The sequence below is a fragment of the Bradyrhizobium sp. Rc2d genome (assembly GCF_900099855.1).
Lineage (GTDB): Bacteria > Pseudomonadota > Alphaproteobacteria > Rhizobiales > Xanthobacteraceae > Bradyrhizobium.
The window spans coordinates 1-56634 of record NZ_FNCU01000034.1 but is presented as its reverse complement, the minus strand read 5'-3'; the positions used below and the strand labels follow the sequence as shown (position 1 = coordinate 56634).

Genomic DNA, 56634 nt, shown 5'->3' with positions numbered 1-56634 from the left:
ATTCGTCGACGGAGCGGGTGGCGTGGCCGACCTTCAGCCCCATGTCCCAGAGGCAGTAGAGGATGGCTTCGGCGACCTGCTCGCCCCAGGCGGTCTGCTTGTAGGGCAGGATGAACAAGAGATCGATGTCGGATTCCGGCGCCATCAGGCCGCGGCCATAGCCGCCGGTTGCCACCACCGCCATACGCTCGGCGCCGCTCGGGATCGGCGAGCGGTAGAGATGCCGCGTTGCCGCTGAATAGAGGATGCGGATGATCTCGTCCTGCACATGGCACAGCCGCTCGGCGCAGCGGCGGCCGTGACGGTCCTTCAGCAGGATCGCCTGTGCCGCGGCGCGCGAGGCGATCAGCTCGGCCTTGAGCAATTGCGCCATGGCCGTGCGGAACGTGTCCTCGCGGCCCTCGTGCTTTTCGGCGAGCGCATCGACCGCGGCGGTGATCCGCGCGGTGTCGAAGCGGTCATCCGTCTCTGGCTTCTGCTCAATCGCGACGCTGTCCATGTCTCACCGGATATAAGAGGCGGCAGGCGCTGTCACCCGCCATTCTCTGGCAATAGCCGTTCCATGCTGGAAAGCTGCGGCTTTGGGCAAATCTGTTCTCGGGCCGCGCGCTCGCAAGGGACGGATTTTCTCGTTGACCTCTAGATATAACTCATTGAAAAACAATGAAGTTTTTGAGGGGCTGGGCATGACCAGGATTACACGACGCATTCTGTTGGCGGGAGCCGTCGCGCTCGCAATGACCCCTGCGGCACGGGCGGCGGATCCGCTCAAGGAGATCCGCATCGACTGGGCGACCTACAATCCGGTTTCGATGGTCCTGAAGCAGAAGGGCCTGCTGGAGAAGGAGTTCGCCAAGGATGGCATCACCATCACCTGGGTGCAGTCGGCCGGCTCCAACAAGGCGCTCGAATTCCTCAACGCCGGCTCGATCGATTTCGGCTCGACCGCGGGCTCGGCGGCGCTGGTCGCCCGCATCAACGGCAACCCGATCAAATCGATCTACGTCTATTCGCGTCCCGAATGGACGGCGCTAGTCACGGGCAAGGATTCCAAGATCGCGAGCGTTGCGGACCTCAAGGGCAAGCGCGTTGCGGTGACTCGCGGCACCGATCCGCACATCTTCCTGGTGCGCGCCCTGCTTGGCGCGGGTCTCACCGAAAAGGACATCACGCCGGTGCTGCTCCAGCATGCCGACGGCAAGACCGCGCTGATCCGCGGCGACGTCGATGCCTGGGCCGGGCTCGATCCGATGATGGCGCAGGCCGAGGTCGAGGAGGGCGCAAAACTGTTCTATCGCAAGGCCGACGCCAACACCTGGGGCATCCTCAATGCGCGCGAGCAGTTCTTGAAGGACTATCCGGATGCGGCTCGCCGCGTGCTCGCGGTCTATGAGGAAGCGCGAAAGTATTCGCTGGCGAATTACGATGAGCTGAAGAAGACCTTCATCGCAGTCACAAAACTGCCCGAGGCCGTCGTCGACAAGCAGCAAAAGGAGCGCACCGAGCTGACCCACAACCGCATCGGCGCGCCCCAGCGCGAGTCGATCCTCGCCGCCGGCCTCGCGCTCCAGCAAGCCGGCGTCGTCGATGCCAAGGTCGATGTGAAGGCCGCGCTCGACGCTCTGATCGACGACCAGGTCCCGCTGCCGACGAATTGATCTGCTTACCCTCCCCCTTGTGGGGGAGGGTGGCTTCGCGGCACGCGAAGCCGGGTGAGGGGTATCTTTCCTCACGGTCAGTGTTGCGAGTGGAGAGAACCCCTCATCCGGCGCTTCGCGCCACCTTCTCCCACAGGGGGAGAAGGGAAGACCCGGCGGGGGCGCGGCAATAGTAGTGTTGCATTAGTAGTGTTGCATTCCCCGACCAGACGCGCTTCCTACCGGCCATGATCTCTGACGCGCCAGTCCTGCAACAACCCTCTGATACGGCCTAAACCGCGGCCGCGCCTTCGCGCGTCGCACGTTATGCGCGACCGATGCTGGGGCTGTTGCTGCCGCTGACGCTGGCGCTTGGCTGGGAGCTCGTGGTCTGGCTCGGCTGGTCCAACGGACGGCTGGTGCCGCCGCCCTCGCGCGTGTTGGCCACCATCACCGAGCTCGCCCGCTCCGGCGAGCTGGTCCGCCATATCACCGCGACGCTGTGGCGGGTCGGGCTCGGTTTTGCCTTCGGCGTGGTCGCAGGCACGCTGTTGGGAGCCATCTCCGGCTATTGGTCGCTGGCGCGGCGGCTGCTCGATCCGACCGTGCAGGCGCTGCGCGCGATCCCTTCGCTCGCCTGGGTGCCGCTGTTCATTCTCTGGCTCGGCATCTTCGAGACCTCGAAGATCGCGCTGATCGCGGTCGGCGTGTTCTTCCCGGTCTATCTCGGCGTGATGAGCGCGATCCTCTCAGTCGACCGCAAGATCGTCGAGGTCGGTCGCACCTTCCGTCTCTCCGGGTTCGCCATGATCCGCCGCATCCTGTTGCCCGCGGTGCTGCCGGCCTACGTCGTCTCCTTGCGCGTCGGCCTCGGTCTGGGCTGGATGTTCGTGGTGGCCGCCGAGCTGATCGGTGCCTCCGAAGGCCTCGGCTATCTCCTGCTCGACGGCCAGCAGCTCGGCAAGCCCGCGCAGATCCTCGCGGCCATCGTGATCTTCGCCATCCTCGGCAAGCTCACGGACTGGCTGATCGAGGTTGCCGCCGCGCCCTTCCTGCGCTGGGAGGACGCCTTCTCCCGCGGGAAAGGAGCTTGAGACGATGCTGGCGCTCGACCGGGTCAGCAAGACCTATCCCAATGGCGTGCAGGCGCTGGCGCGTTTCTCCGCCCAGATCCGCCAAGGCGAGATCATCGCCATTATCGGCGGCTCCGGCTGCGGCAAATCAACATTGCTGCGCGCCATCGCCGGCCTCGATCGCGCTAGTTCCGGCACGGTGACGCTCGATGATGAGGCGATCAGTTCGCCCCACGCCAAGATCGGCATCATCTTCCAGGAGCCGCGGCTTTTGCCCTGGCTCAGCTTTGCCGACAATATCGGCTTCGGTCTTGCCGATCTGCCCGCCGCCGAACGGCGCGAGAAGGTGGCGCGCGCGCTCGAGCGCGTCGGTCTTGCCGATAAGGCGCTGGCCTGGCCGCGCGAGCTCTCCGGCGGCCAGGCACAGCGCGTCGCGATCGCACGCGCACTGGTGCCACAGCCGGAGGTGTTGCTGCTCGATGAGCCCTTCTCCGCACTCGACGCTTTCACCCGCCGCGACCTCCAGGATCATCTGCTCGACCTCTGGGCCGACACGCGGCCGACCTTGATCCTCGTCACGCATGACGTCGACGAGGCCGTGGTGCTGGCCGATCGCGTGCTGGTGATGCGGCCGCGGCCGGGCCGGCTGTTCGACCAGATCGAGATCAATCTGGGCCGGCCGCGCGACCGCAATTCGCCGCTGTTCGAGAATTTCAAGCGAAGTATGCTGACATCACTCGACCGTTCACTCGACCGCGGCGTGCCCGACCGTGACGCAACCCAGGGTCCCGGTCAGGCCATGTGGTGGTGACAATTCGCCTTCAAGCCGGTACATCGAGGAGCAATCTTTCCGGGAGAGAACGAACATGGACGCTGCCCAATTGCGCCAGATGCAGGCCCCGATCAAGGAGCGCTACAAGACCGATCCCAAGGCTGCGCTGATCACGCTGAAGGCCAAGGGCTCGACCGATAGCGATGGCATCGCCTGCAAGGTCGAAACCGGCCGCACCATCGCGATGGCTGGTCTGCATCCCGCCACCGGCGGCTCCGGCCTCGAGCTCTGCTCCGGCGACATGTTGCTGGAAGCGCTGGTCGCCTGTGCCGGCGTCACGCTAAAATCGGTTGCGACCGCGATCGAGGTGCCGCTTAGGACCGGCAATGTCTATGCCGAGGGCGACCTCGACTTCCGCGGCACGCTCGGCGTCGACAAGGAGACCCCGGTCGGCTTCGCCGAGATCCGCCTGCGCTTCGAGGTCGACACTGATGCGCCGCAAGACAAGCTCGATCTATTGCTGAAACTCACCGAGCGATATTGCGTGGTCTATCAGACCATCAAGAATGGCCCGAAGGTGTCGGTGTCGATGCAGCGGATGTGACTCTCTGTACCCTCCCCTGGAGGGGGAGGGTCGATCGCGCGCAGCGCGAGCGGGGTGGGGTGATCTCTCCACTCGGGCACCGTCTCCGTCGAGAGACTGTCACCCCACCCCGCCTCATATTTCGCTGCGCTCCATATGAGCCGACCCTCCCCCTCCAGGGGAGGGTAAGAAGCCAAAAATGTCCCTCGACCTCCACTTCATCTTCTTCCTCCTCCTGCGCATGGCGATTGCGGCGGCGTTCGTCGTGACGGCGTCGATCATCACCGAGCGCTCGGGACCGGTGATCGGGGCGCTGGTGGCGACGCTGCCGATCTCGGCGGGGCCTTCCTATGTCTTCCTCGCGCTCGACCATGACGCCGCCTTCATCGCGCAAGGCGCGCTGTCGAGCCTTCCGGTGAACGCTGCGACGGTCGTCCTTGGCCTCTGCTATGTCGTGCTGGCGCAGCGGAACAATCTGCTGGTGAGTGCAGGCAGCGCGATAGCGGTGTGGATCGTGCTGGCCTCCCTCATCCGCCTGTTCGACTGGACCTTGACGGCCGGACTCGCCGTGAACCTGATTGCCTTCGGCATCTGCATTCCGCTGCTCGCTAGGTACCGCCACGTGAAGATGCCGTTGGTCACGCGTCGCTGGTACGACATTCCGTTCCGCGCCGCGCTGGTGGCGACGCTGGTTGCGATCGTGGTTTCGACGTCGGGCTGGGTCGGTCCGCGGGTCTCCGGCGTCATCGCGCTCTACCCGATCGTCTTCACCAGCATGATGGTGATCCTACACCCGCGCATCGGCGGCCCGCCGACCGCCGCCGTGCTCGCCAATTCCGCCTGGGGCCTGCTCGGGTTCGGTATGGCGATCGCCGTGATGCATCTCGGCGCCGCAAACTTCGGCTCCGCGATCGGCCTCAGCATGGGGCTCGCCACCTGCATCGTTTGGAATCTGACGCTGTGGTGGAACGGGCGAAGGAAGCGGCTGGCGGCTGCGTGAGCGTACCTTCGTAGGGTGGGCAAAGGCGCGCATTTCGCGCGCCGTGCCCACCATCTGCCTGCGGATTCGCCGTTGCATGGTGGGCACGCTTCGCTTTGCCCACCCCACGGCACTATGACTGCTTCGGCAGCTTGGCCTTCAACGCATACAGCGCATCTAGCGCCTCGCGTGGCGACATCTCGTCCGGGTGCAGCGCCTTCAGCGCATCCATCAAAAGCTCGGCTTCGCTCGGCGGCGCAGCTTCTGCCGCGGCGCGCGAGGGTACGGCGAACAGCGGCAGATCGTCGGCGAGCGCGCGGGCGGTCTGGCCGCGATCCTGGGCCTCCAGCTTCGCCAGCACCGATTTGGCGCGGGTGATCACGGCCGGCGGCAGCCCGGCGAGCTTGGCGACCTGGATCCCGTAGGAGCGGTCGGCCGAGCCCGGCAGCACCTCGTGCAGGAACACGACGTTGCCCTGCCACTCCTTCACCCGCACGGTGGCATTGAACATCCGCGGCAGTTTTGCCGAGAGCGCGGTCAGCTCGTGATAATGCGTCGCGAACAGCGTGCGGCAGCGATTGCTCTCGTGCAGATGCTCGATCGCGGCCCAGGCGATCGAGAGTCCGTCGAAGGTCGCGGTGCCGCGGCCGATCTCGTCGAGGATCACGAGTGCGCGCTCGCCGGCCTGGTTCAGGATCGCCGCGGTCTCGACCATCTCGACCATGAAGGTGGAGCGGCCGCGGGCGAGATCGTCGGCGGCGCCGACGCGCGAGAACAGGCGATCGACGATGCCGATCCGCGCCCGCGTCGCCGGCACGAAGCTGCCGATCTGCGCCATCAGGGCAATCAGCGCGTTCTGGCGCAGGAAAGTCGATTTACCGGCCATGTTGGGACCGGTGAGCAGCCAGAGCTGGCCGGACTTCTGTCCGGGCGCCGGCGACAGATCGCAGGCATTGGCGATGAACGGCTCGCCATTGCGCTTGAGCGCCTGCTCCACCACGGGATGGCGGCCGGCCTCGATGGCAAAGCCGAGCGAGGTATCGACCTCGGGCCGCACATAGTTCTCGTCGACCGCCAGCTTTGCCAGCGACGTCGCGACGTCGAGCAGCGCAAAGCCGTGCGCGGCGGCGCGCAAGTCTTCACTGATCTCGAGCGCCTTGGCGGACAGTCGCTCGAAGATTTCGAGCTCGAGCCCGAGCGCGCGGTCGCCGGCATTGGCGATCTTGGCCTCGATCTCCCCGAGTTCGGAGGTCGTAAAGCGCACTTGGCCCGCCAGCGTCTGGCGATGGATGAAGGTCGCATTCAGCGGCGGCGACATCAGCTTGTCGCCGTGCTGCGCGGTCACCTCGACGAAATAGCCGAGCACGTTGTTGTGCCGGATCTTTAGGGCCTTCACGCCGGTTTGGTCGGCGTAGCGGGCCTGCATCGAGGCCACCACCAGGCGCGAGGCATCGCGCAGATTGCGGGCTTCGTCGAGCGCGGGCTCGTAACCCTGGCGCACGAAGCCGCCATCGCGCTTGATCAGCGGCAGTTGCTCGTCGAGCGCGCTGGCAAACTCGGATGCGAGCTGGCGCGACGGCTTTTGCAGCGCCGCCATCACCGCCACGATCTCCTGCGGCAGCTGGTCAAGTTCGGATAGCCGCGTCAGCACCTGGTCGGCCGCGATGATGCCGTCGCGGATGCCGGCGAGGTCGCGCGGCCCGCCACGGCCGACCGAGAGACGGGCCAGCGCCCGCGACATGTCGGGGGCGCCGCGCAGGATGCTGCGGATGTCTTCGCGCGTGGCCGAGTCGGCAACGAAGGTGCTGACTGCGTCGAGCCGCCGCGCGATCGCCGGCGCATCGGTCAGCGGCGCCGCCAGACGCTGCGCCAGCAGGCGCGAGCCGGCCGAGGTCACGGTGCAGTCGATGGCGTCGAGCAGCGAGCCACGGCGTTCGCCGGCGAGCGTGCGCGTCAATTCGAGATTGGCGCGGGTGGCCGGATCGATCGCCATGGTCGCGCCAGAAGCTTCGCGGGCGGGCGGCGACAGCGGTGGATGCTTGCCGACCTGGGTGCGGTCGACATAGGTGACGGCGGCGGCCGCAGCCGTGGCTTCCAGCCGCGTGAGCTGCGCCAGCCCGTCCATGGTCGCGACCGCGAAATAATCGCACAGCCGCTTTTCGGCAGTGGCGCCGTCGAAGACGTCGCGGGTCAGCGGCGTCACCGCCGGCAGCTCGCGCAAGGTCTGTCCGAGCTCGCTGTCGTTGTACAGCGCGTCGGTGACGATCGCCTCGTTCGGGTTGATGCGCGCCAGCGTCGCGGCAAGCTCGCCGCCGCTGCACTCCGTCACCATGAACTCGGCGGTGGAGATGTCGATCCAGGCAAGGCCAAAGCGGTCGCCGCCGGCGGAAGAGCGGGCGCGCGCGATTGCCAGCAGGTAGTTGTTGGCGCGCGCGTCGAGCAGCGTGTCCTCGGTCAGCGTGCCCGGCGTCACCAGTCGCACCACGCCGCGGCGGACCACGCTCTTGTTGCCGCGCGCTTTCGCCGCGGCGGGGTCCTCGGTCTGCTCGCACACGGCGACCCTGTGGCCGGCCGATATCAGGCGGTGCAGATAATCCTCGGAGCGCTCGACCGGCACGCCGCACATCGGGATATCCGCGCCCTGATGCTTGCCGCGCTTGGTCAAGACGATGCCGAGCGTCTTCGAGGCGATTTCGGCGTCCTCGAAGAACAGCTCGTAAAAGTCTCCCATCCGATAGAACAGCAGCAATCCCTGATGCGCCGCCTTGATTTCAAGGTACTGTTCCATCATCGGCGTCACGCGCGCGGCGGCTTCCGCTGGCGGGGCGGGCGTGGATTCGGGCTCTGGCGCAGGAATGGGCTGTTGCATTGTCATGGGCGGCGCAACCTACAAAATTTCGCCCCTTGCTCCTATCGCTTTGCCCGGAGAGGCGAGGTTTTCCACGTTGTCCGCACGGCGGCATGCATGGCGGACGGCAGGCCCTGCAAAACGCACGCGAAACCGTCAATTGACCTGCCGCGGGCGCCCTCCTAAAACTCCGCGGACATTGAAGAATTTGGGCCGGATCGCGGCATTCAGGGAGAACAACGATGCGTGACGTCTTTATCTGCGATGCCGTGCGGACCCCGATCGGCCGTTTCGGCGGCTCACTCGCCAAGGTGCGCGCCGATGACCTCGCCGCTGCCCCGATCAAGGCGCTGATGGCCAAGCATCCCAATCTCGACTGGGCCCAGGTCGATGAAGTGTTCTTCGGCTGCGCCAATCAGGCCGGCGAGGACAATCGCAACGTCGCACGCATGGCGCTTCTGCTTGCTGGGCTCCCGGATTCGGTTCCGGGCCAGACCCTGAACCGGCTTTGCGCCTCCGGCCTGGATGCGGTCGGCGCTGCCGGGCGCGCGATCCGCTCCGGCGAGATCGAGCTTGCGATTGCCGGCGGCGTCGAGTCGATGACCCGCGCGCCCTTCGTGATGGGCAAGGCACAGGAGGCGTTCTCGCGCTCGGCCGAGATCTTCGACACCACGATCGGCTGGCGCTTCATCAATCCGCTGCTCAAGGCGCAGTACGGCGTCGATGCGATGCCGGAGACCGGCGAGAACGTCGCCGAGGAATTCCAGGTCTCGCGCGCCGACCAGGATGCCTTCGCCATCCGCTCGCAGCAGCGCGCGGGCGCGGCGATTGCGGCCGGCTATTTTGCGGAAGAGATCACGCCGATCACCATTCCCGGCGGCAAGGCCGGCCCCATCACAGTCGACAAGGACGAGCATCCGCGCCCCGAGACGACGCTGGAGGGTCTCGCCAAGCTGAAGCCGATCGTGCGCAATCCCGGCACGGTCACTGCCGGCAACGCCTCCGGCGTCAATGACGGCGCCGCCGCAATGATCCTCGCATCCGAAGCTGCGGTGAAGAGGCACGGTCTGACGCCCCGCGCGCGCATTCTCGGCCTCGCCTCCGCCGGCGTGCCGCCGCGCATCATGGGCATTGGACCTGTGCCGGCGACCCGCAAGCTGATGGAGCGGCTCGGCAAGAAGATCAGCGATTTCGATTTGATCGAGCTGAACGAAGCCTTCGCCTCGCAGGGCATCGCCTGCATGCGTCAGCTCGGCGTGCCTGATGATGCCGACTTCGTCAATCCGCATGGTGGCGCCATCGCGCTTGGCCATCCCCTCGGCATGAGCGGCGCCCGTCTCGCGCTCACCGCCGTGCATGGCATGGAAAAGCGCGGCGGCAAGCTCGCGCTGGCCACCATGTGCGTCGGCGTCGGCCAGGGTGTCGCGGTCGCGATCGAGAAGCTGAATTGAGCTCTTTCCGTCTCTCTCCCCGTTCTTACGGGGAGAGAGGAAAACGAGTGCCTCAATAGCAATACGACACGCCATCCAGAATCGCGCACTGCCGCTTGTTCGGTGCGTTGGGATCATCCAGCGGCACGATGCCCTTGCCCTGGCCGACGAACACGCCGGGCCCGACATGCACCGAGCTCTTGTTGCCGATGATCACGCTCGGATGCGGCGTCAAGCTCGAGCGGGTGCCGTCCGGCCAGATGATGGCATCGCCCGAAAGCACCCCGCGCCGCCCGTCGTCGCAGTTCACGTCAACGCCCTGCCGGGTGCAGACCTGCGCCATCGCCGGCGTGGCGAGGGCGATACCCAGGGCCGAAATCAGGCTCAGCGCAGTGATGATCTTGCAGACGGTCATGGCACCCCCCTGGCGGTTTGGCGTCCTCACGTGAATCGTCGCCCCAAACCCGCCGCAGGTTCAGCCGGCGGGCGGATCGGGCGTCGATCGGCATCAGATATTCTCTCGTAAATACAATATGTTGCGGAAAATTCGCCCGATTTTCCCGCGATCCCTTGCAAAATCGTCGGCGCCCCTTCAAGAGAGGGCGCTCCGGAGAGATGGCCGAGTGGCTTAAGGCGCACGCTTGGAAAGCGTGTGTGCGGGAAACCGTACCGTGGGTTCGAATCCCACTCTCTCCGCCATTTGCGCGATTTTGTTCGCCAGACTGCGATCTAGGATACTTACGAACCGCGCAATTCCCGACGTGAATGCCGGGTATATTGCGCGACACAAGCTCCTCGAGGACCATCTCCGCAGTCAGCTGCAGGCGATTGGCCGCGCCCTGTTTGCGGCTTTCGGGCCGTCGCTTACCGACAGCACTGCAAGATTACTGGGACGCGGTACATGCCGACGAGCGACTCAGGATATTGCGATGCGGCCGGTCAATCTGGATGCGGAACAACGGATACGGCAGGCCGCCTAGCATTCCTGCTCTCCGAAGGTGAAAGCCACACGTTCGAATCGTGTCGGGAGTCCCGACAACATCGATGCGTGATTTCGACTGGCTGCTGACAAAGCGAGGCTCATCAAAGACCTAGCAAGAATCGGACAACGCAGCCGCGAGGCCGGCGGTTTAGATCGCCCCCGTGTGGTCTGCGCTCCATGACGAGATCGGCAGTCGAAGGGATCAGCTGCGCAACCCGATCTAATTGGTAGGTTCAATTCGTGGATAGTGTTTTGAACCTATGACCTTCAGGTTACGTGTCTGAACGTCTCGCCTCATCCGCACCAGTTTCGCACCAGAAACAGCCCGAACGAACCGTGACGAACGCGATCGAACCCGAACGAAAACGCAGGGAAATCAACAAGGCCGGTCGATAGTCTGCCGCTCATAATGGTTTGGTTGCAAGTTCGAGTCCTGCCGGTGCGGCCGAGGCGCTTAGTTGCTTTCATTACAGGGCAGCGGCTTCATATTTATGGGGTCATGCCCCTCAGGAGTTTATTCCGTGCCGCAAGCTATCTTATCCGCGCAGAGTCGACCTCTACGTTCGCCTGCCGAGTTAGCCTCCATCATCACAACCGTCTATGAGCGCATCGAACGGGACCGGCGCCGCAACTGCTGGATCTATGTGCGGCCCATAGAAGAAGCGCTGGCCGAGGCTGATGCCCTTGTGCAGCGAGTGGAGGAGGGTGAAGTCCTGCCGCTCCTTGGCGTGCCATTCGGCGTCAAGGACAACATTGATGTTGAGGACATGCCAACGACAGCTGCCTGTCCGTCATTCGAATATGTGGCTGCGCAATCGGCCAGATGCGTCGAGAGATTGACGGCCGCGGGTGCGATCTGTCTTGGCAAAACCAACCTAGATCAATTCGCAACCGGACTGTCCGGCACCCGCTCCCCCTATGGTGCCTGTTCCAGCGCTGCTAACGATCTGTATATTTCCGGCGGTTCGAGCTCCGGTTCGGCTGCTGCCGTAGCATCCGGCCATGTTGCCTTCGCTCTCGGCACAGATACCGGCGGCTCGGGCCGGATTCCCGCAGGCTTCAATGGGATCATCGGGATCAAGCCAACCGTCGGCCTCGTCTCATCCCGGGGGCTTGTGCCGAACTGTCCGACGCTCGATTGCCCCTCGATTTTCTGCAATTCCATTGCCGAGGGTCGAATTCTGCTCGGGTTGATCGAAGGATTCGACGACAGCGATCCTTATAGCCGCCAACGGATTGCCTCGTCCTCTCCATCTCCTCGCAAATTCCGGTTCGGCCAGGTCTCTGTCGGTCATCTGAATTCATTCGGAATGCCGGAATGCAATGATCTTTACAGGCAGGCCTGCACGAGGCTTTCGGGACTGGGAGGCCAAGCCAGGCAAATTGACTTCGCGCCTTTCGCCGAAGCCGGTGAAATGCTCTTTTCAGGGCCTTGGATTGCCGAACGTCATGCGGCGATCAGCGCGCTCCTGGACATCGACCATGGAAACCTGCTTGACGTCATCCGCAACGTGCTGAGCGCAGCTGTCCGGTTTTCCGCAATAGATGCTTTCGCCGCGCAACATCGACTCTTGAAGCTGCGACGCCAGATCCAATCGCTTTTCGAGGAGATCGATGTCTTGGTAGTACCTACCGCGCCACGCCCCTTTACGATCTCAGAGATGATGGAAGATCCTATCACGCTCAATAGTCGCCTGGGTTATTACTCTTATTTTGCCAATCTCGTGGACTTGTGCGCAGTGGCAGTTCCCAACGCAACGCTTGGCAACGGCATGCCGATGGGCATCACTTTGCTAGCGCCTGCGTGGTACGACTATGCTCTTCTCGACCTTGCCGAGCGATGGCTGCCCGATGCGAAGGCTGCACTGTTCGATCCAAGAGTGTATATCCGAAGGCCGCGGCCTAGACGACTTCGAGATCGAGAGCGCGCGGATTGAGGATTACAATCAGGCCTCGGTGATAACGGATGACACCCCTTGCCTGCATGCGGGAAAGCTGCACCGTAACCCATTGGCGTGTTGAACCGATCAGATTGGCGAGATCACCATGTGTGAACGGGATCCCGATCACGATCTCACGGCCCTGCTGCGAGCCGTAGATCTTCGAGAGGAAGACCAACAGACGATGCAACCGCTCGGTCACCGAGCGGGTCCCCAGCATTTGCGCCATGGCCGAATAGCACCGTGCCTTGAAGGCGAGTGCATCCAGCAGCGCGACCGCGATACTAGCCGATTGAAGCGCCAGCGCGCGCAGGGCTGGGCCGGGCAAGAACGTAACCTGGCTCCGTTCCACCGCGACCGAAGACCATACGTGGGCACCAGTACCGAACAGATCCGGGCCGCCGACGAAATTGCCGGCGAACCAGTAGGCCAGCGTCACCTCGCGTCCGGAAGGAGCCGCGTAGTAGCTGCGAATACGCCCCTCTTCGATCAGATAAATGCCGTTCTGCAGATCGCCCTGGCGCCAGACATGCTTGCCTGCCTGCAGGACCTCCTCGCGGCCGATGGCGAGGACACGACGCCGGTCAGCCTCACACAACGGATCCAACAAGCTGGGCAGCGACCCGACCAGAGCATCCGATCCCGCCAGCATGATGCCGGTCGTATTCCTGAGACTTGCCGCTGACATCTGCTCGCTCCCTTGCCCGCCGCAAGGAAAGCCATTCAAGAGCCATGCCAGAGCTGTCGTCAGGCGCCTACGCCTTGACTTCCATTTGCTCGAAGGCCCGGCGGCCTTCCGAGCGGATCAGGTCAAGGCAATCCCGCTTGAGGGCGAGATAGGCAGCCTCCGCAACGATGGCGCTGGAGCGCGGTCGCGGCAGACTCACCTGAAGATCCTTGAGGATGCGGCCTGGTCCCGCGCTCATGATCAGCACACGGTCAGAGAGAAGGATCGCTTCATCGATGTCGTGTGTGACGAAGACGATTGTTGCGTTGATCCGCTCGCGGAGCTCGAGCAGATTGTCCTGCATGACCGCCCGGGTCTGCGCATCCAGCGCTCCGAACGGCTCATCCATCAACAGCACGCGCGGTTGGTTGGCGAGGGCACGGGCAATCGCAACCCGCTGCTGCATGCCTCCAGATAGCGTGTGCGGATATGCCGACGCAAATTTGGTCAGCCCGATCATCTCGATGAGGTCGTCGGCAATCCGCAGCGCCTCCGCTTTCGGCTTGCCGAGGGCGCGCGGCCCGTGCGCGATGTTCCGGCGTACCGATTTCCACGGAAACAGATGTGGCTGCTGGAAGACCATCCCGATCTCGGGTCGTGGTGCGCGCATTGCTTCGCCGGCCATGCGCACTTGGCCCTCGAACGGCCGCTCGAGGCCGGCCATCGCATTCAGGAGCGTGGACTTGCCGCAGCCGGATGGACCGACGATCGAGACGAATTCTCCCTGGGCTACCGCCAGGGATACGCGATCGACCGCGATGACCTGTCCGCTCGGCGCATCGAAGACGATGCTCAAATCCTCGACCCGGATGATCGCCTGACGCGCCGGGGCGGACGGCGAATACGTATCCACGAGCCTGAGCGCCTGGTCTGGACGAAGCAGGCTCGGGGTCATCGCCACCACACGGCACGTTCGGCAAGAGTCGCGAAGGAACGGTCGGCGACGAAGGAAAGCAGCCCGAGAGCCGCCAACCCGCCCATGACCTGACCCGTTTGCATGTTCTGTTGCGCAATTTCGATACGGTAGACGATGCCGGCGAACGTTCCCGCCAACTCGGCGGCGACCAGCGTGTAGAAGGAGATGCTTACCGCGGTCCGAAGACCGACCGTGATATAGGGCAGCGCGCCAAGAAGGACGATCTCCCACAGCATCTGTGGCTGCGGCGTGCCGAGCATCTGGGCGGCACGGATAAGTCCGCGGTCGACTTTCTGCACCCCGATGTGGGTCGCGAGCCATACCGTGAAGAACACTCCCCAAACGACCAGGAAAAGCTTGCCTGTCTCCGAGAGGCCAAACCAAAGGATGACGATCGGCACGAAGGCGACGGGTGGAATTGGACGAAGGATGTGAAACAAGGGTGAAAGCAGGCTGGACACCAGCCGAAACCGGCCAGTCAGGACGCCGAGCACGATCCCGCCCGCGGCCCCGATCGCAAATCCCGCGGCCACGCGCGAGAGGCTGGCCATCAGGTCGGCGAAGAATTGTCCGCTGCGAATCCATTCGAGAATGGCGACAGCGACGGTCGATGGCGGCGGAAACAGCACGGCGTTCACGATGCCGGAGCGCGCAACCAGTTCCCACACGCCTGTGAAGGCGGGCACGGAGAGGACGGCGAACAGTACGCTCAGCCGTGCGGTCGCGCTCGCGCTGCTGCGTCTCCCGACACTCACGGGCGCGCCTCCAACGTGACGCGAGCTGGATCGAGCGTCTTCAGCGGCGCCGTCACCAGGACTTTCGAGAAATCGGGCATGCTCGCTCCAGGGGGATGATTGCCGGTCTCGAGCCGCCAGGCAGCATGGGTTTTCAGAGTCGTGAGAATCCTGTCGTCGAGGCGCACACGGTAGACATAGTCCGGCCAGATCGAAGCCAATTCGTCGCGTTTCATCCCGGTCGCTGTGGCGATGACGTCGATCGCATCATCCGGATGCGCCTTGAGCCAGCCCTCGGCTTCGATGAGGGACGCCAGGAACTTGCTCACGATCGCCGGGTTGGCCGCGAGGTAAGACTGCGTCACGACAATGTTGAAGGTCTCCGAGTAGAGACCTTTGGTCTCAAGCGGGATCGCGCCTTCGCCAAGAGCCTTCTTCGCATTCGCGACGTGCGGCTCCCAGGTATCGAACGCGTCGATGCTGCCGGCCGCCATGGCGGGGAGCATCTCCTGAGGTCGCAGGTTGACGAGCGTCACGTCCTTCGAAGTCAGGCCCGCCGCTTTCAACAGAACCGACGTGTAAACTTCGCTGCCGGTTCCGGCCGTAAAGGCGATTCGCTTTCCACGCAGATCGGCCTTCGTCTTGATCCCGGCAGAAGCCGCGGTCATGGTCTTGAGATCCGAATATTCCATCCCCGCCACGAAGGCGATCGGCTGTTGCGCCATCGCGGCCGCCGTGACCGGCGCCTCGGCGGTTGTCGCGATATCCGCCCCTCCTCCAAGCACCGTATCGAGGCATTGCTTCCCGCTGGTGAAATTGGAGACCGAGATGTCGAGCCCCTGCCTGGCGAAAATGCCCTTCGCATTGGCGACAATCACCAGTCCCGAGATCGGCCCAAGATTCTGGGCGAGCCGCGCCTTCAGCAATTCTTCGGCGGTCGCGCGCTGAGGCGTCGCAAACAGGAAGGACGCAGTAAGCACGAACACGGCAGAGCGAAGAGCGGTTGTTGATCGCATGCCAAACCCCTGTGATGCCGGCGACCGGAGTGATCGACCGTGACGAGAGGGTCGTCTCAAGACGGGAGACCGTGAAGCAATTAATCGACAAGGCTCGACGCTGTCCAATTTTTGCGCAAGCAGACCAGCTTCCGACTGTGACTGGTGCAATAAATTCATCAAGCTGCTCACACCTTGGGCGCTTCGTAGCCTGCGACAACGGCACCCTGCTGGCTTTCGTCAAGCCCTAATCCCGATTCAATCAGAACCGATCGAGCTTTCGATGCCGTTGCGTGCGCGGCGAAACCAGGCCCACGTCTGCCGCGTCACTGCGATGTAGCCCGGGCCCCTGTAGACGATCTGATCGGCGACGATCCCGTTCAGTTTCGGCAGCGCATGGAACGGAATCGAAGGATAGGCATGGTGCTCGACATGATAGGGCATGTTCCATGCAAACCAGCGCACGAACATGGCGGTATAGGTGGTGCGGGTATTCTGGAAGGCGCTGCGCGTACGATCGCAACCGGTGTGTTCGGCAAGGAGATACGGACGCAGAAACAATTGACCGACGATCACGGGGACGACCCAGACCCACAACAGGAACAAGGTGTGCAGCGCGACCGATGCCAGCAGCAGCGCGACGTAGCCTGCCAGATAGAGGCGTGCTTCCCTCACGACAACGCAGCGCTTGCTTTCCGGAATCCAGGGTGACGTGGCGTTGCCGGTCAACGCATGGCGAAGCATCAGCCACGCCCGGAAGGCAACCTGCCGCAGGCCGCTGTAGACGATCACCAGTTGCGCGTCCGAGGTCGGGATCGGAACCGACAGCAGTTCTGGGTCCCTCTTTGGATCCTGCGTATACCGATGATGATCCCAGTGGAACAGGCAGTAATATTCGTAAGGCAAGCCGACCGCGAACGAGGAGAGATGACCGAAGGCGAGATTAAGAGCGCGGCTGCGAAACGCCGTCTTGTGGGCGGTCTCGTGTACCACCATGAACAGGAATGCGACAAAGTAACCTTGGACGACGACCAGCGGCAACGTCCAGACGATTCCGTATCGCGAAGAGACCAGCCAGATCAGCGCGCCGACAACGATGATGACACCGTAGTGGCTGGCCGCACGGACCAGACCTCGCCAATTGCACCGCATCGACAACTCGCGCAGCATGGCCGGAGTTAGCGGCTTCTCTCCGGTGGCAGTGATGGCATTGCTCATGATCGTAGTCGCCTCTTTCCGGGATCACGCACTTGACCGTGCTCGTGCGGACGTTGGAATTCGTCAAGCACAGGCCGACCCTAGGGAGCGACGTCGCAATGCAGAAGCAATTAATTTCGCGGGCGTTGGCCGCCCGGCATCCCGAGATTTGCGGCCCTCGCTTCACCGCATCGACCCGGCGACGGATTGGCCGCTAGTGCCGTTATGGGCGGTCAGGTCTAAATCCTATTCCGCTGGCGCTGCGTGCGGCAGATCGACGTGCGCGGTAAAGGGTACGCTGATGCCGGTTTTTCCCAGCGCGCGGTGCGTGAATACGAGTCGCGCGGCGTTGCGGGGATTACATCGAGGACCAGTTGGCGCCGAAGCGAGAGTTCGTCGCGGCGCTCATGCCGCCGGTGAAGAATTGATGGATCGGGCCAGTCGCTTCGATGTGCCACGAGAGTTTCGATGAAAAGATCGGGCGTGGAGCGCCGGTTTTCGGCGATCTTTCAAAGCGGATTGACTGACATTCTCTTCGCCATTTGGTCGATTTCATGCGCCAAACTACGATTTCGCGCGCTTGGGTTCGTTAGCCCATTGCTATGCGTCGACTGCGCCCGCCGCAGATTGGGATATTGGTGCGAGCAGATCGGACATCCGTGCGACCAGAGTATCTCGGAGCGCGCCGACAGAACTCGAACCCGAACCGTGCGCCGAAGAGCAATCAACGTCGGAGTGTCCAAGCCACAAGCGCCACGATCTGTGCTGTCAATACAGCTCGACAGTGGCGGAACGATCTCATGATCGCTGATGATCTTGCACTTCATTGATCGTGCTCATTCAAGAAGGATCACCCGAGGGTCGACAAGACATGCAAGCTTGCGCTTCAAATCGAAGAGCTTGGATGCAACACCGCGAATCCCCGTCTTGTAACCGGATGTGTTGACGGCCGAGGGCTCAAGGCGTCGGCAGTACGCCCTGTCGAGATCCTCAAGCACGATCTGGATCCAAATGAACCGCCGAGTCGTTCCAGGCCCGGCGTAGATCGGCGACCGCGTGACGCCAGGCGTCGCCGTTCCGTCCGCCGAAGCGGCGGACGTAAGCTGGATGGAAAGTGATGCGGAGCGGGTGACCTTCAAATTGGAGCTTTGCCTTGCGCGTCACGCGGATCGATTGCGACTGGCCGAACAGGCGAGCCGCTGTGCTGCCAAGAGCAACGATCACGCCTGGTCTGGAACGCCGAATGTCGATCAGCACTGCTGCGCCATAGCGATCGACTTCCTGGATTGTTGGGCTGCGATTACGTGGCTTCCGATCTTTGGAATGCGCGATTGGCCGGAAAGGAATGGCGTTTGCCAAACGCACCTGTTGGGGATCGACCCCGGCTTCATCCAGCATCTCGCGCAACGCCCTGCCGGCCGGACCGACAAAAGGCCTGCCCTGCGCAGCTTCCTCTGCGCCGGGTGCCTCGCCAACCACGTAGAGCCGCGGTCGTCGGAACAGGCCTTCAGGCGCGACACGACGGTGATCGAGATGTGTATTGGCGACGCGTGCCTTGGCCATCGGTTCCGGCACCAAGCCTGGCAATGCAAATGCTCTGGCTCTATCAACTGCCGTCGCGCCACTGATTTCCAACAGCGCCAAGACCGGCCGCCGCTTCGCCTTGGAACCGACGGCCATTGACGCGAGTTTTCGACGCGCAGGGCTCGTTCAAAAATGGGACGGCGGCACTTACGAAGCCGAGGGCGCGGCCAGCGCAGCAGAGAGCAAGCAAACCATGCGAGCAGGCTTGCGGCGAGGACGCATGAGCTTCATTCTCAAGGGAAGCAAGCTTCGCGGGGCATATTCGCTCGTGCGCCTGAAGAGCCCGAAGCAATGGCTGCTGATCAAGACGCATGCGAAAAAGTGACCTCAGGCCAATGTTGGCGACCCTCATCGACGCGCCATTCGATGACAAGGAATGGATCTTCGAGACGAAATGGGACGGCTTCCGGCTTGTCGCAAAAACCGGAGGCAGAAATGGCTCCCTCTACTCGCGCAATGGCAATGACGTGACCAGGCGTTATGCCCCAGTCGCCGAAGCGCTCGATATCATCAAGCGCAATGCCGTGATTGACGGCGAGCTAGTGGCGCTCGACGCGGAGGGCCGATCCCGATTCCAGCTGCTGCAGAATGCGCTGAAAGGCGAGGCACGTCTCCGCTATTATGTGTTCGATCTGCTCTTCCTCGATGGCCGCGACCTGCGTCGCAAGCCGTTGCTTGAGCGCAAGGACCGTTTGCGCGCCATCCTTACACGGCACCCACTCGTCCACTACAGCGGACACAGAAAGCGGCATGGCAAGGCGGCGTTCAACAAAGCACGACGAGCGGGGGAGGAGGGCATTATCGCGAAGCGTGCCGCAAGTCTCTACCACTCGGGCAGGCGCACGAAAGATTGGCTCAAGATCAAGGCCGATCAGGAACAGGAAGCCATTGTGGTCGGCTTCACCGAGCCGCGCGGGAGCCGCCAGCACTTTGGCTCGCTGGTGCTTGGCGTGTACGACAAGGGCAAGCTTGTCTATGTTGGTCACAGCGGTGGGGGATTCTCCCGAGAGATGCTCGCGACGCTGCACGCGCGCATGATGAAGTTGAGGACAGACAAGAAGCCGTTTACGGACGTTCCGCACGAGGACCGGACCACGTGGATCAGGCCGCGGCTCGTGTGCCAGGTCAAGTTCACTGAATGGACCCGCGAGGGGGAGATTCGACATCCGGTGTTTCTCGGCATGCGCAGCGACAAGCCCGCGCGGCAAGTCAGACGGGAGCGCGCATGAGAATCGGGCCGAAGTCCTCAACCGCTTCCCCAACGGGATCACGGGCAATTGCGGACAATGCGTTCCCTGTTGCCGTCCGCTAAACGCAATCTGAGCGAATTTGCTTGGACACTGGCTCGCGGGTCAGCGGGCGGGATGCACGTAGTGGGCAGATCCCGCATCACGGGTCTTGGCAGCGCTCCATGGCAGATCCTGCATGTTTCGGTCGAGCTCCTGCCTGAGCGAGAGGTATTGAAGCATATCGGACAAGGCCAGGACGCCGAGAAGCCGTCCCTGTTCAACCACGAGCAGACGACTGTGCCGACCGCCCTGCATCCTTGCAAGCGCCTCCAGTGCATCCAGATGCGGAGGGACAATGATCTCCGGCGAGCAGGGGCGCATGACATCAGCGACGCGGCGCCGGGTGGTGTCGGAGGGGCCAAGATCGCGGACATCCTTCGCCATGATGCAGCCAATGAGTTCGCCGTCGCGCAGCACGGGAAAAGCCTTGAAGTAGTACTTGTAAAAGTAATCCTCGACCAATTCCGCAATGGAAATATCCGGGGCGACGCCGATCGGATTGCGTTGCATGAGCGTGGAAACGGGAAGCCCGCCGAAGGTGTGGCGAAGCGTCAACTCGTGCCGTGCCGCGCCGGCGGCGCCGTGCAGGAACAAGCCAATAAAGAACAGCCAGACGCCACTGATTGTGCTGCCGGTGATGAACTCCAGGATGCCGTACAGGATCATGGCAAGGCCGAAGAACTCGCCACTGCCGGCGGCAATGCGCGTGGCCCGTCCAAAATCGTTCATCCAGCCCCAAAGGCCAGCGCGCAGCACCCGTCCGCCGTCCAGCGGGAAGGCGGGAATGAGATTGAACAGTGCCAAGATCCAATTGAGGCCGCCAAGGTAGTCGAGCACGCCGAATGCGGCGGGGGACATGGTCTTCTCGCCTGCGGCGGCGACCAGGAGCAGGATGGTGCCAAGCACCATGCTGGCGATCGGCCCACCGATCGCCATAAGGAATTCTGCCTTGGCGCTGCTCGGCTCCTTGTTCAGTTCGGCGACCCCGCCGAAGATGAACAGCGTAATGCCGGCAATCGGCATGTCGTAACGCCGCGCAATCAGCGCATGGCTCAGCTCATGCAGGATGATCGAGATGAACAGGCCGATCGTGCCCGCGAATCCCATCCACCAATATGTGGCGGCGGACAAATTCGGAACTGTGCGAGGGAACTCGCCGAGTGCCAGCGTCCAGATCAACAGCGCTGCCAGGATGAGCCACGAGATGTCGATCCATATCGTGAACCCGGCGAGCGTGAGGATTTTGATCCGGTGCAGGAACATCGCTGCCTCGCGAGCAGTGGCGCTCATGGGAAAACATCGCATCGAGGGCGCTTGTTCCTAAGGCTGAACACGGCGCATCAGGCCGCTGCACGATGAATGTCGGCGAACGTGATGCCCAGAACTCCGGATCATTGCGGCTCAAGTGCGTCGCGAATTGCTTTCGCATTCCGCTCAAAATCTCTCGGGTCGCCCTTCGCCCTGCCTGGAGCGGGATACAGCCAAACGTGCGCATGCGGCACCTCTTCGCCCATGATGCGGGAATGTATTTCCTCGCAGAACGCCTTCTGCATTGCGCGCGCAACCGTCCGTACGACTTCGAAATACGCGCCAACGTTCGGTACGTCCCAGACCCAGCGCTGGTGTTTCTTTGGGATGATGAGAGTGTGCCCGGGGGATTGCGGGCGAATGTCGAGAAAGGCGAGATGTTCCTCGTCCTCATACACTTTCGCTGACGGCATCTCGCCGCTGACGATTTTGCAGAAAGGACAGTCGATCATGGCTGGGCTCTTTCCCGCGACTGGCGCAGATCGGACGAAATCGGAAAGCGTCGTAACATGTCGAGCACTTCGCCATCGGAGACCTGCCCGAAATCCAGATAGTAGTAGCCGATGGCGGCGAACGCGGTATGTTCCTCAAGGCATACGAAATCATCACATTCTGCGCGCATTTGCGGGACAATCTCGGTCGGTGCAACGGGAACCGCGAGAACGAGCCGGCTTGGATTTCGTTTTCGCGTCGCCTGCAAGGCGGCCCGCGTGGTGGCGCCGGTCGCAATGCCATCGTCGATAACGATTGCCGTCCGACCGGAAATCTCAAGACGTTGACGATCTCCCAAATAGCGCTGACGCCGCTTCTCTATCTCGGCGATCTCCTTGCGGCACTCGGCTTGGAAATCGGCTTCGCTGATGCCTGCGAGCCGAATGACATCATCATTGCGCACCACGATCGGTGCGTCACCATCTACCACGGCACCCATTGCCAACTCGTTTTGGAACGGGACGCCGACCTTGCGAACGATGATGAGATCGAGCGGCGCGTGCAGCGCGGCTGCGACCTCAGCTGCCACGGGCACGCCACCCCGAGGGAGCGCCAGAATGGCCGGGTGCTGGTTCCCGTACGTGGCGAGGGGCGCCGCCAACTTTCGACCCGCTTCGATTCTATCTCTGAACGGCATGTCGCTGTCCTGCCTTCGAACCTGCTCCTGGAGCCATAGGAGTGAGGTAACGGGCGAACCATCGTGCTGCGTGGTCTGTCACTTGTTCGATGGCTCCCGGTTCCGAAAAGAGATGACTGGCTCCCGGAACGATCTCGATTGCCTTGGGTTCTCGAAGCCGCGCAAATGCATCTTGATTGAGTTCGATCACCCCGAAGTCATTGCCGCCGATCACGAAGAGGGTTGGAGCATTGACTTGATCGATTGCATCGCCGGCGAGATCGGGACGGCCGCCGCGTGAGACGATAGCGCCGATTCGGCTGCGGAGCCGGGCTGCTGCCATGAGCGCTGCTGCTGCTCCCGTGCTCGAGCCAAACAGGCCCACCGCAAACCGAGCCATGGTCCGGTCGTGATCCAGCCAGCGCACCGCATCAAGCAAACGGTCGGCCAGCAGCTCAATGTTGAATACATTCGCGCGGTTCGCTTCTTCATCGAAGGTCAAGAGGTCCAACAGCAGGGTCGCTAGCGCATGATGATTGAGAGCGGTGGCAACTGCCGTATTGCGCGGGCTGAAGCGACTCGATCCGCTTCCATGGGCAAAGACGACTACGGCACGGCTGCCTTCGGGAATGTGTAATATACCGGCAAGCCCCCTAGGTGGAATTGAAACGTCCCGGACCTCACCGCTCCGTCCCGGTCGAGCACGAGCAACCATTTTCGCTCTCACTTCTTATTTCCTTTGCTACCAACGGGCGCTGCCAGCTTTGGTTTCGCAGCTCCGGATGGCCTTCTGCGTCGGCTTCGACAAGCCGCCCGGCGACGGGGCGGGAACCGCTCCGGTGGTATCGCTCGCCCAGATTGGGCGGATGAAGGCCTCTAAGGTGCAGGCGATCAATGCAACTCGGCAAGCGGGGGCTGCGCCGTTCCTGCAGCGTTGATGGGCGCCAGCAATGGAAGCGCGAGAGCAGAGCGAGAGCGAAATCCGCGAGCTGCGGCTGCGTGACAAAGTACACTTTCTGAGCCGGCGAAATGTGTATCCGGAAGGCGCAGCCACCATCACCACTCGCGAGACCCATATGTCATGGGTCTTTCTCGTCGGGGATAAAGCCTACAAGCTGAAGAAGCCGGTCCGCTTTCCATATCTTGACTTTTCGAGCGTGGCCAAACGTGAGGCCGCGTGCCGGGCTGAGCTGCGCCTCAATCGCCGCCTCGCCCAGGACGTATACCTCGACGTCCTGCCGCTGGTCTGGTCTCCCAAGGGGCTTGCCATCGGCGGCTCAGGGGAGGCGGTGGATTGGCTCGTCATGATGCGTCGCCTCGACGAGCGGAATATGCTGGATAACAGCATTGTTGAGGGGGATGTCAAAACTTGGGAGCTTGATCGGCTGGCCGCTGTCCTTGCCCAGTTCTATCGCCGCGCACAGCCTACCTTCATTTCGTCGGCCGTCCGACTAGCCGAATGGTACCGAACCCTCGACTATAATCGGCGCGTGCTTCTTGACAGGCGGCTCGCGATGCCGGCGGGGCTGATACAGTGGATCGACCAGATGCAACGCCGTTTCCTCGATCGCCGATCAGACCTGCTCGCCGATCGCATCCGTCGCCGAAAGATCATCGATGGTCACGGCGACCTGCGGCCCGAGCACATTTGGCTTGGCGATCCAGTTCGCATCATTGACTGCATCGAATTCAATCCGCGCCTGCGTGCGGTCGATCCATTTGACGAGATCGCTTTCCTTGACCTTGAATGCGAGCGCCTTGGGGCAGGATGGATCGGCGAGTACATTACACGACGGATACGTCAAGAACTCAAGGACAGTCCGGGCGACGAGCTAATGACATTTTATCGGTGTCATCGTGCAACATTGCGCGCCCGTCTTGCGATCGCCCATCTCCTCGAGCCCGAGCCGCGCAGTCCCGAGAAGTGGCCGCGGGTCGCGCGCCAATATCTTCGCCTGGCGGCATCGGACGCAATCAAGCTGGTTGGATTGCTCAGAAGACCAGGAGGTCGGCGAGATCGCGGTTCTCGTGCAGCCGACGTATCGTCTCGGCGAGCAGTGGGGCGACAGGGAGGACTTTGACCTTGGCGCGCGCAGCGGCATCGTCAATTCGAACGGGCACCGCATCGGTCACGACAAACTGCTCAATGGCAGGATTCGCAACGACCTCGGCGGACCCAGGCATGAATAGCCCGTGTGTCACGAAAGCCAATACGCGACGGGCGCCGGCGCGCCGTGCCGCCTGCGCGGCACGCAGCAGCGTGGTTCCGGTACTGATCAGGTCGTCAATGATGAGCACCGTCGCATCGGCTGCATCGCCGACCAAGAGGTCGCCCGAAATCAAGCCGGCACTGCGGTGCTTGTCGACGTATCCCTTGCCGATCGGACGATGCAGCGTGGCTTCCAACGCTTCTCGCAACAGTTGTGCGCGCTTCACGCCGCCGGGATCCGGAGACACCACGCTGAAGCTTGCATCCATTAATTGCGCGGCAAACTTAACGAATAGCGTTGTCGACGTCAGGGCGACGGTCCGGCAGCGGAAGGCATTTTCGAACGCAACCGGATTGTGCACCTCGAGGGCGACGACGACGTCGGTACCAACAGCCTCAAAGAGGCTGCCAATGTAGCGCGTCGTTACCGGGTCGTTGAGCTTGGTGCGGCGATCCTTTCGCGCATAGCAAAGATACGGCACGACCGCGGTGACGCGAGCGGCGCCGCAGTCTTTGAGAGCTCCGATGAAGAAGAGCAATCGGCAGAGCTTGTCGTTTACGCTCTGGTTTGGCCCGTTGTGCAGGGTTTGTATCACGTATGCGTCTGTGCCACGTACCGAATCGAGGGGGCGCGCCTTGTGCTCGCCATCCTCGAACTCTCGCTCCTCGTGTGCAGCAAGCGACCAACCCAGCGCCTGAGCCGTGGCTTTGCCAAGATCGGCCGTCGCGTTCAGCGCGAACAGCCGCATCTCGGAATGACAGGCCAATTCCGCCATCTATAGCTCCGTTCGCGAGATGACCGGCTCCGAGCGGGATGGGATCACTTCCGCGTCGGCAGGGCTGCAAGCGCGAGACCCCAGCTTCGAGGGGATCTCACCATTGAACAAATGAGGCAATGCGGAGTTCCCGGTATGGGAGAGGTGCCATCGCGGTCTCGTGAAGCTGCATATGCGTGCCTTTCAAAAATGAAAGGCGTAGATGCGCCCGTCGGCGCCCACATAGAGGCGGTCCTGCGTCGCGATCAGCGTCTGGAAGCGTCGGAGACCGCTCAAGGCCTCGCTTACAAAAATCGGTTCGCCGGTATCGCCGCGGAACGCGTGCAGCCGATTGTCGCCTTCGGCGCCAACAATCCAAACAATCGGGTTGGAATGGCCGTCCGTGGTGGTCGCAACAGGGGAGCCGCGGCCGCGGAGCGCACCGCACCAGGCAGTGGCCATCGCCGGCGGGGAGCCTGCTGCGATCTTCAAGACCGTCAAATCGTGACCTCGGCCGGGCTGCGGGCAATGCGCTCCGGAGGCCTGGAAGGCAACAAAGACATCATCGCCGACGCGATAGGCGGCCGGCGACGTGACGATCGACGACTGGGCTACTGTTTCGACCGCCAGCTGGCCGCCGACGCCGCCGAGACTATTTCGATCGAGAAGATAAGCCTTGCCATCCTTCCCCAGCGCCAGGATCAGAGCGCGGTCCCCGCCCGCTCCGGATATGTTGAAAGTAAGCGGATTGCTGCCCCCGAGATCCGCGTCGGCGGCATCGAGCGTTTTCCAATCCGATGGCGCAAAATAGTCCCTCTTGTCGTCTCTGCGGCGCAGGTCGGGTCCAATGTGAAACACGGCTTCACCGTCGCTCCAGGTCGGCGCGCCGAGCGTATTCCCAGTCGCAAAGTAGATGTCATGCTCGGAGACGCTCAGACCGCCCGGCGCCCAGATCCCGCCCCCTCGCCCACGCGTTGCGAAGCTGACATGCTTGCCGGGCTCGCGCAGGGAAAGTCCGACCACCCAGCCGTGATAGTTCCCGCAATCACCAAAATGGCCACTGAAGGCGACATAGACAGTGTCGTCGAGAAGCGTGAGCGCCGCGCGCTGGTTGTGGACGCTCGGGTCGAAATGTCGTCCTGCCTTTTGCAGAAGGTCGGCCACATCGATCGGCCAGCCGGGGAGAACGCTGCCATCCTTTGTCGAAAGCGCGAACACCTCGTGGCGCGGGCCGTTTCCTCGCTCCACGGCAGCATCAAAATAGATAGCTTGGGTTGCAGGGTCGATCACCGGCGTCCCGGTAATACCAAGCGGATCGATATTTCCGCACGGCAGCGACGAACGGCGCACTGGACGCCCGACCACGCGCCTCCACAATTCCTTGCCGGTCGTCGCGTCGAGGGCCTGGACGACGTCGTCCTCGGTGCCCACGAATAGCATCCCGGCGTTCGCGCCAGGAGGACGCCAGTACAGCGGCTGAGCGTACATCGAGCCCGCGACACGGGCGTTGAACGTGCGATCCAGCTGAACCGATCTGGCTTTATCCCAGGATAGCGCGGGAACGACGTACTGGCCGCTTCGGCTGTTGTCGCCATGATAGGTCAGAACTGAGCCGTCTTGAGCAAGGGCGGATAGCGGCGATAGCGCAAGTGCAAATAGTCCCACCCTCCAGGCAGGACGGGCTGTCCTCGAAAAAGCGCGTCGGATGTTCATGTGCGCCTAACAGCCCCGTGCTGCTCCGGTTCCATCATCGTGGGGTAGATGAGCTGAGGCGTTTCGCTCTCGCGCTCATCGAGCGCCGGTTTCACTCGCTCTTCGCGAGGACGTCGACGACCTCGTACAAATGAGGATCGATGTCGTCGGTGAGACTTCCGAACTGGCTCCAGGCTTTGCGAAATTCAGGTGATTGGTGCGCGGCCCGTAGCAGATCACGGCTTTCCCATTGAATGTAATTCACGATACGACGCCCATCGAGGCTGCGATGCAGGCTGACGGAAATGAACCCCGGCTGACGCTGCATGAAGCGAGCTCGCTCCCTCATGAGCGATAGGGCCTCGGCCTGCTTCTCCGGTTCGGCTTCGATGATGGTAATTTGCGTGACCGGCTGCTGGCCGATCTGGATCTGTGGCATGGCGATCTCCTTTCACGGTATTATCGATCGATCTCCCCAAACACGATGTCCAGCGACCCGATGATCGCCGAGACGTCGGCGAGCAAGTGGCCGCGGCAGAGTAGGTCCATCGCCTGCAGATGCGCGAACGATGGAGCGCGGATCTTGCACCTGTAGGGTTGGTTCGTCCCATCGGAAACCAGATACACGCCGAACTCGCCCTTGGGGGCTTCCACTGCCGCATAGATCTCCCCGGCAGGCACGTGAAAGCCTTCTGTGTAAAGCTTGAAATGATGGATCAGGGCTTCCATCGAGCGCTTCATCTCGCCGCGGCGCGGAGGAAAGATCTTGTTGTCCTGCACTGCGACCGGACCTTGCCCGTCAGGAGCCCGGAGTTTGGCGATGCACTGTCTCATGATGCGCACCGACTGGCGCATTTCTTCCATGCGGACCAGATAGCGGTCATAGCAGTCACCGTTCTTGCCAATCGGAATGTCGAAATCCATCTCCGGATAGCATTCATAGGGCTGTGCCTTGCGAAGGTCCCAGGCGGCGCCGGAGCCACGCACCATGACGCCCGAAAATCCCCACTCCCAGGCTTGCTTCAACGTCACCCTGCCAATGTCGACGTTGCGCTGCTTGAAGATGCGAAGTCCCGTCAGCAACCGATCCAGATCGTCCACCACGCGCAGGAACGGATCGCAAAAGGCTTCGATGTCATCGATCAGCTTCGGTGGCAGGTCCTGATGCACGCCACCGACACGGAAGTAATTGGCGTGCATGCGCGCACCGGATGCGCGCTCGTAGAACACCATCAGCTTCTCCCGCTCTTCGAAGCCCCACAGCGGTGGAGTGAGCGCCCCGACGTCCATCGCCTGGGTTGTGATGTTGAGCAGGTGCGAGAGCAGCCGTCCGATTTCACAGAACAGCACGCGAATCAGTTGGCCGCGGCGCGGCACTTCCAGCCCAAGCAGCCGCTCCGCTGCGAGGCAGAACGCATGCTCCTGATTCATCGGCGCGACATAGTCGAGCCGGTCGAAATACCCGATCGATTGCTGATAGGTCTTGTTTTCGATCAGTTTTTCGGTTCCGCGATGCAGCAGGCCGATGTGAGGGTCGACGCGACGGACCACCTCGCCATCAAGCTCCAGCACCAGGCGCAGCACGCCGTGGGCCGCAGGATGCTGCGGCCCAAAATTGATGGTGAAATTGCGGAGGCCTTCTTCCTCCATGGCGAACTCCATGGCGAACTCACGGCTGCGGCAGCGGGTCCGCGCCCGGCGTAGCAGCAACGCGGCCCAAGCCTTGGTCGTTCCTAAAGCTCCCGCAGCCTCCTCAGGCCCCGTTGCGAGGAACTACACGGCCGCATCGCGTCCCGGCCCGAACCTAGGAACACGTGCGTTTGCATTCCGTTGAGCAGGGTGCAGGGCAGACGGGTTGAGCACGATAGGCTGCGACATGGTTTCTGTGCGACGGAGGCGCGGCGACCCGGAGGCGGAGGTTTCGGAGGAGATCGTCGAAAAAGGCGACATCTATTTTGCCTACCGACCCCGGATCGAGGAAGATAAGGCCGAAGACCTCGCCGACATCCAGCGCTTCTACATGGTGATGAAGCCGGAACGACAGGCCCGGCTTCGTGTGGCGGTGCTCGGGCGCAAGCGGCTGCCCGGGGCGCGTGATCATGAACGCATCTGGGGGTTCATCGAAGCGATCAAGTCCGGTCCCGCCGTCGAGAACGAATTCCGTGAGCATCATTATGCGACCAGGACGCGCGGTGAACGCACGCTGCCGCCGGTCCGGCCCGCCGGCGAAGGCGTCTATGCGCTAATCAAGCGCGGTCGCAATCTCCATTTGAGCTATGAACTCGAACTGCCACGGCGGCCCGGCGAAGTCCAAGAGGAGCTGAATATCGAGCGCCAGGCGGCGTACATTCTGTCTATCAAGAACCCCGAGGCCGGGTCTCCGCCCGGCGCGGGACTGTCAGAGCGGGAAGAGGCGCATTACCCCAAACCGGTCGAGCGGCAATTCCGCGGCCGGCGCTTCGCATCGGAAGACCCGCATCTGCTCGACTATGAAGGCGCCGAATTCATCCTGATCGGCGCGCGCGTCGATCCCGAGCGCGCCTATGGGGTCGATATCGAGACCGAACACGAGACGGCCCGCAATGCCGACATTTTCCGCCAGCTCAAGATGTCGCCGCGCGAGCATCCCATCGGTCCGCTGATCAAGGGCGAATGGCAATAAAGGCAGTGCATGGTCGGCTTTCCAGGCACTTGAACTAAGGAGACCGCATATGAACCGGACGATCGAACTCTTGGCGCAAGGCCAGAGCTGCTGGATGGATGATCTCACCCGGCGAATGATCAATAGCGGCGATCTGGCACGGCGGGTTGGCGAGGAAGGCTTGCGTGGTATCACGTCGAATCCGGCCATCTTCGAGAAGGCGGTCGCGGAAGACGCGGATTACGACGATGACATCGTTCGCGCGGCCGTGGCGGGCCGATCCCCAGCCGGCATCTATGAAGATCTCATTACCAGCGACGTACGCAACGCCTGTGATATCCTGCGCCCGGTGTACGAGGAGACCGCGGGTGTCGACGGTTTTGTGAGCCTCGAAGTATCGCCCCACCTCGCGCATGACACAGAGGCCTCGATCGAAGAGGCGCGGAGGCTGTGGACACTGGTCGACCGGCCCAACCTGTTCATCAAGATTCCCGGCACTCCGGCAGGGGTTCCGGCCATCGAGCAGCTGCTGTTCGAAGGCATCAACGTCAACATCACGCTGCTGTTCTCGATCGCCCGCTACGAGGCGGTGGCCGAGGCCTACCTGCGAGCGCTTGAACGGCGGCTGGACGCAGGCCAGCCGATCGAACGCATCGCTTCGGTCGCAAGTTTTTTCCTCAGTCGCATCGATGTGCTCGTCGATCGACTGCTGCGGCAGCGCATCGTGCCCGACCGCCTGCCTCCCGATCCTGATCCACTCAGCCTTCTGGGCAAGGTCGCGATCGCGAACGCCAAGCTCGCCTATCAGGCATTTAGCCATATCCGGGCGAGTAACCGCTGGATGGCGCTCGCCGAGAAAGGCGGGCGGGTACAGCGGATGCTATGGGCGAGCACCAGCACCAAGAACCCGGACTATCCGGATCTCATGTATGTCGAGCCGTTGATCGGTCCAATGACCATCAACACGATGACGCGCAAGACCATCGCAGGGTTCCGCGACCACGGCACTGTGCAGGCCACGGTCACGCACGATGTGCAGCGCGCGCGGCGCGTCATGGAAGATCTGGGTCGGCTTGGGGTGTCGTTCGATCTGGTCACGGCCCAGCTCGAGAACGACGCGGTCCAGAAGTTCATCGATCCGTTCGACTCGCTGCTCAAGCTGTTCGCCACCAAGGGTGAGCGCGCTGTGGCCTTCCGTGACGTGGACGATCTGCGCGCAGAGGCCCGCCGGCTGCGGCGACTGGTGATCCGCATGACGACGGAAGCGGGCTCAGGTCATCCCACCTCTTGCATGTCGTGCGCCGATATCGTGGCAGCGCTGTTCTTCCGCGAGATGCGCTGGGATCCGCTCGATGCGGCCGCGCGCAATGTCGATACGTTCGTTCTGTCGAAGGGCCATGCGGCGCCAATCCTGTGGGCGGCCTTGCACGAAGCCGGCGCCATCAGCGAGGATCCGCTGTCACTGCGGCGAATCGATAGCACGCTGGAAGGCCATCCGACTCCGCTCAATCCATGGGTCAGGGTCGCGACCGGATCGCTCGGACAGGGGCTTGCGGCGGCCAACGGGCTCGCAGCGGCGAACCGCCTGGACCGCATCGATGCCCGCGTGTTCTGCCTGCTTGGCGACGGCGAATGCTCGGAAGGCTCAGTGTGGGAGGCCGCGCAGTTTGCTTCGCTCAATGGCCTTGCGAACGTGACGGCGATCGTTGACATCAACGGTCTCGGCCAGAGCGAGGCGGCGCCCTATCACCACGATACCGCGGTGTTCGCGCGTCGATTCGCGAGCTTCGGCTGGCGCACCATCGAGATCGACGGTCACGATATGACAGCGATCCTTGCGGCATTTCGGACCGCGCATGATGACGGTGGCCCGACCGCCATCCTCGCGCGTACCATCAAGGGCAAAGGGGTCTCGTTCCTGGAAGGAGCGGACGGATGGCACGGCAAACCGCTCGACCGCAAGCAGATGTCGCAGGCACTGGACGAACTGGGCGATGAGACGCAGGCGCCGCCCGTCGTCGAGCCACGTCGCGTCGGCCAGATGGCGCGCCCGCAGCGCGTGGCCGCGACACACGCCCCTCCCGCCTATCGGCTGGGCGATAAGGTCGCCACCCGCGAGGCGTTCGGGCACGCGCTGGAGAAGCTCGCTGGCGAGGAGCCCGCTCTGGTAGCGCTTGACGGCGACGTGAAGAACTCCACCGGAACAGAGCCGTTCGCGGCCCGATACCCGGAACGGTTCTTCGAGAGTTTCATCGCCGAGCAGAACATGGTCGGCGTCGCCCTCGGACTCGCAGCGGCGGGCAAGATCCCATGTGCAGCGACGTTCGCCTGCTTCCTCACGCGTGCTTATGATTTCATCCGCATGGCGCAGTATTCGCGGCCCGCCCATCTCGTCCTGTGCGGCAGCCATTCCGGCGTGTCGATCGGCGAGGACGGCCCGTCGCAGATGGGCCTTGAGGATCTCGCCATGTTCCGCGCCCTGATCGAAAGTACGGTTTTGTATCCGGCAGATGCGGTGAGCGCCGAGCAGCTGACCGCGATGGCGACGCGTACCAATGGCATCGTCTACATCCGGACGACACGGCCCAAGACGCCGGTGATCTACTCCAATGCGGAGGAGTTTCCGATCGGCGGCAGCAAGGTGCTGCGCTCGTCGCTGCAAGATCGGCTCACTGTCGTTGCGGCTGGTATTACGGTGCATGAGGCGTTGGCCGCTTCCGACATGCTCGATGCACGTGGGATTTCGATCCGCGTGATTGATGCCTACTCGGTGAAGCCTATCGATGTCGTCACGCTATCGGCAGCCGCTCGTGATACCAAGGGGCTGATTGTCGTCGAGGACCACGCGATCGATGGCGGGCTGGGCGATGCCGTGTCGACCGCGGTTGGCTCGACGGCGCCGGTGCATCGGCTGGGGATTGCACGACTGCCGCGCTCTGGCACGAAAGACGAATTGCTCGACAGGTACGGCATTTCGCGCCGCTCGATTGAAGAGAAGGTCCTGCAGTTGGCTGCCTGAAACAAAAATAAACCCCGCCATCCAATGATTGGAATGACGGGGCTCGAGCTTTCACTTTTTCAAGGATTCCACCTTTCAAAAGTTACTTGCTCTGACTGGATAACTGCCACACGGCGCAGTCGTTCCCGGAAATTTTCGTCGGCGGCCTGTGTTAATGCAGCCTAGTTCCCCGGCATCCAAGTAGGAAGTTCCCGGAGCACCGTGCTGAACCTGCTCCTTGAATCAGAGGAACACGCCCCGCTACAGGCCGGTGTTGGACTCAGGCGGTGGCGGAACTCTGGTTGTGCTGCTGGCTCGGCCGCGCGATTCCATGCAGCGCCTTGGCAGTCCCTGCCGACTGGCGCACCAAATCGCTAAGCGACACGATCCCGACCAGGCGCTTGTTCCGGTCTACCACGGGCAATCGTCGTACCTGGATCTCACTCATGTTCGTACAGACGTGAGATATGTCCTCGTCTTCGAAGCAGTATTTCACCTCTTGGGTCATCGCGTCACGGACCTTGCTGTTCGGGCCTTTGCCGTCCGCGATGCAGCGCACCGCAATGTCGCGGTCTGTGATCATGCCCACGAGGCGGTCCCCTTCACCCACGGGCAATACGCCACAATCGCACTCTTTCATCAGCTTTGCTGCATTCTGTATCGTGTCGTTAGGATTTACGACTTTCGCGTCGCGCGTCATCACATCGCTGATCTTCTTCATGATCAACTCCTATGCCAGTCTGCCCCGACAGATTTCGATGATGCGGGGGCTTCTTCGATTGATATGTCAACACAACGGAGGCGACCATCGCGCGTTCCAAAGACGATACTGGTTCTGATCCGTGCAGAGACAAGAACGTCACGGCCTGTTTCAGCCTGGCCCCACCGCCATGCCCTTCTCGGCGAGTTCCTTCTTCGCATGCTCGTTCTTACCGAGGTGTGTCAGACGCATCCCGCGCAGCACGTTCGGAGCCTTGGTGAACTGGATATTGTCATAACCCACGATTTCGACGCGATTGCCCCACGGATCGCGAAAATCGAGGAAGGGTCCATCGATCACGGCGACACCCGCGGCGTCCAGCGCCTTGCGCGCCGCTTCCTTGTCGTCGACCACGAGCCCGAAATGGCGGCCGTCGTCCGCTGCTTGCCGGCGGCCTTTCTGCAGCGCGATGAACTGGTCGCCCAGATCGATGAAGGCCATGGTGTCGGTCTTGCCACGTAGCTCGAAGCTGAACAGACGGCCGTAGAATGCCAGCGCTTCTTCGATCTCTCCGACTTCCAAAGCTATGTGGTTGAAGCCAATGGCGCGCGGCCTTGCGAACTCAGTCATTGGATTCTCCTCTTTTGCCTACCTATCGATCAGGTGGGTAGACTCAGCCCAGGCCGCAATCGGGTATGAGGGCCCCAGCCACGGCGGACCTCGAGCGATCAGAAAGCGAATCCACAGCGCGTTGCTCCTCATTATGTTGCCTTGGGAACAGCGCTTTCACGGCTGCATTTTGTCAAGGAAGAGATAGATCCCTTGCGATGGCGGCGCCCGGTTGACTGACATTCTGTTAGCCATCGGGGCTCATCCCACCAATCTCCACCTTCCATCCCCCGCGCGCTTCAGCGCCGGGTCGCTCACCCGCACATGCTCGGCGAGGAAATCGATGAACGCGCGGACGCGTGCGGGGAGCGGCGCGGTGTGGCCGACATAGACGGCGTGGATGTCTTCGCGATCGCCGGGATTGTAGCTTTGCAGCACCGGCACGAGGCGGCCGGATTCGATGTCGGGGCCGATGTGGAAGAGGGCGAGGCGCGCGAGCCCGACGCCGCCCAGCGCAAGGCGGCGCGCGGCTTCGCCGTCGCTGGCGCGCGCGACGGGCGGCGGCACCGCTTCCTCGGTGTGGTCGCCGCGCTTGAATGGCCAGCCGCGGATACTGCGCGGAAACGTCCAGCCAATGCCGCGGTGATCGGCGAGATCCGCCGGCGTCTTCGGCGTGCCGCAGCGTGCGAGATAGTCCGGCGCGCCGACCACGACCATGCGGCTGGTGCCGAGTTTCCGTGCGACGAGACGCGACGCACGCAATGGGCCGACACGGATGGCGACGTCGGCGCGTTCCTGCATCAGGTCGATCAGCGTGTCCGTAAGCACGAGATCGAGCGTGACGTCGGGATGCTCTTCCAGGAAGCGCGGGATCAGCGGCATCACATGCAGCATGCCGAACGGAATGTTGCTGTTCACCGTGAGGCGGCCGCGCGGGGCCGCACCGGAGGCCGCCTCGCGTTCGGCTTCCTCCATCTCTGCGAGGATCCGCACGGCCCGCTGGTAGAACGCCTGGCCTTCTTCGGTCAGGGTCAGCTTGCGCGTGGTGCGGTTGACCAGGCGCGAGCCCAGCCGTGCCTCGAGCCGCGAGATCAACTTGCTTACGCCCGACGGCGTCAGGCGCAGCTTTCGTGCGGCCTGCGTGAAGCCGCCTAAGTCGACGACGCGGACGAAAACCTCCATCTCGGCGGAGCGGTTGGTGTCGAAGCGGGCCATGTTGAATTCACGTCACAAATGATTGGATTGCGGACATTCTAATGGTTTTGCTGCGGTGCGGCTATCTGCGTGGCTCGTCTCATCCATCGGAGCCACGCATGCCTCCCGCCGTCCTTGCGCTCACCGCTGGTGCCTTCGGCATCGGCACCACCGAATTCATCATCATGGGCCTCTTGCTCCAGGTCGCCGCCGAGATGCATGTCTCGGTGCCGGTCGCGGGCCTGCTCATCTCCGGCTATGCGCTCGGCGTGTTCGTCGGCGCGCCGGTGCTGACGCTCGCCACACGGCGCATGCCGCGGAAGTCCGTGCTGCTGGCGCTGATGGCGATCTTCACGCTGGGCAATGCCGCCTGCGCATTGGCGCCGAACTACGAACTGCTGATGGCCGCGCGCGTGCTGACTTCGCTCGCCCACGGTACCTTCTTCGGAGTCGGGTCGGTGGTGGCGACGAGCCTCGTCGCCGAGGACAAGCGGGCCTCGGCGATTGCCACCATGTTCATCGGCCTCACGGTCGCGACACTGCTGGGTGTGCCCTTCGGCGCCTGGTTCGGCCTGATGCTCGGCTGGCGCGCGGCATTCTGGGCCGTGACGGTCATCGGCGTGATCGCCTTTGCTGTGGTCGCCGCGCTCGTGCCCGGCCATGTCGGCAACGGCGACAAGCCGGTCTCGCTTGCCGAGGAAATATCGGTGCTCGGCCGCCCGCAGGTGCTGCTCGGCCTTGCCATGACCGTGTTCGGCTTTGCCGGCCTGTTCGTCGTCTTCACCTATATCCAGCCGATCCTGACGCGCTTCACCGGCTTTTCGGAGACCGCGGTCTCGCCGATCCTGCTGGTATTCGGCGTCGGGCTCGCGATCGGCAACGTCGCCGGCGGCAAGCTCGCCGACCGTGGCCTCGCCGGCGCCCTGATCGGAACGCTCGCCGTGCTCGCCTTGGTGCTTCTTGGCCTTGCCGCCGTACTGTCGGTCAAGATCCCGGCGATCATGCTGATCCTGCTGCTGGGCATCGCCGCCTTTGCGACCGTCGCCCCGCTCCAGCTTCGCGTGCTGGAAGCGGCAGGCCCCAATGGCCGCACGCTCGCCTCCAGCCTCAACATCGCCGCGTTCAATCTTGGCAACGCCCTCGGCGCCTGGGCCGGCGGCGTCACCATCGATCGCGGGCTCGGCCTTTCGGCGCTCCCTCTGGTCGCAGCCGGCATCACCGCTGTCGGTCTCGTGCTCGCGCTGTGGAGCCTCCGGCTGGACCGCGCGCAAGCCGCCGTTGCGGCTTGTCCCGCGGAATAGCGCAGCGGCGCGTTCGCGGACGATTCGCCGCGCCGCGCCATCGCGCCATGCAGAAAACGCACCTGTACACGTCCTTTCGCCATCCGTAACCTCTGCGACGCAATTTCAGGAGATGCGACGTGGCGAAGACGACGACCAAGAAAAAAGCCGCTTCGAAGAAACCGGCTAAGACCTCCAGCAAGAAAAGCACAAGCCGCAAGGCCGTCGTTGCGAAGAAGGCAAGGAAGGCCACGCGGCTCAAGCCGGCCTCGTCGCGCCGTCCCAAGGGGCCGGCCTGGCAATGGTCGGCGGTCGAGACTGCGGCTGCCATCCGCTCCGGTGCAATCTCCGCCGTCGAGACGGTCGAAGTGCATCTCGAACGGATGCACGCCATCAATCCGAGGCTGAACGCCGTCGTCGTCGATCTCTCGGAAGAGGCGTTGAAGGCTGCGCACGCGGCCGACAGGCAGCGCGCGAAGGGCGGCGAGCTCGGCCTCCTGCATGGCGTGCCCATAACCATCAAGGAGAATGTCGACTACGAAGGCCGGCCAAATTTCAACGGCGTTCCCGCCAACGAGGACCTCATCGCACCGTCGGATTCCCCCGTGGTGCGCAACTTGAAAAAGGCCGGCGCGATCGTCATCGGACTCACCAATACGCCGGAATTCTCCTTCCGCGGCTTCACCGACAATCCTCTGCACGGGCTGACGCTGAATCCCTGGGATCCGAACATTACCTGCGGCGGCTCCTCCGGCGGCGCAGGCTCGGCGGTGGCGGCCGGCATCGGCACTATCGCCCACGGCAACGACATCGGCGGCTCGTTGCGTTGGCCGGCGCACTGCAACGGCGTTGCCACCATCAAGCCGACGCAGGGACGCATCCCCGCTTTTAACGGAAGCGCCACCGCCGAGCGGCCGATGCTGGCCCATCTGATGTCGGCGCAGGGGCCGCTCGCCCGTCACGTCGCCGACGTTCGCCTCGCACTGGAGGTGATGAGCCAACGCGATCCGCGCGATCCCTGGTGGGTGCCGGCGCCGCTGGCCGGGCCGAAGCCGAAGGGGCCGATCAAGGTCGCGCTGGCAAAGATCCCCGATGACATGGACGTCGATCCGCAGGTCACCGCGGCGCTGCGCCAGGCCGCGGATCATCTCGAGCGGTCCGGCTATCGCGTCAGCGAGGTCGAGGTGCCCGACATCAACGGAGTCTGGCAGACCTGGTGCGACATCATCACCAACGAGACCGTGGTGATGCAGGAAGCCAGCATGCTGAAGGTCACCTCCGAGGATTTTCACAAGGCCTGGGGCGGCATGAAGACCAAGGCCAATGTGCTCGATCTCAAAGCCTGGATGCAGGCGACGGCCGCGCGCAACGGACACATCCGCGCCTGGCAATTGTTCTTCGAGGAGTATCCGGTCGTGCTGGCGCCGACCACGGTGAAGCCGACGCCGGGCCCGCGCGAGGACACGGTCAGTCCCGAGCGCGTGCGCGAGATCTTCTGGGGCGAGATCCGCTTCATTTCGGCGATCAACGTGCTGGGCCTGCCCGGTGCGGTGGTGCCGGTGGCGCTCCACGACGGCAAGCCGATCGGCGTGCAGCTCATTGCTGGGCGCTATCGCGAGGATCTTGCGCTCGATGCGGCGGCCGCGATCGAGAAGCGCGTCGGCGTGCTCGCCCACAGGCTGTGGGAGCAGATGGCTTAGATGTAGCCTTGCTATCGCCGCGTTGACCTGCCTTCTCCCCAAAGGGGGAGAAGGCAAAAGTAACGCCGCTGCCGCAGCAAACTTCGTCAATTCGTTAATCCAGTTTAACCCGAATTCTGGCCACCTCGCCGACAAGCGTTAGGGTTACTTCCTCGATCTCTAGGCGAATTATTGTCCGCTTTACCACCCGCCTCTAACAGGAGGACGGCGGACAACGCACATGCCGTGAGGCCAATAAGTGCGGCCCGCCCCACGCGGAGGTGGCACGATGCGCAACGAGACGATCGCTATTCACGCCGGCTACGAACCGGAAGCCACCACGCACGCCGTCGCCGTGCCGATCTACCAGACCGCGGCCTACGCCTTCGACAGCGCCGATCATGGCGCCGCGCTCTTCAATCTCGAGGCCGAGGGCTTTCGTTACAGCCGGATCGCCAATCCGACCAGCGCGGTGTTGGAGAAGCGCATTGCGCAGCTCGAAGGCGGCGTCGGCGCGCTCGCGGTTGCGACCGGCCAGGCGGCGTTGCATTTCGCTTTTGTCAACGTCGCCGATCACGGCGGCAACATCGCTTCCGTGCCGCAGCTCTACGGCACCACGCACACGCTGCTCTCGCACATCCTGCCGCGGCAGGGCATCACCGGCCGCTTCGCCGAGAGCGACAAGCTAGATGCGATCGAGAAGCTGATCGACGAGAATACCCGCGCCGTGTTCGCCGAGACCATCGGCAATCCCGCCGGCAATGTCTGCGACATCGAGGGGCTGGCGAAAATCGCGCATGCGCATGGCGTGCCGCTGATCGTCGACAACACGGTCGCGACCCCCATTCTGCTCAAGCCGTTCGACTACGGCGCCGACATCGCCGTGCACTCGCTGACCAAGTTTTTGGGCGGCCACGGCACCACGCTCGGTGGCGCCATCGTCGATTCCGGAAACTTCCCGTGGGCGAAATACGCCGACCGTTTCCCGGCTTACAACAAGCCGGACGCGTCCTATCATGGCCTCGTCTATGCCGAGCGCTTTGGTAGGACCGCCTATATCGAGCGCGCGCGCAGCGTCTATCAGCGCACCATGGGCTCGGTGCTCTCGCCGTTCAACGCCTTCCTGCTGCTCCAGGGCATCGAGACCGTGGCGCTGCGCATGGAGCGCCACGTCGAGAACGCCCGCAAGGTCGCCGAATTCCTCCGCGGTGACCCGCGCGTCGCCTGGGTCAATTACACCGGATTCCCGGACAGCCCCTATTATCCGCTGGTGCAGAAATATCTGAATGGCAATGCCTCCTCGCTGTTCACCTTCGGCATCAAGGGCGGCATGGAAGCTGGCAAGACCTTCTACGATGCGTTGAAGCTGATCACGCGGCTCGTCAATATCGGCGATGCCAAGTCGCTCGCCTGCCATCCGGCCTCGACCACGCACCGGCAGATGTCGGCGGAGCAGCAGCGGACAGCCGGCGTGCTGCCGGAGACGATCCGCCTGTCGATCGGCATCGAGCATTCCGCCGACATCATCGAGGACATCGACCAGGCGCTGGAAAAGGCCTGCCCGTCGTCGCGCCTCCAGGCCGCGGAGTAGGCCAGGGCGCCGATGACGATCTTGATCGACAGGGATCAAGTCATGTCGAGCCCGGCACTGGTGCCGGCCGAGAGTGATCTCGCGCCTGATCGGGGCGGCGCCGAGCTGACCATCGGGCTGATCAACAACATGCCGGACCCGGCGCTGAAGGCGACCGAGCGACAGTTCATGAAGCTGCTCCAGGCCGCCGCGGGCCCGCGCCGCATCCGCTTCCACTGCTTCTCGCTTCCTTCCGTGAAGCGATCGCCGGAAGCGAAGTGGCACGTCGAGAGTGAATATTCCGATCTTGCGGATCTCAAGCGCCAGAGATTCGACGGACTGATCGTGACCGGCGCCGAACCGGTCGCGCCGGAGCTCGACCAGGAGCCGTACTGGCGCGATCTGACCGACCTCGTCGACTGGGCCAAGATCAACACGCGCTCGACGATCTGGTCGTGCCTCGCCGCGCATGCGGCGGTGCTGCATCTCGACCGTATCGAACGACGGCGGCTGCCGGCCAAATGTCACGGCATCTTCGACTGCGAAGCCGTAGCGCATGATCCCCTGACGCGCGGTGCGCCTGCGCCGCTCAAGGTCTCGCATTCGCGCCTGAACGAGATCGCCGAGGACGACCTCGTTCAGGCCGGATACCAGGTGCTGACACGTTCGGAGGAGGCTGGCGTCGATGTCTTCGTCCGCCAATATGCCAGCCGTTTCGTGTTCTTCCAGGGCCACCCGGAATATGATGCGCTGTCGCTCCAGCGCGAATATCTGCGCGACATCGGCCGCTATCTCGCGCGTGAGCGCGATAACTATCCGAACCTGCCCGTGAGTTATTTTGACGCAGCGACGGAAGAGAAACTGACCCGCTTCGAGAAACAGGCGCGGCACCAGCGCCATCCGGCGCTCACCAACGAATTGCCCGCGCTGAATTTGCGCGCCGATATCGCCGCCGGCAGCGCGGCGGCGGCATTGTTCCGGAACTGGCTGCAATATCTCGGTGCGGATGCCGACGCGCCGGTCTCGGCGCGCTAGCCAAAGGGATGTTGGTTTCGTGTTAGGATTACTTGAGCGTTAGGCTTGCCTCAACCAGCGCACGAATGTTTCAGTAGAGAAATCAGTAGAGAAATACGAAATCGCAGGAAACGCAGCGTGTGGTCGGAACTCCAGGGACGCGTGAGCAATCGGCTGGCCCGGCATTTCCGCGCCGCGCCGCACCGGTTGCCTGCGCGTGCGCCGATGGTGAGCTTCACCTTCGACGATGCCCCCGATAGCGCCGCAGACGAGGGTGCCGAGCTCCTGGAGCAGCATGACGGCCGCGGCACGTTCTACCTCTCCGGCAGCCTGATCGATCAGCCGTCGGACCATTGGCATGGGCTGTCGAATGACGCGATCGTGCGGCTTCACCGGACCGGTCACGAGATTGCCTGCCACACCTTCTCGCATCAGTGCGCGGTCGATCTCGACGCGGCCGCCATGGCCCGCGAGATCGAGCGAAACCGCAACTATTTCCGCAGCATCGATTCCTCGATCGTGCTGCAGAACTTCGCCTATCCGTATGGCCTCGCCTCGGTCTGGCGCAAGCCGCAGCTTACAAGGGCCTATCGCTCGGCGCGCGGCATCCTTCCCGGCGTTAACAGCGACGTCATCGACCTCCAGTTCCTGCGCGCGTCGCCTTTGATCGATTGCGAGATCGATGCGGCCGGCATCGACCGCTATTTCGATGAGGCGGTCGAAAGCGGCGGCTGGCTGATCTTCTACGGCCACGACGTCGCCAACGCGCCGAGCCCCTTTGGCTGCACGCCGCAATTGATGCGCCATGCGCTGAAGGCGGCCCGGAAACGCAACATGCCGATCGTGACTGTCGCGGAAGCTTTGCGACGGATCGGGGTGTAGCTGCTCTCTTCCTTCTCCCCTTGCGGGAGAAGGTGGCGCGAAGCGCCGGATGAGGGGTTGTCTCAGCATAGTAGACTCTATCGAGTTCGCGGATAGAACCCCTCACCCGCCGAGCCTCGCTCGGCACCCTCTCCCGCAAGGGGAGAGGGAAGACTGCCTTTGCCCCGCAAACGGCCTTGCCACGCCCGCGCGGTCATGCGACTGGCCTTGTGACGAATCTCACAGCCTTTCCCGACACGCCCATGTCCTCCCCTTCCACCGCTCCACTGCCGGCGCCGGCCAACGGCCGCGATGCGCCGTCGGTCTTGCATTCGGTGTTTGGACTGCCGGGGTTCCGCGGCGCGCAGGGCGAGATCATCCGGCACGTGACGGATGGTGGCAATTGTCTGGTGCTGATGCCGACTGGCGGCGGCAAGTCGCTCTGCTATCAGCTCCCCTCACTGCTGCGCGAGGGCTGCGGCATCGTGGTCTCGCCGCTGATCGCGCTGATGCGCGACCAGGTCGCCGGCCTGATCGAAGCCGGTGTCAACGCGGCCGCGCTGAACTCGTCGCTGACTCCGCAGGAGGCCTCGGAGGTGGAGCGGCGCCTGATCGCGGGCGATCTCGACCTGCTCTATGTTGCGCCGGAACGGCTGGTGACGCCGCGCTGCCTGTCGATGCTGGCGCAGGCGAAGGTGGCGCTGTTCGCGATCGACGAAGCCCATTGCGTCTCGCAATGGGGCCACGATTTCCGGCCCGAATATGTTGGTTTGTCCATCATCGCCGAGCGCTTTCCCGACGTTCCCCGCATCGCGTTGACCGCGACCGCCGACGAGCTGACGCGCAAGGAGATCGTGGCGCGGCTTGAGTTGACGGGCGCCCCGCAATTCGTCTCCAGGTTCGACCGGCCCAACATCCGCTACGAGATCGTCGACAAGCGCAATGCGGTGTCGCAGCTGAAGGAATTCATCCGCGAGCGCCACATGGGCGATGCCGGCGTGGTCTATTGCCTGTCCCGCAACCGCGTCGAGGAGGTCGCCGCCGCGCTTCAAGACGCCGATATTGCCGCGCTGCCCTATCATGCCGGCCTCGACAGCAGCGTGCGCTCCCGGAACCAGGACCGCTTCCTCAACGAGGACGGCATCGTCATCGTCGCGACCATCGCGTTCGGCATGGGCATCGACAAGCCCGACGTGCGCTTCGTCGCCCATCTCGATCTGCCCAAGAGCATCGAGGCCTATTATCAGGAGACGGGACGCGCCGGCCGCGACGGCAAGCCGTCGGCCGCCTGGATGGCCTATGGCCTCTCGGACATCGTGCAGCAGCGCCGCATGATCGACGAATCCAACGCCTCCGACGATTTCAAGCGGGTCTCGATCGGCAAGCTCGACGCGCTGGTCGGTCTTGCCGAGACGCCGCACTGCCGGCGCCGGCGGCTGCTTGCCTATTTCGGCGAGATCGTGATGGGCGAGAGTTGCGGCAATTGCGACAACTGCCTGACGCCGCCAAAGATGCGCGACGGCAAGGTGCTGGCGCAGAAGCTGCTGTCCTGCGTCTACCGCACCGGCCAGCGCTTCGGCGCAATGCACCTGATCGACGTGCTGGTCGGGCGCCTGACCGAGAAGGTGACGCAGTTCGGCCACGACAAGCTGTCGGTGTTCGGCATCGGCCGCGAGCTCAACGAAAAGCAGTGGCGCACGGTGCTGCGGCAATTGGTGGCAATGGGGCATTTGCAGAGCGACAGCGAAGCATTCGGCGCGCTGAAGCTGACGGATTCTTCGCGCGGCGTGCTGCGCGGCGAAACGGAGGTGTGGCTGCGCGAGGAAGCGCCCGGCACCCGCATCCGTTCTAGCCGGGCCAAATCGCGCCGCGGCGACCTCGCGCCCGCGGCGAGCGCGCCGCAAGGCGATGTCGATCCCGAATTGCGCGCGCGGCTGCGCTCCTGGCGTTCCGACGTCGCCCGCGAGCGCGGCGTGCCCGCCTATGTCGTGCTGCACGATGCCACCATCGACGGCATCGTCCGGGCCTGGCCGACGACGCTGGACGAACTCCGCAACGTGCCCGGCATCGGCGACAAGAAGCTCGAGCATTACGGCGACGAGCTGCTGCAGATCATCAGGACGAGGTAGGGCAACGCAGCGTTTGTTGTCGCGCTCAACTCCCTCCCACGTCATCCCGGACAAGCGTAAGCGCAGATCCGGGATCCATAATCACAGGAAGAAGTTGTTGCGGCAGGCTGGCAACCACTGAGTCTTCGCCAAAGGAGGCGCGGTGGTTATGGGTCCCGGATCTGCGCTTACGCTTGTCCGGGACGACAGCTGTGTATGAGGCGAGAGCTGAGTGCCTCAGCCATTCCGGAACGCGTACGCATACCCGTTCAGCGCAGGCGCGCCGCCGAGATGGGCGTAGAGGATCTTCGCGCCCTTCTCGAAATAGCCTTTCTTCGCAAGATCGATCAGGCCCTGCATCGACTTGCCCTCGTAGACGGGGTCGGTGATCATGCCTTCCAGACGCGCGGTGAGGCGGATCGCCTCCTTGGTCTCTTCCGACGGCACGCCATAGGCGGGATAGGCGTAGTCCTCGATCAGCACGACGTCATCAGTGACGAGCTCCTTGCCGAGCTCGACGAGCTTGGCCGTGTTCTGCGCGATCTCAAGCACCTGGGCTTTCGTCTGGCTAGGGGTGAACGATGCATCGATGCCGATCACCTTGCGGGCGCGGCCGTCGGCGGCGAAGCCGACCAGCATGCCGGCATGGGTCGAGCCGGTGACAGTGCAGACGACGATGTAATCGAACTTGAAGCCGAGCTCTTTCTCCTGCTTGCGGACTTCCTCGGCGAAGCCGACATAGCCGAGGCCGCCGAATTTGTGCACGGAGGCGCCGGCGGGAATCGCGTAAGGCTTGCCGCCCGCCGCCTTCACCTCCTCGATCGCCTGCTCCCAGCTCTTGCGGATGCCGATGTCGAAGCCGTCATCGACCAGGCGCACGTCGGCACCCATGATGCGCGAGAGCATGATGTTGCCGACGCGGTCATAGACGGCGTCCTCGTGCGGCACCCAGGCTTCCTGCACCAGGCGGCACTTCATGCCGAGCTTGGCTGCGACCGCCGCGATCATGCGGGTGTGGTTGGACTGCACGCCGCCGATCGACACCAGCGTGTCGGCGTTGGAGGCGATCGCATCGGGAATGATGTATTCGAGCTTGCGCAGCTTGTTGCCGCCATAGGCAAGGCCCGAATTGCAGTCCTCACGCTTGGCATAGACCTCGACCTGGCCGCCGAGATGTTTTGACAGTCGCTCCAGCTTCTCGATCGGCGTCGGGCCGAAGGTCAGCGGGTAGCGCGCGAATTTTTCCAGCATCATGGGTCATCCCGGTTGGCGTTGAGCTGGCCGCAGCAACTAGCACCTGCGGCAGGAAATGTGCTCTCAAATGCGGCGGCAATATTGCGACATAGCTTGCGTAATTTACGCCTAGCGCATCTAATCATTCCAGAATTTCGCTTGTGAATGAAAGTTTCTTCCATGTCCGCCCGGCTCGACCGTATCGACCTTAAGATATTGCGATTACTGCAGAATAACGGCCGGCTCAGTAACGCCGAGCTGGCCGAAACCGTCGCGATCAGCCCCGCCACCTGCCATCGCCGCACCCAGCGCCTGTTCGAGGACGGCTTCATTGCGACTGTGCGCGCCATGGTGGCACCGAAGAAGGTGGCGAAGGGCACGCTGGTGATGGTCGGCGTCGTGCTCGACCGCTCGACCCCGGAGAGTTTTGCCACTTTCGAGCAGGCGATCGCAAAACTGAAGTTCGTGCTCGACTGCCATCTCGTCGCCGGCGATTTCGACTATTTCCTCAAGATTCGCGTCGGTGACATGGAGGATTTCAACCGCATCCATGGCGAGCAGCTGATCGCGCTGCCCGGCGTGCGCCAGACCCGCACCTTCTTCGTGATGAAGGAAGTCGTCGACAACGCGCCGCTGGAGTTTTGAGCGGTCAGACCTCGCAATGCGTCGATCAGAGACGGCTCCTGCTCCGGGCTGCGCGCGGCCCACCTAGACGCGTACAGTGGAGCAGATAAGGGCCTTGTTCGCGCCATGCGTCGGTCTTGGCGACCTCTTTCCATCCGCATTTCTCGGGATCTCGTTCAAAGTGCTTTGGCTTCGTTTCGATGAAAGGGCCTGTCTCCATTTCGATCTTGTCGATGTGCCAATCGTAGACCAGGGCGGGCGCGCCTGGCTGGTGCGCATGACTTTCGAAGTAAAAGAATGGATCTACTCCGATGAAGATTAGTCCTTCTAACCAGGCGTCCAGGCAGGCCTTGTCAGAAGGCTTTCCGTCGCAATACATGAGAATGCCGGCGTCCAGTACCCACCAATCATCTTGTGCGTGCACAACTTGGCCAACAACTTGGTAAGAACTCTCCACGATTTGCTTGAGTGACGGAGCCTTTTGGTCAAATCGACCGCACTTCGGAAGCGGGACTACCGGACAGAATTCGAGCGCGAATGAGGCGTTTGTCGCTTGAGCGAAATCACCGTAGTTGCCATCCTGAATAATCCAACTATCAAGTCCGACAACTAGATCGGTCATTCGATGCCTCGCCAATGACAGATACTGGGACATAGCATGGTTGTGCGGACGCCTCTACACTACTTGTAAAATTGCACGGTCGTCACAGCAACTTCACTTGCCTTGCACAGGCTTGCCGGTGACGGTTGCGTCCTCTCAACGAGGAGATCCCCGCCGTGCGCCTTCCCATTCTCGATCCCAAGGATCTGACCGACGAACAGAAGCCGCTCTATGACGACATGCGAGCCGGCATCAAGGACCATTTCAAGGGTTTTGTGAACATGCGCGAGGACGGCGCGCTGCTCGGACCCTGGAATCCTTGGATCCGGGAGCCGCGCTTCGGCAAGCCGGTGTGGGAGCTGGTCAAGGCGATCGCGTCGAACCCGCTGCTGCCGGCGCCGGTGCGCGAGGTCGCCATCCTCGTCACCGGCTCGCATTTCCGTTCCGGCTACGAGCTCTATGCCCATGTGCTGGTCGCCGAGCGGCGCGGACTGTCCGACGAGAAGCTCGCGACCATCGTCGCCGGACAGCGGCCGGTCGATCTCACCAGGCAGGAGGCCGTCGCCTATGACGTGGCGTCGGCGCTGATCGGTGGCGGCGTTCTGCCGGAATTGACCTGGCGCGCCGCCGTGAAGGAGTTTGGCGAGCACGGCGCGGCCGAACTCTCCTACCTCGTCGGCGTTTACTGCATGGTCTCGGTCACGCTCAACACGTTCGACGTGCCGGTGCCGGACTAGCTTGCCACATTTGCGCTTCTGGACCGGGCGGAAGCGGAGCGCTACCTTGTCGCACGCATTCGCCGCTCATGATTGCAAGCGCAAAAGAAACAGGACAGGGCAACAGGAAATGACAGCCATGAAAACGTCACGTCGCATCTTGCTCACTGGACTGGCGGGGCTCGTCGTCGCCCCGACCGCAGCGGTAGCCGCCGCGCCGCAGCTTGCCATGGACGACGCCACCGTTGCCGAGGAGCGCTTTGCGCGCATGATTGCAGCAGCCCATGCGCCTGACCTTGCTTGTGCGCGCCAGGCCGAGCGCTATGCGGACGCGCATTGGCCTGAATACGTGACCGCGGCGCGTGCGGTGATCGGCGCCAGGGTGTGATGCTGCTTTCTTCGTCCACAACGGGGTGAGGGAAAGACCTCACCTCGCAACCGCGCGCCTGACTTGCTCGCCGATCTGCGATAGCACGAGCTGCGCCTGCGGCAGGATCGCGCCCATGGCGTGGAAATTGTGGACCATGCCGTCGTGGCAGACATGCTCGACGACGACGCCCGCGGCGAGCAGCTTGCGGGCATAGGCATTGCCTTCGTCGCGCATCGGATCGAACTCGGCGGTGTGGATGATCGCCGTCGGCAGGCCTGTGAGCCGCGTCGCGCGCAGGGGCGAGACGCGGGGATCGGCGGCATCCAGGCCGCCCGGCAGATAGTCGGCGAGATCGGCTTCGATGGTGGCGCGATCGATCAGATGACCCTCGGCGAATTCCTCGCGCGAAGGCGAGGTCTCTTCGAAATCCAGTACCGGGCAGATCAGGCATTGCGCGACGATGGAGAGGCCTGCGTTCTGGACCGCCTCCTGACACACGATCGCAGCCAGCGTGGCGCCGGCAGAATCGCCGCCGACCACCAGCCGTTCGGCATCGATGCCGAGTGTTGGTGCTCCGCGCGCGACCCATTCGGTAGCGGCGATCGCATCGTCGACGGCGGCGGGAAATTTGTGCTCGGGCGCGAGCCGGTAGTCGACCGAGACAAGGCGGCAGCCGGTCGCATGCGCCAGCGCCGCCGCGATGCGGTCATGCGTGGCAACGCTGCCGGCGACGAGGCCGCCGCCGTGAAAGAACACGAAGCCCGGCGCGCGTTCACCGGCGCTTGCAGGCGAATAGAGGCGATAGGGCAGCTCGCCGCCAGGGCCGGACAGCGTGCCGTCGGACGTCGTCACATCCGGCGCATCAGCTCGCGCGAACTGCATCAGCTTGGCCAGTGACTGCCGCCGTGCCTCCACGCTCGGCCGGCTTCGTGCCTGCGGCGTGGCGGCAGCCATCATGGTCAACAAGCGCTTTGCGAGCGGATCGAGCGGCATGAGATTTTCCTTCTCCCCTTGTGGGAGAAGGTGGCGCGAAGCGCCGGATGAGGGTCGTATCCGCATAGAACCTCTATCGAGTTCGCGGAGAGAGACCCCTCACCCGGCTTCGCGTGCCGCGAAGCCACCCTCTCCCACAAGGGGAGAGGGTAACTTACCCAATCTCCGCAGCAAATCGTTTAGAAATTGGGACAATAGTGCCCGGATATTTCCAAGGGGAGGCCGGTCATGGCCGAGATCAAGAAGCCGATCGAATATTCGCCGAGCTGGACCTTCTTCGAGGGCAAATGGCACGACGGCAATGTGCCGATCATGGGCCCGCGCACCCATGCGGCTTGGCTCGGCTCGATCGTGTTCGACGGCGCGCGCGCGTTCGAGGGTGTGGCGCCCGATCTCGATTGCCACGTCGCCCGCGCCAATCGGTCGGCGGTCAATTTTGGCCTGAAGCCGGTGATCGATACCGACACTTGGCTCACGCTCGCGCGCGAGGGTATTGCGCGCTTCGCGGCCAATGCCGAACTCTACATCCGTCCGATGTATTGGGCGCAGAACGGCTCGGGCGGCGGCGTGCTGTTCGACCCCGAGACCACCAATTGGTGCCTGTGCATCTACGAGGCGCCGATGCCAAAACCCGTCGGCAACGCCATCACGCTGTCGCCGTTCCGCAGGCCCACCGCCGAATGCGCCCCGGTCGAGGCCAAGGCCGCCTGCCTCTATCCGAACAATTCGCGCGCGTTGGCGGAAGCCGCCTCGCGCGGCTTTCAGAACGCGTTGATGCTCGACATGCTCGGCAACGTCGCCGAATTCGGCAATTCCAACGTGTTCATGGCCAAGGACGGCGTGGTCTACACGCCGGTGCCCAACGGCACGTTCCTCAACGGCATCACGCGCCAGCGCTTGATCAACCTGCTTCGCGGCGACGGCATCACCGTGGTCGAGAAGACGCTGCGCTATGCCGATTTCCTCGCCGCCGACGAGATATTCTCATCCGGGAATTTCGCCAAGGTCGCGCCGGTTGTCCGCATCGACGGGCGTGAGCTGAAGCCCGGTCCGTTCTACACCCGGGCGCGAAAACTCTATTGGGACTTTGCGCATGCGGTGAAGCTGGCGGCTTGAGCTGCGAACTCCGTCATTGCGAGCGCTTTCGCGCCACTCACTCCGCTGTCATCGCCCGGCTTGACCGGGCGATCCAGTATTCCAGAGACGGAAGTGATTGATCGAGAGGCCGCGGCGTACTGGATGCCCCGGTCCCGGCTCCGCCAAGGCTACGCCGGGGCCACAAGGGTGCTCGGCCGCCGAAGCTTTAGCGAAGGCGGCAAGCCGGGGCATGACAGCGACCTTTAGTTGCGCTTTTGAAACCGGCTGAACTGAAACGCCTGCGTCGAATCCCACGGCGTGTGATGCGTCTCGCGGCGCGCTTCGATTAGCTCGAACTCCGCCCCCAACTCCGCCAAAAGGCTCGCGCTGTCATGGCGCTGCACCGGCAGACCGCTGCATCTCTCCGGGCCGTCGGGTGCAAACGTCGCGATGATGACGTGACCGCCGGGCGCAAGTGCCGACCGCAGGCGCTCGACATAGGCGGCTCTGTCGCGAGGATCGGTCAGGAAGTGAAACGCCGCGCGATCGTGCCATAGATCGTATGTCTTTGCCGGGCGCCAAGTCGTGGCGTCGGCAACGATCCAGTCGACCGCTGACGCGGCGGCGCCGAGTCGCTTCTTCGCTACGTCAAGCGCGTTGGCAGAGAGATCCAGCACGGCGATATCGCGATATCCGTCCTGCAACAGAGCATCGACGAGCCGCGATGCGCCGCCGCCGATATCGATGATGGCTGCGCCATGATCGGGATTGGCCGCGCGAATCATATCGAGCGAGGTCGTCGGGCTGCTCTGAAACCAGCTCACCTCGGCCTCGCCCTTGGTGGCGTAGACGTTGTCCCAATGCGCGCTTCGGTCGGACATGGCGGCATGCCTCTCCAGCGTCGTCCTAGCGAAAGTCAGGACCCATTATCACCAATCGATGTTGTGGTCGCAATTTGCGGCCTCAGCCCGCATCAACAACCACCGCCTCGGAGTATGGGTCCTGGCCTTCGCCAGGACGTCATTGGGAAGCAGTCGGTCAAAGCGGCCGATCGTCCGCCCGTGGCACGGCGGGTTGGCGCCAATGAGAGGACCTACTCGTCCTTCTTCGACATCCGCTCGAGGCGTTCCTGCATTTCCTTCATCTGCTGGCGCAGATCGTCGATGTTGCTGTCCTTCGGCGCCTCGGCATTGGCATCGGGCTCCGGCTCCGCGCCGGCCGCCGGGCGAGGCGCGGCGAAGGGCTTGAACATCGAGAAGGTCTGCTGGAATAGCTCCATGTTGCGGCGGACCTGCTCCTCGAGCGGAGCAAAGGGTGTGCCGGACAGCGTGTTGGCGATCTGCTTACGGAACTTCTCCTGCTCCTGGGTCAGGGTCGCGATCGACTGTTCCAGATATTTCGGCACCACCATCTGCATGCTGTCGCCGTAGAAGCGGATGAGCTGGCGCAGGAAGGTGGTCGGCAGCAGGTTCTGGCCGGCCTTGTTCTCCTGCTCGAAGATGATCTGGGCGAGCACGGAGCGGGTGATGTCGTCGCCGGTCTTGGCGTCGTAGACCAGGAAATCTTCGCCGTCCTTGACCATGGCGGCGAGGTCCTCGAGCGTCACATAAGTGCTCGTTCCGGTATTATAGAGCCGGCGGTTCGCGTATTTCTTGATGGTGGTGGGTTGGTCTGATTTCGCCATGGGCTCTCACTTGCAAGCGCGGAGAACAGGAACCCGACGGGCAATGCCGCAGGGCGGGAAGAGTACGCAACGCAACAAAATAAGCATTTTCAAAGGGGTCACGCTACCGTTTTGTGCGCCACGGTTAATCGGGCAGCAAAAACGTGCTTGCGAAAGCGCCAAGAACACTATTTTGAATGCGCTGCGGCATGAATTCGGTCTCCGGCCGATTGACATGCCGCAACGACGTTAACAGGATGCCGTCCGAGACTGGCGAGCCGTTTTCCCAGCCCCGCCTGCCCCCAATCAACCTCAGGAGATGCCCATGTCAGACGATGTCGTCATCGTCAGCGCCGCCCGCACCCCGGTCGGAAGCTTCAACGGAGCGTTCGCGACCCTTCCCGCCCACGATCTCGGCGCCATCGCCATCAAGGCGGCGCTGGAGCGCGGTGGCATCGAGCCCGGCCGCGTCTCGGAAGTCATCATGGGTCAGATTCTGACCGCCGCTCAGGGCCAGAACCCAGCCCGCCAAGCCTCGATCGGCGCCGGCATTCCGGTGGAGAGCCCGGCCTGGGGCGTCAACCAGCTCTGCGGCTCCGGCCTGCGCACCGTCGCGCTCGGCTATCAGGCGCTGCTCAACGGCGATTCCGAGATCGTGGTCGCCGGCGGACAGGAGTCCATGAGCATGGCCCCGCACGCCCAGCATCTGCGCGGCGGCGTCAAGATGGGCGGCCTCGAATTGGTCGACACCATGATCAAGGACGGCCTGTGGGATGCCTTCAACGGCTATCACATGGGCAACACCGCCGAGAACGTCGCGCGCCAGTGGCAGATCACCCGCGCCCAGCAGGACGAGTTCGCGGTCGCCTCGCAGCAGAAGGCCGAGGCCGCGCAGAAGGCCGGCAGGTTCAACGACGAGATCGTTCCCGTCACCATCAAGACCCGCAAGGGTGACGTCGTCGTCAGCGCCGACGAATATCCGCGCCATGGCGCGACGCTCGACGGGATGGCCAAGCTCAAGCCGGCCTTCGAGAAGGACGGCACGGTCACCGCGGGTTCGGCTTCCGGCATCAATGACGGCGCTGCCGCCGTGGTGCTCATGACCGCGAAGCAGGCCGCCAAGGAAGGCAAGAAGCCGCTTGCGCGCATTGTGTCCTGGGCGCAGGCCGGCGTCGATCCGAAGATCATGGGCTCGGGCCCGATCCCGGCTTCGCGCGCCGCGCTGAAGAAGGCCGGCTGGAGTGTCGGCGATCTCGACCTTATCGAGGCCAACGAAGCGTTTGCGGCGCAGGCCTGCGCCGTCAACAAGGATCTCGGCTGGGACACCTCCAAGGTCAACGTCAATGGCGGCGCGATTGCGATCGGCCATCCGATCGGTGCATCCGGCGCGCGCGTGCTGGTGACGCTGCTGCATGAAATGCAGAAGCGCGATTCGAAGAAGGGCCTTGCCACGCTGTGCATCGGCGGCGGCATGGGCATCGCGATGTGTCTGGCGCGCGACTGAGGAAAGCCTGACATGTAACTGACGCGTGCGCTGCACACGCGACTGAGTGCGTTGCACGCGATTAAAAAGGCAGCGGTTGCAAATCAAATATTCTTCGCAACTGCGCATGCCTCGACTAAAGAGAAACGCCCGGCTCATGCCGGGCGTTTTGTTCTTGATGTCCGTCAAACCTCCCGCATAATCCGCAGTTAAAAAACGATCGCGTCAGAAAACTCCGAAGAGTCCAAGGGAAGGAATACGATATGGCACGTGTTGCATTGGTCACGGGTGGTACGCGGGGCATCGGTGCTGCGATCAGCAAGGCGCTGAAGGCGGCCGGCTACAAGGTTGCGGCGAGTTATGCCGGCAATGATGCTGCGGCGGAGAAGTTCAAGGCCGAGACCGGCATCGCGGTCTACAAATGGGACGTCAGCAGTTTCGATGCCTGCGCCGAGGGCGTGAAGAAGGTCGAGGCCGAGGTCGGCCCGATCGACGTGCTCGTCAACAACGCTGGCATCACCAAGGACGGCGCCTTCCACAAGATGAGCCTCGAGCAGTGGAATGCCGTGATCGGCACCAATCTCGGCTCGCTGTTCAACATGTCGCGCCAAGTCATCGAAGGCATGCGCGGACGCAAGTTCGGCCGCATCATCAACATCTCCTCGATCAATGGACAGAAGGGCCAGTTCGGCCAGGTGAACTATTCCGCGGCGAAAGCCGGCGAGATCGGCTTCACCAAGGCATTGGCGCTGGAGAACGCCAAAGGCGGCGTCACCGTGAACGCGATCTGCCCGGGCTACATCAACACCGAGATGGTGCAGGCGGTGCCGAAGGACGTGCTGGAAAAGGCCATCCTGCCGCTGATCCCGATCGGCCGCCTCGGCGAGCCCGAGGAGATCGCGCGCGCCGTCGTGTTCCTCGCCGCCGATGAGGCCGGCGCCATCACCGGCTCGACGCTGACCGTCAACGGCGGCCAGTACATGGTGTGATGCGTCGGCATCACGCGGACTGATATTGGCAACATCGCCATGCCCGGGCTTGTCCCGGGCATTTGTCCATGCACTGTCATTCCGGGGCGCCGCGACAGCGGCGAACCCGGAATCTCGAGATTCCGGGTCTGGCGCGACGCGCCGTCCCGGAATGACGAGGCCTTCCACAATGACTCCCCGCACCGCGACGCTGATCGGATTGACCGCGATCCTGATGTGGTCGCTGCTCTCAGTGATGACGGTGGCGACCGGAAAGATCCCGGCATTCCAGCTCGCCGCGATGACCTTCGCGATCGGCGGTCTCGTCGGCCTGCTCACCTGGATCGGCCGCGGCGAGGCGGCGAACAGCCTGCGCCAGCCGCTCGTCGTCTGGGTCGTCGGCGTTGGCGGCTTGTTCGGCTATCACGCGCTCTATTTCCTCGCGCTGCGCTTCGCGCCGCCGGCTGAAGCCGGCCTCTTGAACTATCTCTGGCCGCTGCTGATCGTGCTGTTCTCGTCCTTCCTGCCGGGCGAGCGGCTCTTCCTGCATCACATCATCGGCGCCGTGCTCGGTCTCGTCGGCACCGTGCTGCTGTTTGCCGGCAATAGCAGCGGCTTTGCGCCGGGGGCGGTGCCGGGACTGGTCGCGGCTTTCATCGCCGCTTTCGTCTGGGCGAGTTATTCGGTGCTGTCGCGGCGATTGAAGACGGTGCCGACCGATGCGGTCGCCGGATTCTGCCTCGCGACCGCGGCGCTCGCCGCGCTGATGCATGCCGCGCTCGAGACCACCGTCTGGCCGGAGACCACGCTGCAATGGCTTTCCGTGGTCGCGCTCGGCATCGGTCCCGTCGGTGCTGCCTTCTACGCCTGGGACATCGGCATGAAGCGCGGTGACATCCGCGTGCTCGGCGCCGCTTCCTACGCGACGCCGCTGCTCTCCACCGGCTTCCTCATCGCCGCGGGCTTTGCAAAGGCCAGCGCCAACATCGCCATCGCCGCCATCCTGATCGCCGGCGGCGGCCTGATCGCGGCGAAGGACATGGTGCTACGGAAGCGGTGAACGAGACCTACGGCTCCCAGCCCTGTGGCGCGAGCTCGAAGGTCGCGAACTCGAATGCGGGCGCAACGGTGCAGCCGACCAGGGTCCATTCGCCGGTCGTCTCCGCCATCTGCCAGGCATTGGCCGGCACGATCGCCTGCGGCCGCTGGCCGCTGACGAGGTCCGTGCCGAGCTGCACCTCGTGCTGGGAGCAGCCGTCATGCGCGATGCGCAGCGTCAGCGGGCTGCCGGCGTAATAATGCCAAGTCTCGACCGCATCGATGCGATGCCAGTGCGAGCGCTCGCCGCGCGCGAGCAGGAAGTAGATCGAGGTTGAGCGCGAGCGTCCTTGCGCGTCGGTCGCCTGGTCGCGAAACGTCTCGCGGTAGTGCCCGCCTTCGGGATGCGGTCGGAGTTCGAGGCGGGCGATGATCTCGGCTGCGGTCGGCATCGGTCCACGTCAGGACTTGTTCTTCAAGATTTGTTCTTGCGCTCGCGCAGCTCGCCGAACACCGCGGCGGCATCCGCGCCCTTCATGTGCAGCCTCGCCGCAACGGAGAGCTCGTCGGCGCGGAGGAAGACGTTTGCACGCTTCTCGTCGCCGAGCAGTACGGGAATGGTCGGCTTGTTCTCGGCCCGGAGCCTCGCGACCTCGGCCGCGCGGGCCTGGAGCGCCGCATTGTCGGGGTCGACGGTAAGCGCGAATTTGACGTTGGATGCCGTATATTCGTGGCCGCAATAGAGCTTGAAGTCGTCGGGCAGGGCCCGCAGCTTCAACAGCGAGTCCCACATCATCGGATAGTTGCCTTCGAACACGCGGCCGCAGCCGATCGAGAACAGCGTGTCGGCGGCGAATACGGTCTTCTCATTGTCGAACACGTAGGAGACGTGGTCGAGCGTGTGGCCGGGCGTCTCCACGACGCGCGCCAGCAGATTGCCGATCTTGACCACGTCGGCATTGGCGACGCGCAAATCGACGTTGGCAATCTTCGTGGTCTTGTCATGCGGCGCGACGACGCGGCAATTGAATTTCTGCTTGAGTTCGGCGACCCCGCCGACATGATCGCCGTGATGATGGGTGATCAGGATGTCGGTGAGTTGCCAGCCCTCGCGCTCCAGCGCCTTGAGGATGGGACCTGCCTCGGGCGCGTCGATCGACGCCGTCGCCTTGGTTTCCACATCGTGGATCAAATAACCGAAATTGTCGTTTAAACAGGTGAAAGTACGAATTTCGGCGGCCATGACATCTCCATCGGGCTCAGCCCCGCCAGACAAATATGGCGTTAACGTTGCGCAGGCAATGCAATATTCCGCGCGCGGCGGCGGCCTTACGCATGTTACATTGCCGTCATGACCATCGACGTCGTCGACCTCCGCGAGTTCTATTCCCGCCGCCTCGGGATCGTGGCGCGGCAAATGATCAATCGCGGCATCAGGCAGCGCTGGCCGGGCGCCGAGGGTCAGCGCGTGCTCGGCATCGGCTACCCCACGCCCTATCTCGGACTGTTCCGCGAGGATGCCGAGCGCTGCATCGCGTTCATGCCGGCGGCCCAGGGCGTCCTGAAATGGCCGACCGGGCGGCCCGCGCTGGCCTCGCTGGTCGACGAGTTCTCGCTGCCGCTTCCTGACGCCGCGGTCGACCGCATTCTGCTGGTCCACGCGCTGGAGATGTCGGACGATCCGGCTGCGCTGCTGCGCGAAGTATGGCGCGTGCTGGCGCCGTCCGGTCGCGTCATCGCGGTGATCCCGAATCGGCGTGGGGTGTGGACGCGCACCGACAGCACGCCGTTCGGCCATGGCCGGCCCTATTCGCGCTCGCAGATCACCGAGCTGCTGCGCCAGACCTGGTTCACGCCGACGGCCTGGGGCGAGGCGCTGTTCATGCCGCCTTATGCCGGCGGCTGGGTATTGAAATCGGCGCAGATGTGGGAGCGCGCTGGCGCGGCGCTGTCACTGCCCTTTGCCGGCGTGCACATCGTCGAAGCCACCAAGCAGGTCTACCGCGCCATCCCCGCCAAGCGCGAGCGGGCACGGCTGATTCCCTCATTGGCGAAGCCCGTGCTGGTGCCGTCCTCGACGACGGTGACACGGAGCTGAGCCATCGGCGTTGCCGCGAAGACGGTGCGCTCCCTCTCCCGCTTGCGAGAGCTTTGCGCAATCGGTCGCGCAGGAGTGAGGCGCGATTTCAAGGATTTTTTTGCGGCCTCGGGCGGGGCGCGAACGGTGGGCCGTTTTCGCGGCTGAATCGATGGCCGTGGGCGATGGCGGTCACGCCATCCCCCTTGTCGGACGCAGCACCGCCCATCGTTTGAGGTTCATGGCGAGGCAAAGCAGACGCAGATGCGTCTGGTTGCGCGCCAAGCCCAGATAGCGAGCGCGCGCCCAGCCATAGACGACCTTGAGGCGCGCGAAGACCTGCTCGACCGGCGCGCGGCGCCGCCCCACAGCGTCGTTG

The 56634-nt window shown here is 63.3% G+C and carries 53 protein-coding genes, 1 tRNA gene and 1 pseudogene (1 of these 55 only partly in view); 27 read left to right on the top strand and 28 right to left on the bottom strand.

The annotated features are described in order from the left end of the window. Window positions 1-499: the beginning of a [protein-PII] uridylyltransferase gene (locus BLV07_RS31845; protein ID WP_091893852.1), read on the bottom strand. The gene continues 2291 nt to the left of window position 1, outside the view; only the first 499 of its 2790 coding nucleotides appear in the window; its start codon is at window positions 497-499; its stop codon lies beyond the left edge, outside the window. Window positions 500-686: 187 nt separating this feature from the next. Here BLV07_RS31845 and BLV07_RS31840 point away from each other — a divergent pair, with 187 nt between their 5' ends. The 5 genes and pseudogenes from BLV07_RS31840 (at window position 687) to BLV07_RS31820 (ending at window position 5065) form a co-directional block, all read left to right on the top strand. Then, the gene (locus BLV07_RS31840; RefSeq protein WP_091893850.1) at window positions 687-1658 is read left to right on the top strand and encodes an aliphatic sulfonate ABC transporter substrate-binding protein; all 972 of its coding nucleotides are present in this window, start codon (window positions 687-689) and stop codon (window positions 1656-1658) included. A 227-nt stretch (window positions 1659-1885) separates the two neighbouring features. Beyond that, window positions 1886-2731: pseudogene (locus BLV07_RS31835) on the top strand (ABC transporter permease). A 4-nt stretch (window positions 2732-2735) separates the two neighbouring features. Then, the gene (locus BLV07_RS31830; RefSeq protein WP_091893848.1) at window positions 2736-3521 is read left to right on the top strand and encodes an ABC transporter ATP-binding protein; all 786 of its coding nucleotides are present in this window, start codon (window positions 2736-2738) and stop codon (window positions 3519-3521) included. Window positions 3522-3576: 55 nt separating this feature from the next. Further along, window positions 3577-4086, top strand: coding sequence for an OsmC family protein (locus BLV07_RS31825; RefSeq protein WP_176945886.1), 510 nt, complete (start codon window positions 3577-3579; stop codon window positions 4084-4086). Between the two features lie 178 nt (window positions 4087-4264). Next, window positions 4265-5065 carry a hypothetical protein gene (locus tag BLV07_RS31820; protein WP_091893844.1) on the top strand — a complete coding sequence of 267 codons (801 nt, stop codon included), beginning with the start codon at window positions 4265-4267 and terminating at the stop codon, window positions 5063-5065. Between the two features lie 112 nt (window positions 5066-5177). Here BLV07_RS31820 and mutS read toward each other — a convergent pair whose 3' ends face one another. Beyond that, window positions 5178-7919, bottom strand: coding sequence for a DNA mismatch repair protein MutS (gene mutS, locus BLV07_RS31815; protein ID WP_091893842.1), 2742 nt, complete (start codon window positions 7917-7919; stop codon window positions 5178-5180). A gap of 215 nt (window positions 7920-8134) precedes the next feature. Here mutS and pcaF point away from each other — a divergent pair, with 215 nt between their 5' ends. Continuing rightward, complete coding sequence (pcaF, locus tag BLV07_RS31810; protein ID WP_091893840.1) at window positions 8135-9343, top strand: 3-oxoadipyl-CoA thiolase; 1209 nt, start codon at window positions 8135-8137, stop codon at window positions 9341-9343. 52 nt (window positions 9344-9395) lie between these two features. Here pcaF and BLV07_RS31805 read toward each other — a convergent pair whose 3' ends face one another. Then, complete coding sequence (locus BLV07_RS31805) at window positions 9396-9737, bottom strand: hypothetical protein (RefSeq protein ID WP_091893838.1); 342 nt, start codon at window positions 9735-9737, stop codon at window positions 9396-9398. A 194-nt stretch (window positions 9738-9931) separates the two neighbouring features. Here BLV07_RS31805 and BLV07_RS31800 point away from each other — a divergent pair. Together BLV07_RS31800 and atzF are read left to right on the top strand one after the other, a co-directional pair. Continuing rightward, window positions 9932-10021 (top strand) — tRNA-Ser (locus BLV07_RS31800). A gap of 804 nt (window positions 10022-10825) precedes the next feature. Continuing rightward, on the top strand, window positions 10826-12241 hold the full coding sequence (gene atzF, locus BLV07_RS31790) for an allophanate hydrolase (RefSeq protein ID WP_244551261.1): 1416 nt from the start codon (window positions 10826-10828) through the stop codon (window positions 12239-12241). Here atzF and BLV07_RS31785 read toward each other — a convergent pair. The 6 genes from BLV07_RS31785 to BLV07_RS31755 form a co-directional block, all read right to left on the bottom strand. Continuing rightward, entirely contained in the window at window positions 12207-12896 is a 690-nt protein-coding gene (locus BLV07_RS31785) for a Crp/Fnr family transcriptional regulator (protein WP_244551260.1), read from the bottom strand. The genes atzF and BLV07_RS31785 overlap by 35 nt on opposite strands. A gap of 103 nt (window positions 12897-12999) precedes the next feature. Beyond that, window positions 13000-13875 carry an ABC transporter ATP-binding protein gene (locus tag BLV07_RS31780; protein ID WP_091893832.1) on the bottom strand — a complete coding sequence of 292 codons (876 nt, stop codon included), beginning with the start codon at window positions 13873-13875 and terminating at the stop codon, window positions 13000-13002. Further along, window positions 13863-14642, bottom strand: coding sequence for an ABC transporter permease (locus BLV07_RS31775; protein WP_244551259.1), 780 nt, complete (start codon window positions 14640-14642; stop codon window positions 13863-13865). Before BLV07_RS31775 ends, BLV07_RS31780 begins: the two co-directional genes overlap by 13 nt. Further along, window positions 14639-15637 carry an ABC transporter substrate-binding protein gene (locus BLV07_RS31770; RefSeq protein ID WP_244551258.1) on the bottom strand — a complete coding sequence of 333 codons (999 nt, stop codon included), beginning with the start codon at window positions 15635-15637 and terminating at the stop codon, window positions 14639-14641. The genes BLV07_RS31775 and BLV07_RS31770 overlap by 4 nt, the downstream gene beginning before the upstream one ends. Before the next feature lie 237 nt (window positions 15638-15874). Next, window positions 15875-16834, bottom strand: a complete 960-nt coding sequence (locus BLV07_RS31765) for a fatty acid desaturase (RefSeq protein ID WP_091893828.1) — start codon at window positions 16832-16834, stop codon at window positions 15875-15877. 969 nt (window positions 16835-17803) lie between these two features. After that, a complete protein-coding gene (locus BLV07_RS31755) occupies window positions 17804-18376 on the bottom strand; it encodes a uracil-DNA glycosylase (RefSeq protein WP_176945885.1) in 573 nt (190 codons plus the stop codon). On the opposite strand from BLV07_RS31755, the gene BLV07_RS31750 reads away from it, so the two are divergent. Both BLV07_RS31750 and ligD read left to right on the top strand, forming a co-directional pair. Next, window positions 18369-18722 carry a DNA polymerase ligase N-terminal domain-containing protein gene (locus BLV07_RS31750; RefSeq protein ID WP_176945884.1) on the top strand — a complete coding sequence of 118 codons (354 nt, stop codon included), beginning with the start codon at window positions 18369-18371 and terminating at the stop codon, window positions 18720-18722. The two genes, BLV07_RS31755 and BLV07_RS31750, sit on opposite strands and share 8 nt — an antisense overlap. 10 nt (window positions 18723-18732) lie before the next feature. Continuing rightward, entirely contained in the window at window positions 18733-19626 is an 894-nt protein-coding gene (gene ligD, locus BLV07_RS31745) for a non-homologous end-joining DNA ligase (protein WP_244551257.1), read from the top strand. Window positions 19627-19749: 123 nt separating this feature from the next. Here the strand turns inward: ligD and BLV07_RS31740 are convergent, their stop codons facing one another. The 4 genes from BLV07_RS31740 to BLV07_RS31725 all read right to left on the bottom strand — a co-directional run bounded on the left by BLV07_RS31740 (window position 19750) and on the right by BLV07_RS31725 (window position 22613). Beyond that, on the bottom strand, window positions 19750-20949 hold the full coding sequence (locus BLV07_RS31740) for a site-2 protease family protein (protein ID WP_176945883.1): 1200 nt from the start codon (window positions 20947-20949) through the stop codon (window positions 19750-19752). Window positions 20950-21077: 128 nt separating this feature from the next. Then, window positions 21078-21446 (bottom strand): HIT family protein, encoded by a 369-nt coding sequence (locus tag BLV07_RS31735; RefSeq protein ID WP_091893818.1) that lies wholly within the window; start codon window positions 21444-21446, stop codon window positions 21078-21080. Continuing rightward, window positions 21443-22123 (bottom strand): phosphoribosyltransferase, encoded by a 681-nt coding sequence (locus BLV07_RS31730; protein WP_091893816.1) that lies wholly within the window; start codon window positions 22121-22123, stop codon window positions 21443-21445. The genes BLV07_RS31735 and BLV07_RS31730 overlap by 4 nt, the downstream gene beginning before the upstream one ends. Beyond that, entirely contained in the window at window positions 22107-22613 is a 507-nt protein-coding gene (locus BLV07_RS31725; RefSeq protein ID WP_349525481.1) for a dienelactone hydrolase family protein, read from the bottom strand. The genes BLV07_RS31730 and BLV07_RS31725 overlap by 17 nt, the downstream gene beginning before the upstream one ends. A 439-nt stretch (window positions 22614-23052) precedes the next feature. Here BLV07_RS31725 and BLV07_RS31720 point away from each other — a divergent pair, with 439 nt between their 5' ends. After that, window positions 23053-24183: a hypothetical protein gene (locus BLV07_RS31720; protein WP_176945882.1), complete on the top strand. Its 1131-nt coding sequence runs from the start codon at window positions 23053-23055 to the stop codon at window positions 24181-24183. Here the strand turns inward: BLV07_RS31720 and BLV07_RS31715 are convergent. From BLV07_RS31715 to BLV07_RS31700, 4 genes are all read right to left on the bottom strand, one after another. Next, a complete protein-coding gene (locus BLV07_RS31715) occupies window positions 24095-25087 on the bottom strand; it encodes a ribose-phosphate diphosphokinase (RefSeq protein WP_091893813.1) in 993 nt (330 codons plus the stop codon). The genes BLV07_RS31720 and BLV07_RS31715 overlap by 89 nt on opposite strands. Window positions 25088-25270: 183 nt before the next feature. Then, entirely contained in the window at window positions 25271-26554 is a 1284-nt protein-coding gene (locus tag BLV07_RS31710; RefSeq protein ID WP_244551256.1) for an outer membrane protein assembly factor BamB family protein, read from the bottom strand. Between the two features lie 316 nt (window positions 26555-26870). Beyond that, a complete protein-coding gene (locus BLV07_RS31705) occupies window positions 26871-27197 on the bottom strand; it encodes an antibiotic biosynthesis monooxygenase family protein (protein ID WP_091893809.1) in 327 nt (108 codons plus the stop codon). 20 nt (window positions 27198-27217) lie between these two features. Then, entirely contained in the window at window positions 27218-28408 is a 1191-nt protein-coding gene (locus tag BLV07_RS31700) for an NADH-quinone oxidoreductase subunit D (RefSeq protein ID WP_091893905.1), read from the bottom strand. Window positions 28409-28634: 226 nt separating this feature from the next. Between BLV07_RS31700 and BLV07_RS31695 the strand changes: the two genes are divergently transcribed. Both BLV07_RS31695 and BLV07_RS31690 read left to right on the top strand, forming a co-directional pair. Next, window positions 28635-29420 (top strand): hypothetical protein, encoded by a 786-nt coding sequence (locus tag BLV07_RS31695; RefSeq protein WP_091893807.1) that lies wholly within the window; start codon window positions 28635-28637, stop codon window positions 29418-29420. Between the two features lie 49 nt (window positions 29421-29469). Beyond that, window positions 29470-32418: a transketolase gene (locus BLV07_RS31690; RefSeq protein WP_091893805.1), complete on the top strand. Its 2949-nt coding sequence runs from the start codon at window positions 29470-29472 to the stop codon at window positions 32416-32418. A 259-nt stretch (window positions 32419-32677) separates the two neighbouring features. Here the strand turns inward: BLV07_RS31690 and BLV07_RS31685 are convergent, their stop codons facing one another. The 3 genes from BLV07_RS31685 to BLV07_RS31675 form a co-directional block, all read right to left on the bottom strand. Then, on the bottom strand, window positions 32678-33118 hold the full coding sequence (locus tag BLV07_RS31685) for a CBS domain-containing protein (protein ID WP_091893903.1): 441 nt from the start codon (window positions 33116-33118) through the stop codon (window positions 32678-32680). Between the two features lie 150 nt (window positions 33119-33268). Beyond that, the gene (locus BLV07_RS31680; protein WP_091893803.1) at window positions 33269-33727 is read right to left on the bottom strand and encodes a VOC family protein; all 459 of its coding nucleotides are present in this window, start codon (window positions 33725-33727) and stop codon (window positions 33269-33271) included. Window positions 33728-33967: 240 nt separating this feature from the next. Next, the gene (locus tag BLV07_RS31675; RefSeq protein WP_091893801.1) at window positions 33968-34921 is read right to left on the bottom strand and encodes a LysR family transcriptional regulator; all 954 of its coding nucleotides are present in this window, start codon (window positions 34919-34921) and stop codon (window positions 33968-33970) included. A 98-nt stretch (window positions 34922-35019) separates the two neighbouring features. Between BLV07_RS31675 and BLV07_RS31670 the strand changes: the two genes are divergently transcribed. From BLV07_RS31670 to recQ, 6 genes are all read left to right on the top strand, one after another. Beyond that, the gene (locus tag BLV07_RS31670; RefSeq protein ID WP_176945880.1) at window positions 35020-36201 is read left to right on the top strand and encodes an MFS transporter; all 1182 of its coding nucleotides are present in this window, start codon (window positions 35020-35022) and stop codon (window positions 36199-36201) included. Between the two features lie 119 nt (window positions 36202-36320). Further along, window positions 36321-37880, top strand: a complete 1560-nt coding sequence (locus BLV07_RS31665; RefSeq protein ID WP_091893797.1) for an amidase family protein — start codon at window positions 36321-36323, stop codon at window positions 37878-37880. Between the two features lie 268 nt (window positions 37881-38148). Beyond that, window positions 38149-39450 (top strand): O-acetylhomoserine aminocarboxypropyltransferase/cysteine synthase family protein, encoded by a 1302-nt coding sequence (locus tag BLV07_RS31660; RefSeq protein WP_091893795.1) that lies wholly within the window; start codon window positions 38149-38151, stop codon window positions 39448-39450. A 12-nt stretch (window positions 39451-39462) separates the two neighbouring features. After that, window positions 39463-40464: a homoserine O-succinyltransferase MetA gene (gene metA, locus BLV07_RS31655; RefSeq protein WP_091893793.1), complete on the top strand. Its 1002-nt coding sequence runs from the start codon at window positions 39463-39465 to the stop codon at window positions 40462-40464. A gap of 117 nt (window positions 40465-40581) precedes the next feature. Then, on the top strand, window positions 40582-41325 hold the full coding sequence (locus BLV07_RS31650) for a polysaccharide deacetylase family protein (protein WP_091893791.1): 744 nt from the start codon (window positions 40582-40584) through the stop codon (window positions 41323-41325). A 242-nt stretch (window positions 41326-41567) separates the two neighbouring features. Beyond that, on the top strand, window positions 41568-43433 hold the full coding sequence (gene recQ, locus BLV07_RS31645; protein ID WP_091893789.1) for a DNA helicase RecQ: 1866 nt from the start codon (window positions 41568-41570) through the stop codon (window positions 43431-43433). 216 nt (window positions 43434-43649) lie between these two features. Here recQ and BLV07_RS31640 read toward each other — a convergent pair whose 3' ends face one another. Further along, complete coding sequence (locus BLV07_RS31640) at window positions 43650-44663, bottom strand: 1-aminocyclopropane-1-carboxylate deaminase (RefSeq protein WP_091893901.1); 1014 nt, start codon at window positions 44661-44663, stop codon at window positions 43650-43652. 162 nt (window positions 44664-44825) lie between these two features. On the opposite strand from BLV07_RS31640, the gene BLV07_RS31635 reads away from it, so the two are divergent. Beyond that, window positions 44826-45290, top strand: a complete 465-nt coding sequence (locus BLV07_RS31635) for an Lrp/AsnC family transcriptional regulator (protein ID WP_091893785.1) — start codon at window positions 44826-44828, stop codon at window positions 45288-45290. A gap of 25 nt (window positions 45291-45315) precedes the next feature. Here the strand turns inward: BLV07_RS31635 and BLV07_RS31630 are convergent, their stop codons facing one another. Beyond that, window positions 45316-45891, bottom strand: a complete 576-nt coding sequence (locus tag BLV07_RS31630; RefSeq protein ID WP_091893783.1) for a hypothetical protein — start codon at window positions 45889-45891, stop codon at window positions 45316-45318. Window positions 45892-46046: 155 nt separating this feature from the next. Between BLV07_RS31630 and BLV07_RS31625 the strand changes: the two genes are divergently transcribed. After that, window positions 46047-46607, top strand: a complete 561-nt coding sequence (locus BLV07_RS31625; protein ID WP_091893899.1) for a carboxymuconolactone decarboxylase family protein — start codon at window positions 46047-46049, stop codon at window positions 46605-46607. 118 nt (window positions 46608-46725) lie between these two features. Then, the gene (locus BLV07_RS31620; RefSeq protein ID WP_091893781.1) at window positions 46726-46974 is read left to right on the top strand and encodes a hypothetical protein; all 249 of its coding nucleotides are present in this window, start codon (window positions 46726-46728) and stop codon (window positions 46972-46974) included. Between the two features lie 39 nt (window positions 46975-47013). On the opposite strand, the gene BLV07_RS31615 is transcribed toward BLV07_RS31620, so the two are convergent. Beyond that, on the bottom strand, window positions 47014-47949 hold the full coding sequence (locus tag BLV07_RS31615; protein ID WP_091893779.1) for an alpha/beta hydrolase: 936 nt from the start codon (window positions 47947-47949) through the stop codon (window positions 47014-47016). 228 nt (window positions 47950-48177) lie between these two features. Here BLV07_RS31615 and BLV07_RS31610 point away from each other — a divergent pair, with 228 nt between their 5' ends. Beyond that, a complete protein-coding gene (locus BLV07_RS31610) occupies window positions 48178-49065 on the top strand; it encodes a branched-chain amino acid aminotransferase (RefSeq protein WP_091893777.1) in 888 nt (295 codons plus the stop codon). A 224-nt stretch (window positions 49066-49289) separates the two neighbouring features. Here BLV07_RS31610 and BLV07_RS31605 read toward each other — a convergent pair whose 3' ends face one another. Together BLV07_RS31605 and phaR are read right to left on the bottom strand one after the other, a co-directional pair. After that, entirely contained in the window at window positions 49290-49907 is a 618-nt protein-coding gene (locus BLV07_RS31605; protein ID WP_091893775.1) for a class I SAM-dependent methyltransferase, read from the bottom strand. 212 nt (window positions 49908-50119) lie between these two features. Further along, a complete protein-coding gene (gene phaR / locus BLV07_RS31600) occupies window positions 50120-50710 on the bottom strand; it encodes a polyhydroxyalkanoate synthesis repressor PhaR (RefSeq protein WP_091893773.1) in 591 nt (196 codons plus the stop codon). A gap of 304 nt (window positions 50711-51014) precedes the next feature. On the opposite strand from phaR, the gene BLV07_RS31595 reads away from it, so the two are divergent. The 3 genes from BLV07_RS31595 (at window position 51015) to yddG (ending at window position 54200) form a co-directional block, all read left to right on the top strand. Continuing rightward, on the top strand, window positions 51015-52193 hold the full coding sequence (locus BLV07_RS31595; RefSeq protein WP_091893771.1) for an acetyl-CoA C-acetyltransferase: 1179 nt from the start codon (window positions 51015-51017) through the stop codon (window positions 52191-52193). A 242-nt stretch (window positions 52194-52435) separates the two neighbouring features. Further along, on the top strand, window positions 52436-53161 hold the full coding sequence (phbB, locus tag BLV07_RS31590; protein ID WP_091893769.1) for an acetoacetyl-CoA reductase: 726 nt from the start codon (window positions 52436-52438) through the stop codon (window positions 53159-53161). Between the two features lie 169 nt (window positions 53162-53330). Beyond that, entirely contained in the window at window positions 53331-54200 is an 870-nt protein-coding gene (gene yddG, locus BLV07_RS31585; protein ID WP_091893766.1) for an aromatic amino acid exporter YddG, read from the top strand. A 7-nt stretch (window positions 54201-54207) separates the two neighbouring features. Here yddG and BLV07_RS31580 read toward each other — a convergent pair whose 3' ends face one another. Then, window positions 54208-54630: a cupin domain-containing protein gene (locus BLV07_RS31580; RefSeq protein ID WP_091893764.1), complete on the bottom strand. Its 423-nt coding sequence runs from the start codon at window positions 54628-54630 to the stop codon at window positions 54208-54210. A gap of 23 nt (window positions 54631-54653) precedes the next feature. Then, complete coding sequence (gloB, locus tag BLV07_RS31575; protein ID WP_091893762.1) at window positions 54654-55421, bottom strand: hydroxyacylglutathione hydrolase; 768 nt, start codon at window positions 55419-55421, stop codon at window positions 54654-54656. A 108-nt stretch (window positions 55422-55529) separates the two neighbouring features. On the opposite strand from gloB, the gene BLV07_RS31570 reads away from it, so the two are divergent. Then, the gene (locus BLV07_RS31570; RefSeq protein WP_091893760.1) at window positions 55530-56276 is read left to right on the top strand and encodes a class I SAM-dependent methyltransferase; all 747 of its coding nucleotides are present in this window, start codon (window positions 55530-55532) and stop codon (window positions 56274-56276) included. 171 nt (window positions 56277-56447) lie between these two features. Here BLV07_RS31570 and BLV07_RS31565 read toward each other — a convergent pair. Next, window positions 56448-56634, bottom strand: a 187-nt coding sequence (locus BLV07_RS31565; RefSeq protein ID WP_143035496.1) for a transposase, incomplete at its 5' end; no start/stop codon positions are given.

Bases quoted from the DNA above. Each gene is read 5' to 3' on its own strand.
- gloB (WP_091893762.1), bottom strand. From the start codon at position 55,421: ATGGCCGCCGAAATTCGTACTTTCACCTGTTTAAACGACAATTTCGGT.
- yddG (WP_091893766.1), top strand. From the start codon at position 53,331: ATGACTCCCCGCACCGCGACGCTGATCGGATTGACCGCGATCCTGATG.
- pcaF (WP_091893840.1), top strand. From the start codon at position 8,135: ATGCGTGACGTCTTTATCTGCGATGCCGTGCGGACCCCGATCGGCCGT.
- BLV07_RS31735 (WP_091893818.1), bottom strand. From the start codon at position 21,446: ATGATCGACTGTCCTTTCTGCAAAATCGTCAGCGGCGAGATGCCGTCA.
- BLV07_RS31570 (WP_091893760.1), top strand. From the start codon at position 55,530: ATGACCATCGACGTCGTCGACCTCCGCGAGTTCTATTCCCGCCGCCTC.
- BLV07_RS31715 (WP_091893813.1), bottom strand. From the start codon at position 25,087: ATGGCGGAATTGGCCTGTCATTCCGAGATGCGGCTGTTCGCGCTGAAC.
- BLV07_RS31680 (WP_091893803.1), bottom strand. From the start codon at position 33,727: ATGACTGAGTTCGCAAGGCCGCGCGCCATTGGCTTCAACCACATAGCT.
- phaR (WP_091893773.1), bottom strand. From the start codon at position 50,710: ATGGCGAAATCAGACCAACCCACCACCATCAAGAAATACGCGAACCGC.
- BLV07_RS31610 (WP_091893777.1), top strand. From the start codon at position 48,178: ATGGCCGAGATCAAGAAGCCGATCGAATATTCGCCGAGCTGGACCTTC.
- ligD (WP_244551257.1), top strand. From the start codon at position 18,733: ATGTTGGCGACCCTCATCGACGCGCCATTCGATGACAAGGAATGGATC.
- BLV07_RS31630 (WP_091893783.1), bottom strand. From the start codon at position 45,891: ATGACCGATCTAGTTGTCGGACTTGATAGTTGGATTATTCAGGATGGC.
- BLV07_RS31685 (WP_091893903.1), bottom strand. From the start codon at position 33,118: ATGAAGAAGATCAGCGATGTGATGACGCGCGACGCGAAAGTCGTAAAT.
- BLV07_RS31720 (WP_176945882.1), top strand. From the start codon at position 23,053: ATGGAAGCGCGAGAGCAGAGCGAGAGCGAAATCCGCGAGCTGCGGCTG.
- BLV07_RS31705 (WP_091893809.1), bottom strand. From the start codon at position 27,197: ATGCCACAGATCCAGATCGGCCAGCAGCCGGTCACGCAAATTACCATC.
- BLV07_RS31595 (WP_091893771.1), top strand. From the start codon at position 51,015: ATGTCAGACGATGTCGTCATCGTCAGCGCCGCCCGCACCCCGGTCGGA.
- BLV07_RS31825 (WP_176945886.1), top strand. From the start codon at position 3,577: ATGGACGCTGCCCAATTGCGCCAGATGCAGGCCCCGATCAAGGAGCGC.
- BLV07_RS31580 (WP_091893764.1), bottom strand. From the start codon at position 54,630: ATGCCGACCGCAGCCGAGATCATCGCCCGCCTCGAACTCCGACCGCAT.
- BLV07_RS31690 (WP_091893805.1), top strand. From the start codon at position 29,470: ATGAACCGGACGATCGAACTCTTGGCGCAAGGCCAGAGCTGCTGGATG.
- phbB (WP_091893769.1), top strand. From the start codon at position 52,436: ATGGCACGTGTTGCATTGGTCACGGGTGGTACGCGGGGCATCGGTGCT.
- mutS (WP_091893842.1), bottom strand. From the start codon at position 7,919: ATGACAATGCAACAGCCCATTCCTGCGCCAGAGCCCGAATCCACGCCC.
- BLV07_RS31660 (WP_091893795.1), top strand. From the start codon at position 38,149: ATGCGCAACGAGACGATCGCTATTCACGCCGGCTACGAACCGGAAGCC.
- recQ (WP_091893789.1), top strand. From the start codon at position 41,568: ATGTCCTCCCCTTCCACCGCTCCACTGCCGGCGCCGGCCAACGGCCGC.
- BLV07_RS31670 (WP_176945880.1), top strand. From the start codon at position 35,020: ATGCCTCCCGCCGTCCTTGCGCTCACCGCTGGTGCCTTCGGCATCGGC.
- metA (WP_091893793.1), top strand. From the start codon at position 39,463: ATGACGATCTTGATCGACAGGGATCAAGTCATGTCGAGCCCGGCACTG.
- BLV07_RS31710 (WP_244551256.1), bottom strand. From the start codon at position 26,554: ATGTACGCTCAGCCGCTGTACTGGCGTCCTCCTGGCGCGAACGCCGGG.
- BLV07_RS31675 (WP_091893801.1), bottom strand. From the start codon at position 34,921: ATGGCCCGCTTCGACACCAACCGCTCCGCCGAGATGGAGGTTTTCGTC.
- BLV07_RS31785 (WP_244551260.1), bottom strand. From the start codon at position 12,896: ATGCTGGCGGGATCGGATGCTCTGGTCGGGTCGCTGCCCAGCTTGTTG.
- BLV07_RS31840 (WP_091893850.1), top strand. From the start codon at position 687: ATGACCAGGATTACACGACGCATTCTGTTGGCGGGAGCCGTCGCGCTC.
- BLV07_RS31805 (WP_091893838.1), bottom strand. From the start codon at position 9,737: ATGACCGTCTGCAAGATCATCACTGCGCTGAGCCTGATTTCGGCCCTG.
- BLV07_RS31765 (WP_091893828.1), bottom strand. From the start codon at position 16,834: ATGAGCAATGCCATCACTGCCACCGGAGAGAAGCCGCTAACTCCGGCC.
- BLV07_RS31820 (WP_091893844.1), top strand. From the start codon at position 4,265: ATGTCCCTCGACCTCCACTTCATCTTCTTCCTCCTCCTGCGCATGGCG.
- BLV07_RS31605 (WP_091893775.1), bottom strand. From the start codon at position 49,907: ATGTCCGACCGAAGCGCGCATTGGGACAACGTCTACGCCACCAAGGGC.
- BLV07_RS31620 (WP_091893781.1), top strand. From the start codon at position 46,726: ATGAAAACGTCACGTCGCATCTTGCTCACTGGACTGGCGGGGCTCGTC.
- BLV07_RS31700 (WP_091893905.1), bottom strand. From the start codon at position 28,408: ATGGAGGAAGAAGGCCTCCGCAATTTCACCATCAATTTTGGGCCGCAG.
- BLV07_RS31770 (WP_244551258.1), bottom strand. From the start codon at position 15,637: ATGCGATCAACAACCGCTCTTCGCTCTGCCGTGTTCGTGCTTACTGCG.
- BLV07_RS31635 (WP_091893785.1), top strand. From the start codon at position 44,826: ATGTCCGCCCGGCTCGACCGTATCGACCTTAAGATATTGCGATTACTG.
- BLV07_RS31695 (WP_091893807.1), top strand. From the start codon at position 28,635: ATGGTTTCTGTGCGACGGAGGCGCGGCGACCCGGAGGCGGAGGTTTCG.
- BLV07_RS31615 (WP_091893779.1), bottom strand. From the start codon at position 47,949: ATGCCGCTCGATCCGCTCGCAAAGCGCTTGTTGACCATGATGGCTGCC.
- BLV07_RS31640 (WP_091893901.1), bottom strand. From the start codon at position 44,663: ATGCTGGAAAAATTCGCGCGCTACCCGCTGACCTTCGGCCCGACGCCG.
- BLV07_RS31830 (WP_091893848.1), top strand. From the start codon at position 2,736: ATGCTGGCGCTCGACCGGGTCAGCAAGACCTATCCCAATGGCGTGCAG.
- BLV07_RS31740 (WP_176945883.1), bottom strand. From the start codon at position 20,949: ATGTTCCTGCACCGGATCAAAATCCTCACGCTCGCCGGGTTCACGATA.
- BLV07_RS31730 (WP_091893816.1), bottom strand. From the start codon at position 22,123: ATGCCGTTCAGAGATAGAATCGAAGCGGGTCGAAAGTTGGCGGCGCCC.
- BLV07_RS31755 (WP_176945885.1), bottom strand. From the start codon at position 18,376: ATGGCCAAGGCACGCGTCGCCAATACACATCTCGATCACCGTCGTGTC.